The sequence below is a fragment of the Streptomyces sp. a15 genome (assembly GCF_059026085.1).
Genome location: NZ_JBWLKM010000017.1, coordinates 111,652 through 156,468 on the forward strand (window position 1 = coordinate 111,652; position 44,817 = coordinate 156,468).

The window sequence follows — 44,817 nt, forward strand, 5'->3', positions numbered from 1 at the left end:
TCGCCCTCGCCCCCGATCTCTACGGCGGCAATGTGGCCCACGAGAGCCAGGAGGCCCTGCGAATGATGCAGGCCCTCCCGGTGTCGCACGGTGTCGAGCTGCTGTCCGGCGCCGTCGACCATCTGCTGTCGCTGCCCGAGGTCACCTCCGACACGGTCGGCGCGGTCGGCTTCTGCATGGGCGGCGGCTTCGTGCTGTACCTGGCCGCGGCCGATCCTCGGGTGAGCGCCGCCGTGCCGTTCTACGGCGTCGTCCAGGGCGAGCTGCCCGACTTCACGGGACTCAAGGCTCAGGTGCTCGGGCACTTCGGCGAACTCGACCAGAGCATCCCGGCCCAGACCGTCGACCGGTTGGCCGAGGCCATTCAGCAGCAGTCGGGGGTGACCCCCGACTTCCGCCGCTACCCGGCCGACCACGCCTTCTTCAACGACGGCCGCCCGGTCTACCACGCCGAGTCGGCGGACCGCGCCTGGCGGAGCACCGTGCCGTTCCTGCACGAGCAGTTGGACTGAACCGCTCCTGACTGAACCGCTCTACGGGTGCAGGACGGCGAACAGTCCCTGTTCGCGTGCCCCGTCCGGCGTGGTCCACGGGGCGGCGACGTGTCCGGTCGCGCCCTGCGGCGGGAGGGGCGCGTCGTCCGGGGCGGGGCGCAGGACCCGGTGCAGGCGGAGCGTCGCGCCCTCCGGCAGGGACAGTTCGCTGCCCTCTTCGGTGTCGGTGACGGTGAGAGCGGCCGAAGGGGCGGGGACCGCGCCCGCGCAGGAGCGGATGACGTCCGGGTCGGGCGTGTCGTTGATGCTCTGGGCCTGGGCCTGCGCGCGGCCCTCGATCAGGGCGAGCAACTGGGCCACCAGCACCGGGTCGTGGCAGCCGTCGTAGGCCCATCGCTGCCCCAGCACGCCATGCTCCATGGTGCCGACGAGGGCGTGCTCCGCCCCGTCGAGCGGGGCGCCGCGATAGGTGAGCGGCACCAGATAGGTGACCGGGTGGGTGCCGGACGTGTCGGTGACCACCATGAACTCGATGCCGACCTCGCCCTCCGGATCGTCGAGGCGGAACCCGCCGGCCTTGGTCAGCTCGGGGTCGCCGGGACCGCCGGAGTACCAGGGGCGGGTGGGCAGCCAGGCGGTGAGCAGTTCGAGCTTGGTCGGCTTGAGGGTGGTGCGGTGGATGACGGCCATGCGGAAGGTTCTCTCTCCGTTGATCGGATGCGGGCCTCCACACTCTGCCACCGGCGCGGCACCGGGCGGACGGTCACCCGACGAGATCCGGAAAGCGGGCCTAGGTCTCCGGCCCGAGGCGGCGAGAGGGGCGGGCGGGTAGCGTCCCCGGTATGAAGATCACCGAGCCGCCCCGTACCGCCGAGCAGCGCAAGCGTGACGTACTGGCCCGTCTGGAACGGGAGTTGGACGTGTGGGTGGCGTCGGCCGACTCCGACGGGCTGCCGTGTCTGGTCGCGCTGTGGTTCGTCTGGGACGGCGAGGCCGTCTGGGTGTCCACACGGCTGACCAATCCCACGGGGCGCAATCTACGTGACGGCGGCCGGGCCCGGCTGGCGTTCGGGGACACCCAGGATGTCGTCCTCCTCGACGGGGAGGTGCGGACGTTCGAGGGGCGGGACGTGCCGGGCTCGGCCGCCGACGTGTTCGCGGCGAAGACGGGCTGGGATCCGCGCGCGGACAGCGCGTCGTACGCGTTCTTCCGCATCCTGCCGTACGCCGTGCAGGCCTGGCACGGGGAGCACGAGTTGCGCGGCCGGCATCTCATGCGGGACGGCGTGTGGGATGCCTGAGGGGTGACCGGGGCCGGTCAACCGGCCTTCTGATGCAGTGCGTTGAGCGTGCCCATCTCGTCGTCGGTGAGCCGGATCGCGCCCGCTGCCACGTTCTCGGCGAGGTGGTCGGGGTTGCCGGTGCCCGGGATGGCCAGCACGTGGGGGCCTTGGTGCAGGGTCCAGGCGATTCTGACCTGGGCGGGGGTCGCGTCGTGGGCCCGGGCGACGGCGAGCACCGCGTCCTCGTGGTGGGTGGTCGCGCCCATGGGACCGGCGTCGCCCGCGACGGCGAAGAACGGCACGAAGGCGATGCCCTGTTCGCCGCACAGCCGCAGGACTTCGTCGGTGGCGGGGTCGTGGGAGTCGAGTCCGAACCGGTTCTGCACGCACACCACCGGCGCGACGGCCTGCGCCTCGGCCAGGTGCCGTGGCTCGATGCCGGAGATGCCGAGGTGTCGGATCAGGCCCGCCTCGCGCAGGTCGGCGAGGGCACCGAAGTGCTCGGCGATCGAATCCTGCCCGGTACGGCGGAGGTTGACGACGTCGAGGTGATCGCGGCCGAGCTGGCGCAGGTTCTCCTCGACGTGGCCGCGCAGTTCGTCGGGGCGGGGGGTCGAGGTGCTCCACTCCCCCGAGTAGTCGCGGAACGGACCGACCTTGGTGACGACGACCAGGTCGTCGGCGTACGGCGACAGCGCGCTGTTGACGAGTTCGTTGGCGGAGCGCAGGGCGGAGAAGTAGAAGGCGGCCGTGTCGATGTGGTTCACACCGAGCTCGACCGCCTTGCGCAGGACGGCGATCGAGCGTTCCCGGTCGCTGGGCGTCCCGTGGTGGAAGGCGGCGCTGCCCGTCAACCGCATCGTGCCGAAGCCGATGCGGTTGACGGTGAGGTCGCCGAGTTTCCAGGTGCCCGCGGCGTCCGCGGCGATCGTTTCGGAGGTCATCGGCGGAGTCTGGCATACGGGCGATACACCGCCGTATGCACTTTGCGAACTCCTGTACAGCGACTCAGCAGTACAGGTTGCCGCCCGGCGACACCCCGAGGATCTGGGCGAACTGCTGGTACTTGGTCACCCGGCTCTGCACCTGCGCCGGGTTCTTGCCGTCGCACTCCAGGGAGCCGTTGATGCTGCGGATCGTCTGACCGAAGCCGGCGCTGTTGACCATGGCGTTGTGCGGGGTCATGGTGCCGGGGCCGCTCTGGGTGTTCCAGTACCACAGGGCCGTCTTCCAGGCGACGGCCGCGTCGTTCTGCACCAGCCAGGGGTTGTTGAGCAGGTCTATCCCCAGGGCGTCGCCCGCGGCCTTGTAGTTGAAGTTCCAGCTGAGCTGGATCGGTCCGCGTCCGTAGTAGGCGGCCTGCCCGGCCGGGCAGCCGTACGGCTGACTCCAGTCGCAGTAGTGCGGGTAGTTGGCGGTGTTCTGCTCGACCACGTGCACCAACCCGCCCGTCTCGTGGCTGACGTTGGCGAGGAAGGCGGCCGCCTCCTGCTTCTTCACCGTGTCACTGCCGGTGTTGGCGAAGCCGGGGTAGGCGCCGAGGGCGGCGGTCAGGCCGCGGTAGGTGTAGAACGGGTTCCGGCTCGGGAACATCTGGTTGAACTGGGCCTCGCCCACCACGAAGGTGGCGACGGAGCCGCTGTCGCAGGCGTACGGCTCCCAGTACCAGGTGCTGATGGTCGGGTCGTAGCCCGGGGTGTCGTGTTCGGCGATGTAGGCCTTGCCGTCGGTGTACCGCACGACGTTGCCGGTGACGTACGACTTTCCCGCCACCCAGCTCGGATAGCTCGAGCAGGCGGCGGCGGACGCGGGCGAGGCCGGCAGCAGGACCGGCACGGCGCCGCCGAGGACGAGAGCGGCGACCACGGCGGAGATACGGCGTCTCGACACAGGATCAACTCCTTTGCGGAGCACGGCCGCACCCGGATAGGGGCAGGGCGGAGCCGGGCCTTGAGCGCACATGCCGGTCGGCCCGGCACGGCGTGGGCGCGGCCGTGGTGGGGGGTGGTGGCAGCACACTCAACTCCTTTGGTCTGTACCAGTCAAGGGTGTAGACCAGTCAACTCACGTGGGTCGCGGGGAATGGCGGGTCGGGACTCGGTCGGAGAAGGTGAGGAGATGAGCGAACAGCAGGTCGACGTGTGGGCCGCCGGCGATGCCTACGAGCGGTACATGGGCCGGTGGAGCCGGCTGGTCGCGGCCCGGTTCGTGTCCTGGCTCGGCTGCGAGGCCGGTCTGCGGTGGCTGAACGTGGGCTGTGGCTCGGGGGCGTTGACCCAGGCGGTGGCCGCCCGCTGCCGCCCCCGGTCGCTGCTGGGATTGGAGCGGTCCCCGGGGTTCGTCACCACGGCCCGAGCTTCCGTCTCCGCACCGGCGCGCTTCGCCCGGGCGGACGCACAGTCGCTGCCGGTGCCCGACGCCGTGTTCGACGTGGCCGTCAGCGGGCTCGTCCTGAACTTCCTGCCCGGGCCGGGCAGCGCGGTGGCCGAGGCGGCCCGGGCGGTGCGGCCGGGCGGGCTGGTCGCCGCGTATGTGTGGGACTACGCCGAAGGCATGGGGTTCCTGCGCCGCTTCTGGGATGCCGCGATCGCGGTGGATCCGTCGGCCGGGGCGCTGGACGAGGGTGGCCGGTTCCCGCTGTGCGGCCCGGAGCCGCTGCGGGAGCTGTGGAGTGGGGCAGGGCTGGTGGAGACGGCCGTCGAGCCGATCGAGGTCCCGACCCGCTTCGCCGGGTTCGCCGATCTGTGGGAACCGTTCCTGGCGGGCCAGGGCCCGGCTCCCGGTTACGTGGCAGCACTGTCACCGGACGTGCGAGCCCGGCTGCGGGAGACCCTGCGGGAGGCGGTGCCGACCGGTCCGGACGGGGCGATCGAGCTGGAGGCCCGCGCCTGGGCGGTCCGCGGTCGCAGGCCCGTCGCCGGCCCGGAAACAGCGGGACCGGACCTTCACCTACGTACGGGCCCGGACCTTCACCTACGGAGGTGATGCGTGGCAGTCGGCGATCAGCGGGCAGACTCCGCGGACGCCCCGTCGAGCGTGTCGACGAGCCGCTCCAGCAGGCCGCGCAGCAGTTCGTCGTCGCCGTCGTTCATGACCGGCCAGCGCTCGCGGACCTCGCGGCTGATGCGCCGCCAGTAGCTCTGGCCGCGCGGGGTGAGGTGGGCGAGGATGCGGCGACGGTCCAGGGGGTCCACCCGCCGGTAGACGAGGTTCTGGTCGACGAGGTGGTCGACCAGCTTGGTGAGCGTCGGCGGCGGCAGGAACACCGCTTCGGCCACCGCCGTCATGTAGTGGCCCTCGCCGTCGGCGAGCAGGGCCAGCACCCGCCAGGAATCGAGCGAGCAGCCGTCCTCGTCGAGGACGGTCTGAAGCCTCCGCGCGGCCAGTCGTTCGGCCCGCGTCAACAGCTGCATCAGATCCTGGGGCTGGCGCGGAGGTGGGGTGGGCATCCTTCTCCTCGGTCCCGGGGTCCGGACATCGTACAAGTGCCGCTCCCCCAAAGGATCGCCTCCTTCTCACGCTTCTCCCCCACCACCTCACTCCCCACTCCCCTCACCCACCCTCACCGACCGGTCCACGAGACGGACTGGAGTTCACCGGGCCGACCCGGAATCATGACCGCATGCTCGAGCTCGATCCCCACCCGCTCGACTGGTTCACAGTCGACGACTCAGCGATCAGCGTGGCACTGGTGTTCCCGATGCAGGGAGCGGCGGGGATCTTCGGGCCGGCCTGTGAACTGTGCGCGCGGCTGGCCGCGGAGGAGATCAACCACGCGGGCGGGGTGCTCGGCAAGGAACTGCGGCTGCTGCCGGTCGACGGCGGCGCCGAGCCGCGGGAGATCGCCGACCGGGTCGAGGCCCTGGTGGAGCTGGGCGTCGTCCAGGGCGTCACCGGCTGGCACATCTCCTCGGTACGCCAGGCGCTGGCCCCGCGGATCGCGCACCGCGTGCCGTACGTCTACACCGCGCTGTACGAGGGCGGCGAGCACACCACGGGCGTCTTCCTGACCAGCGAGACACCCGACGACCAACTGCGCCCGGCGATACACCTGTTGGCGGGTGAGCGCAGGGTCCGGCGCTGGTTCGTGGTCGGCAACGACTATGTGTGGCCGCGCCGCACCGCGCGGGCCGCCCGCGCCTACGCGCACGAGTCCGGTGGCGATATCTGCGGCCAGGCCTATCTCCCGCTGGGCACCCACGAGTTCGACGCGGCGCTGCGCCGCATCGAGGAGTCTCAGGCGGATGCCGTCCTGATGCTCCTGGTGGGCAGTGACGCGGTGCGCTTCAACCGGGCGTTCGCCGCCGCCGGGCTCGACCAGCGCTGTCTGAGGCTGAGCACGCTCATGGACGAGAACATGCTGATGGCCAGCGGCCCCACGGCCACGGCGGACCTCTACAGCACCGCCGGGTTCTTCGCCTCGCTGGCGAACCAGGACACCCTCGACTTCCACGGCCAGTACGCCGGGCGGTTCGGCGTCGAGGCGCCGGCCGCGGGCAGCCTCGGCGAATCCTGTTACGAGGGCGTGCTGTTGCTCGCCGCGCTCATCGCCCGCGCCCGCACGCTGGACGTGGCGGCGATCGGCGCGGCGGCCGACTCCGTGTCCTACGAGGGACCGCGGGGACTGCTGCGGCTGCGGGGCAGCCATGTGCGGCAGCGGATCTACCTCGCCCGGGCGGACGGCGTGGACTTCGACGTCCTCACCCAGCTCGACCTCGACCCCGCCCGCCCTTGACCCCGCCCGCCCTTGACATGTACCTACCCCACCGAGATACTTCACGCAGGAAGTAATTAGAATGCCTCGGGCGACGTGTGAATTCCGGTGAGGAATGCGGCCCGAGGTTTTTTTGTGTCCCGATTCGTTTCCTGCGGAGAGCCGGAAGATACAGCCGGGTAAGTCACGCGAAACGCAATGGCAACAGGCTGACTTGAGGCTGTGGACCGCACTTCAGGGAACCAGCCGGTACGCCACCAGGGGAAAGCTGGACGCTCGCGTCACCACCGCGACTGAAGGGCTGCTGATTCCTTCCCTTTCAGTTGTCCTCCCCGGGACAAGGAGGTTCTTTTGTCCAGCGTTCCCAGCATTCACCGGCGTCGGCTTCTGGCCGGTACCGCGGCGCTCGCCGCCGTCGTGGCGCTCTCCGCGTGCGGCGCGAAGACCGACGCGGCAGGCTCGTCCGACAAGGCCGCGAAGATCGACACCAGCGGTGACACGGTCAAGGTCGGCCTGCTCAACTCGCTCTCCGGCACCATGGCGATCAGCGAGGTGACCGTACGCAATTCGCTCCAGCTCGCCATCGCGGAGATCAACGCCAAGGGCGGTGTCCTCGGCAAGAAGATCAAGCCGATCAGCGAGGACGGCGCCTCCGACTGGCCGACCTTCGCCGAGAAGGCCACCAAGCTGATCAAGGAGGACGGCGTCGCGGCCACCTTCGGCTGCTGGACCTCCGCCAGCCGCAAGGCCGTCAAGCCGGTGTTCGAGAAGAACAAGTCGCTGCTCTTCTACCCCGTCCAGTACGAGGGCCTGGAGGAGTCGCCGTACATCTTCTACACCGGCGCCACGACGAACCAGCAGATCATCCCCGCCCTCGACTACCTCAAGAGCCAGGGCAGGAAGAAGCTCTACCTGGTCGGCAGCGACTACGTCTTCCCGCGGACCGCCAACAAGGAGATCAAGGCGTACGCGAAGGCCAACGGCATGACGATCCTCGGCGAGGACTACGCGCCGCTGGGCTCCACGGAGTTCAGCACGATCGCCAACAAGGTGAAGGCGTCGAAGGCGGACGCCGTCTTCAACACCCTCAACGGCGACTCGAACGTGGCCTTCTTCAAGGAGTACAAGTCCGCCGGCCTGAGCGCCGCGACCATGCCGGTCGTCTCGGTGTCGATCGCCGAGGAAGAGGTCAAGTCGATCGGAACGCAGTACCTGGAAGGGCAGTTGACGGCCTGGAACTACTACCAGACCACCCCGGGCGCCGCGAACACCACGTTCGTGAAGGCGTACAAGGCCAAGTACGGCGCGGACAAGCCGACCAGTGACCCGATGGAGGCCGCGTACACCTCGGTCTACCTGTGGAAGGCGATGGTCGAGAAGGCGAAGTCCTTCGACCCGGAGAAGGTGAAGGCCGCCTCCGACGGCATCACCTTCGACGCGCCCGAGGGCCTGGTCACCGTGGACGGTGCCTCGCAGCACATCTACAAGACCGCCCGGATCGGCAAGATCGGCAGCGACGGTCTGATCGAGCAGGTGTGGGACTCCGGAAAGCCCATCAAGCCGGACCCGTTCCTCAAGGGCTACCCCTGGGCCGCCGGCCTGTCCTGACCGCTCGTCACGCGGGGGCCTCGCACGCCGGGGCCCCCGCTCCCGCCCGCACCCTCCCGGGAGCCGCCGAATGACCGTGATCCTCGGTCAGACCTTCACCGGCATCAGCATCGGTGCCGTCCTGCTGCTCATCGCGCTCGGCCTCTCGCTCACCTTCGGCCAGATGAACGTCATCAACATGGCCCACGGCGAGTTCATCATGGCCGGCGCCTACACCACGTACGTCCTTCAGAAGTCCATTTCCAGCGCGGGAATTTCACTTCTTCTCGCGCTGCCCATCGCCTTTCTCGTCTCCGGTGCCTTGGGCGCGCTGCTCGAATGGCTCTTGATACGACGCCTGTATCTGCGGCCACTTGACACGCTTCTCGTCACCTGGGGCGTCTCGTTGATGCTCCAGCAACTCGCCCGGGACATTTTCGGTGCGCCGAATGTGCAGACCCGGGCGCCCGACTGGCTCACCGGCAACATCACCGTGATCGGCGGCGACGATCCGCTCACCTTCGCCAACAGCCGGCTGTTCATTCTGAGTCTGGCCGTCGCGGCGGTGGTCGCGCTGTCGCTGACGCTGCGGCTGACACCGCTGGGCCGCCGGGTGCGGGCCGTGGTGCAGAACCGGGACCTCGCCGAGGTGTCGGGCATCTCCACGAGCCGGGTCGACCGCACCGCGTTCTTCATCGGGTCCGGGCTCGCGGGCGTCGCCGGGGTGGCCCTGACGCTGGTCGGTCCGATCGGGCCGACGATGGGCACCAACATCATCATCGACGCCTTCCTGGTGATCGTGGTCGGCGGCATCGGGCAGCTCAAGGGCACGGTCATCGTCGCCTTCGTGCTGGGTGCGCTGCAGTCGGTCCTCGAGTACTCCACCACCGTCAGCGTCGCCAAGGTCCTGGTGCTCGTCGCCATCGTCGCCTTCCTCCAGTGGCGGCCCCAGGGGCTGTACACGCTGCGCACGAGGAGTCTCGTATGAACCTGCTGAAAGGCCGTTCGGCGCGGGCCGCGGCAGGCTTCGCGGCTGCCACCGTCGTCCTGTTCGCCCTCGCCCCGCTCATGCTGTCCGACTTCCGGCTCGGGCTGCTCGCCAAGTACCTGTGCACCGCGATGGTCGCCGTCGGCATCTGCCTGGCCTGGGGCCGCGGCGGGCTGTTGACACTCGGTCAGGGCGTGTTCTTCGGGCTCGGCGGTTACGCCATGGCGATGCATCTGAAGATCGCCGACGCCGGGCCCGGCAACCTCCCCGACTTCATGCAGCTGTACGGCACCGCCACCGAACTCCCCTGGTGGTGGCAGCCGTTCGCGAACCCGCTGTTCGCGATCGCCGCGACCGTGCTGCTGCCGATGACGGTCGCCGCGCTGCTCGGCCTGTTCATCTTCCGGCGCCGGGTCAAGGGCGCCTACTTCGCGATCCTCAGCCAGGCCCTCGCCGCCGCGTTCGCGATCTGGCTGATCGGCCAGCAGGCCACCACCGGCGGCACCAACGGACTCACCGACATCCAGGGCTTCTTCGGCTACTCCCTCGACGACCCGGTCAACCAGCGGATGGTGTACTTCGTCATCGCCGCCGTCCTGCTGCTCCTGATCGCCCTGGCGCGCCAGCTGATCCAGAGCCGCTACGGCGAACTCCTGGTCGCCGTACGGGACTCGGAGGAGCGGGTGCGCTTCCTCGGCTACGACCCGGCGAACGTCAAGCTGGTCGCGTACGTCGTCGCGGCGGGCATGGCCGGCCTCGCGGGCGCGCTGTTCGTGCCGGCGGTCGGCATCATCTCGCCCGCGCTGATCGGCATCGTGCCGTCCATCGAGTTCGTCATCGGCGCCGCCGTGGGCGGCCGGGCGAGCCTGGCCGGCGCGGTGCTCGGCGCGGTCGCGGTCGCCTGGGCCAAGACGGCCCTGTCGGAGGAGTTCCCGGCGGCCTGGACGTACTTCCAGGGACTGTTGTTCATCGTCGCCCTGGCGTTCCTGCCCGGCGGTCTCGCCTCGCTGGCGGTGTACGTCCGGCGCCGCAGGGCCCCGAAGGCGCCCGAGCAGAAGGCGCCCGTCGTACCGGTGGGAGAAGCGGCATGAGTGAGCTCTCGGGTCTCGAAATACGGCAACTGCGGGTGTCCTTCGACGGGTTCACCGCCGTCGACGGGGTGGACCTCGACGTCCGCCCGGGCGATCTGCGCTTCCTCATCGGGCCGAACGGCGCGGGCAAGACCACCCTGGTCGACGCGGTCACCGGGCTGGTGCGGGCGACGGGCTCGGTGCGCTTCGGCGAGGAGGAGCTGCTCGGGCGGAGCGTGCACAGGATCGCCCGGTCCGGGATCGGCCGTACCTTCCAGACGGCCACCGTCTTCGAGGAGTTGACGGTCCTTCAGAACCTGGACATCGCGGCGGGCGCGGGCCGGAGCATGTGGACCATGCTGCGGCGTCGTAAGGACGTCCCGGAGCCGGTCGCCGAGGCGCTGGAGACGGTCGGGCTCACCGAACTCGCCGACTCCCTCGCCGGGACGCTCGCGCACGGTCAGAAGCAGTGGCTGGAGATCGGCATGCTGCTCGTGCAGGACGTACGGCTGCTGCTGCTCGACGAGCCGGTCGCCGGCATGAGCCACGACGAGCGCCAGGCGACCGGCGAGCTGCTCCAGCGGATCAGCGAGGAGCGGACCGTGGTGGTCATCGAGCACGACATGGACTTCATGCGCGCCTTCGCGCGCAGCGTCAGCGTGCTGCACGCGGGCAAGGTGCTCAGCGAGGGCACGGTGGCCGAGGTCCAGGCCGATCCCAAGGTGCAGGAGGTGTACCTCGGGCACGCGGCGGACGCGTCCGCCGCCGAGGACGCCTCGGACACCGCGGTCGTACAGGAGGCATGATGCTGCAGATCGAAGACGTCCGGGTCGGCTACCACCGCAGCAGCGTCCTGCACGGGGTCACCGTCGAGGTGCCGAAGGACGGCGTAGCCGCGGTGCTCGGGCACAACGGCGCCGGCAAGAGCACCCTGCTGCGTGCCGCCGTCGGACTGCTCACGCCGAGCAGCGGCACGGTCCGCCTCGACGGCGAGGACATCACCCGGCGCAAGCCGCACGAGCGGGTGGCGCGCGGAATGGCGTACGTCCCGCAGGGCCAGCAGGCGTTCCCGCACCTGACCACGGCGGAGAACCTCCAGCTCGTGGCGGACGGCCGCAAGCGCGGCAAGGCGGCGATCGGCGAGGCACTGGACCTGTTCCCGGCGCTGCGGACCCTGTCCCACCGCCGGGCGGGCCTGCTCTCCGGCGGGCAGCGGCAGCAACTCGCCATCGCCCGGGCCCTGGTGACGGAACCTCGGATCCTGCTCCTGGACGAGCCGACCGAGGGCATCCAGCCGACGGTGGTGGCCGAGATCGAGGAGACCATCCTCGCCCTGGCGGCGCGCGGCGGGCTGTCGGTGCTCCTGGTCGAGCAGCACGTCGGCTTCGCGATGCGGGCGGCGCAGCGGTACTACGTCCTGGAGGCCGGCCGGGTCACCTCCTCCGGCGAGGGTGGCCAGGATGCCGAGCGGTCCGTGCGGGAGGCTTTGAGCGTGTGATGCGGCGGCGGTGTCGTGTGACGGCGGGCCGCCGGACTCAGGTCGGGTCGAGGGTCCGCCGGACCCGTTCGAGGTAGGCGCGTTCGGCGGGGTTCTCGCTCAGGGCGACGGCGGTCGTGTACCCGGCGGCGGCCTCGGCGACCCGGCCGAGGCGCCGCAGCAGGTCGGCCCGTACGGCGTGGAAGACGTGGTAGCCCTCGAGGTCGAGGGCGTCCACCAGGTCCAGGGCCGGCCCCGGCCCCTGAACCTCGGCGACCGCGACGGCCCGGTTCAGCGCCACCACGGAACCGGGCGCGACCGCCATGAGCTGGTCGTACAGCTGGAGGATCTGCCCCCAGTCGGTGGCGTCGGCGGTCGGCGCGTCGCTGTGGACGGCCTGGATGGCGGCCTGGATCTGGTACGGCCCCGGCCGGTTCCGGCGCAGGCAGCGGCGCACGAGCGACTGCCCCTCGGTGATCAGGTCACGGTCCCAGCGCCCGCGGTCCTGCTCGGGCAACGGCACGAGCACCCCGTCGCCGTCCTGCCGAGCCGGTCGCCGGGACTCGACGAGGAGCATCAGCGCGAGCAGCCCCGTGACCTCGGGCTCGTCCGGCATGAGGTCACCCAGGAGGCGTCCGAGGCGTACGGCTTCCGCGCACAGCTCGGCCGAGCCGTCGTACCCCTCGTTGAAGATCAGGTAGACGACGGCAAGGACCCCCTTGAGCCGGTCCGGGAGATCCGCGTCCCGGGGCACGCGGTACGGGATCCGGGCGTCGCGGATCTTCGCCTTGGCCCGCACGAGACGCTGTGCCATGGTCGGCTCGGGCACCAGGAAGACACGGGCGATCCGTGCCGTGCTGAGCCCGCCGAGGAGGCGCAGGGTGAGGGCGACCTGTGCCTGCGTGGCGAGTGCAGGGTGGCAGCAGGTGAAGATGAGCCGAAGCCGGTCGTCGCGCACGGGTCCCTCCTCGGGCGGCGCGTCCCAGGCGTGCAGCAGGGCGGCCTCCGCGTGGCGCGCGTCGCGCCCGGCCTCGCGGCGCAGCCGGTCGATCGCGCGGTTGCGTGCGGTGGTGATGATCCATCCGGCGGGGCTCGGCGGCACACCGCTTTCCGGCCAGTGCTGCACGGCGGTGGTGAAGGCGTCCTGGACCGCTTCCTCGGCGAGGTCGATGTCGCCGAGGGAGCGGACGAGGACGGAGACCGCGCGCCCGTATTCGGCGCGGAAGACGGCCTCGATGTCGGCGGTCACTGATCCGCTTCCCCCATGAAGGGGCGCACCTCGATCGGCAGCGTCGTCGCCAGCGCCAGCCTGCGGCCCCATTCGAGGGCCGCGTCCAGGTCCGGCGCCTTGATCAGGGAGATCCCGCCGAGCATCTCCTTGCCTTCGGCGTACGGCCCGTCGGTGACCAGGACGTCGCCGTCACGCGGCCGCAGCACGGTGGCGGACTCGGGGCCGTGCAGTCCCCCGGCGAACACCCAGGCGCCCGCCTCCCGCAGCTCCCGGTTGAGGGCGTCGAGGTTCTTCTCGATGTCGGCCAGGACCTCTGGGCCCGGCGGCTCCCCCACGGGCTGCATCACGCTGAGCAGGTAGTACTTCATGACGGCCTCCTTGGCGCTGCGGTGTGTGCCCTGCCTTCTCACCTCCTACACGAACGGCAGACCCCCGGATCGACACCGCGCACGACGACACCGGGAGAATTTCCTCCATGACCATCGCCCCGCACCCGCACCCCCTCGTCGTCAGCGCCCGCCGGCTCGCCGACGCCCTGCTCGCACCGCACGCCGAACGGGTCGACCAGGAGGGCGTGCCCGCCACCCACCTCGAGGCGGTCGGACGGTCCGGCCTGCTGGGCCTGAACGCGCCCGAGGAGTACGGCGGTGCGGCGGCGCCCGCTCCGGTGGCCAGGGAGGTCGCGGAGATCCTGGCCGGGGCGTGCTGCTCGACCTGGTTCGTGCAGACCCAGCACCACACGCCCGTGATCACCCTGTCCAAGAGCGAAGGCCCGGTGCGGGACCGTCTGCTGGGCCCGCTGGCACGCGGCGAACTGCTGTCCGGCGTGGCCTACGCCCATCTACGGGCATACCCCCGGACCCCGGTACGGGTCACCCGGGAGCGGGGCGGCCTGCGCTTCGACGGCACCGTGCCCTGGTACACCGGCTGGGGCCTCAACGACGTCATGCTCCTCGCCGGGGTGACGGACACCGACGAGGCCCTCTTCGCCTTCACCGAGGCACGCGAGCAGCCGGGCCTGCGCGCGTCGCCCCCCATGCGCCTCGCAGCACTCACCGCCGCACGCACGGTGTCGCTGGAACTGGACGGCCTGTGGCTGCCCGAGGAGGCCGTGGTCGTCCGGCAACCGTACGAGAGATGGGCGGCGGCGGACCGTACGAAAACGGCGAACACCTCCCCGGCGGTCTTCGGAATCACGGAGACCGCACTCGCCCTGCTGGACGACACCACGGCCGAACCTCTGCGCGCCCGCCTCACCGACATCCGCGCTCGCGCCTACGCCCTGGCCGACCACCCCGCACCGGACGAGCACCGGGAGGAGCGCCTGGCCCTGCGCACCCAGGCGTACGAGCTGATGCGCACGGCCACCACGGCAGCGGTGGTGGCCGGCGGCGGCAAATCCCTGACCCTCACCAACAAGGCCCAACGCCTGGCCCGAGAGGCCCTGTTCCTGCTGGTCCAGGGCCAGACCCCAGAGTCACGCCAGGCTCACCTGAAAACGCTGGCCGGTTAGACGTACCAGTGGCGCGGGGCTGTGACATATGCGGCTCCGCCGCGTGGGCGCGAGCAACCACGACTGCCCCGCAGCCGCCACACGACCGAACGCACCCCCCTCAACTCGCGAACGGCACCTGCGCCGACGGCACCGTCCGATCACCGTACGGATGCCGCCACACCCCCTGCGCGGCAAGCCTCGGCAGCACCCCCTCCCCGAACCAGTACGCCTCCTCCAGATGCGGATACCCGGAGAAGATGAACTCCTCGATCCCCAGCGCGTGATACTCCTTGATCCGCTCTGCGACCTCCTCATGGCTACCGACCAGCGCCGTCCCCGCACCCCCACGCACCAGCCCGATGCCGGCCCAGAGGTTGGGATGGATCTCCAGCCCCTCCCGGCGGCCCCCGCCCCCGTGCAGCGCCAGCATTCGCTGCTGCCCCTCGGACTCGCTGCGGGCCAGCCCCGCCTGTACGGACTGCACGGTCTGCGCGTCGAATCCCTCCAGCAGCCGGTTCGCCTCCGCCCAGGCCTGCTCGGAGGTGTCGCGGGTGATCACATGCAGCCGGATACCGAAGCGCACCGTACGCCCCTGCTCCGCCGCCAGCCCTCGAACCCAGGCGATCTTCTCGGCGACCTGCGCGGGCGGCTCCCCCCACGTGAGGTACACGTCGGCATGCCGGGCGGCGACCTCACCGGCGACCGGCGAGGATCCGCCGAAGTACACCTCGGGCACCGGATCCGGCAGGCGTGCCAGCTTCGCGTCCTCGACCTGGAGGTGCTCGCCGTGCAGATCGACGGTCTTGCCCTCCCACAACCCCCGTACGATTTCGAGGAACTCAGCGGTACGGCGATACCGCGCGTTCTTGTCGAGGAAGTCGCCGTAGGCCCGCTGCTCGTGGCTCTCGCCGCCGGTGACGACGTTGAGCAGGAGCCGGCCGCCGGTCTGCCGCTGGAAGGTGGAGGCCATCTGCGCGGCGAGCGTCGGCGAGACGAAGCCGGGCCGGAAGGCGACCAGGAATTTCAGGCGTTCGCTCTGCTGGGCGACCATCGCGGTGGTGAGCCACGCGTCCTCGCACCAGGCGCCGGTGGGGGTGAGCGCACCCTCGAAGCCCAGGTTCTCGGCGGCGCGGGCGATCTGGCTCAGGTAGGCGACCGTCGGGGGCCGGTCCTGCCCGGAGGCGGTGGCCGGCGTGCCGTGGCCGCCGCCGACGACATGGCGGCTGTCGCCGTTGGTGGGAAGGAACCAGTGGAAGGTGAGGGACACGTGGGGTCTCCGTTCCGGAAGATCTTCTAAAGGAGGCCGTGGCGCGGCGGCCGCGTGCCGTTCAGCACGTACCTGCCGATGTGCTGGACCTTCCAGCGGGCGGGGTCGTGCAGGGTGTGGGTGCGGGCATCGCGCCAATGCCGGTGCAGGTTGAGGGAGTCGAGTGCGGCACGGGTGCCGGACACCTCGAACACGGCACTCCCGGCCTCCACGCCGGTCTGCGCGGCGTGCGCCTTGGCCGCGGCGACCGCGATGGACGCCTCGGCCGCCGTGTCGTCGGTGAGGTGGGCAAGACTCGCGTCGGCCGACGCGAGCAGCCGGAAGATCTCGGCGAGGGTCTCCTGGCGTACGTCCGCTCCCCCGTGCTCGGCGGGCACGGTGACCGCGAGCAGCCCGGAGGCGGAGAGCCGGTCCAACTCCGCGCGTGGCAGACGGCGTTCGGCGTCCCGCTCCGAGGCGTCGGCGCGGAACTCGTCGGCGAGGGAGCGGGCCACGGTCAGGGCCTCGGCGTCGTCGGCGATGACTTTCGCGGTCATGTCCGTCAGCCCGCCGCGGCCAGCAGGGGCCTACGGCCGAGAGCCGTCGAGAACTGGTCGAGCACCTGGGTGAGGGCCTCGCTCGCGGTGGGGGCGACGGTGAGGGAGCCGTCGTCGTGGGCGGTGAGGTCCTTGTCGAGGGTGAACCAGCCCTGCACGATGTGCCCCGCGCCCATGGAACTCAAGACCGGTCGCAGGGCGTAGTCGATGGCCAGCACATGGGCGGTCGAACCGCCCGTGGCCAGCGGGAGGACGGTCTTGCCGGCCAGGGCGTACTGCGGGAGCAGGTCGAGGAGCGCCTTGAGGACCCCGGAGTAGGCCGCCTTGTAGACGGGGGTGCCGATGACGAGACCGTCGGCGCGCTGGAAGAGCTCGGTCGCCTCGACGATCGCGGGATGCCGGAAGTCGGCACCGAGCAGGGCCTCGGCCGGGATGGTGCGCACGTCGAGCGGGATCACCTCGTGGCCCTGGGCGGCGAGGCGGCCGTCGAGGTGGCGGAGGAGCTTCGCGGTGCGGGAGAAGGCGGAGGGGCTGCCGGAGACGGACAGGACGGTGGCCATGGGTCCTCTTTCGGGGAGGAGGGGCGCCGCCGCTCGGGAGGCGCCCCGGTGGTCAGGAGTACCAGGTGGGTTCGGGCAGTTCGCCTTCGAGGACCCAGCGGCCCACCTCGCGCCGCTTGTAGGCGACGCGGTCGTGGAGCGTGTGGGTGCGGACGTTGCGCCAGAAGCGGTCGAGGCCCTCGGCGCTTGCCGTGGAGCGGGCGCCGGTCACCTCGAAGACCCGGTTCGCGATCTCCAGGGAGACGTCGGTGGCGCGGGCCTTCACCGCGGCCGCCCGTACTTCGAAGTCGCCGCGGGTCTGCTCGGTGACCGCGTCGGGGTCGTCGTGCAGCTTCTGTCCCTCGACGGCCACGGCGTCGGCGAGCGCCTCGGCCGCCCAGAGCTTCGCGGTGAGGTCGCCGTAGGTGTCGATGACGTACGGCTCGTCGACCGCGCGCTCATGGCCGCCGTGCAGCCAGGACCGTGCCTTCTCGCGGGTCGGCTTGGGCTTGGGCTTGAGGGAGAAGTCGCGCAACCGGTACAAGTCACCGGCGAGTTCGGTGTGGTCCTCGGTCCAGGTCTGGCGCAGGGCCTGGATGAACTCCTCGGAGCGGCGGATGGGGGTCCCCCCGGTTCGAGCGAAGCCGAGAACTGGGGGAGCCCGTCGTGCTCCAGCCAAGGCTCCCCTAGGACGGTGACCTCGCCCTTGAACCAGCCGGAGACGACGTTGACGGAGAAGCGGCCCTTCGACAGGTGGTCGGCGGTGGCGCCGAGCTTGGCGAGGACGCCGGGGTGCCACAGGCCTGGGTGGACGGCGGCGATGACCTTCAGGCGCTCGGTGGCGAGCAGCAGGGCGAGGCTGAAGCTGGTCGACTCGTGCTGGTACTCGGCGCCGTAGCCGGCCATGTAGCGGACCTGGCTGAGGGCGTAGTCGAAGCCGTTGTTCTCGGCGAGGACGGCGAGTTCGCGGTTGGAGTCGTATCCCCAGTCGGTGCGCTGCTCGATCTTGCTGGTGACGAGACCGCCACTGACGTTGGGGAACCAGTAGGCGAATTGGAGGGGTGCTGAGGGCACGCGGAACTCCTGTTGCGGAATGGGGACTCACGCCGAATTCGAAAGGCATGCGCGCGATCGCCAATGCGCGATCGCAGATGCGTGATCGCCGAATTCGGGCGGTGAGGTGAAAACGCGGCACATGCCTGTCCGGCGACAGGTGCGGGTGCGGCGTGGAAAGGAGACGGCGGCGGATCGGAGGGATCAGGCCGCGCAGCAACAGGAGGCGCTGGAGACGCGCGCGAGGTCGACGTGGCGTCGCCGCGTGAGGTCCAGTCGCATCTTCATGCCGTCGATGGTTGCAGTCGGCCGCGACGGCCGTCAAGGAAAACCCGACCGGTCTCGTATCGCGGACCATTGAATTTCACGAACGTGTGACAGGGAAACCCTTGAACGTCCCGTGAAACCAACCGCATTCTGCTGGGGTGCGGACCGAACAGCTGGAATACATAGCGGCGGTGACACGGCTCGGTTCCCTGCGCCGCGCGGCGGAGGAACTGCGCCTGTCACAGCCCGCGTTGAGCGAGACCGTCAGAAATCTGGAGCGGGAGCTGGGAGTCGACCTCCTGGAGCGCAAGCGGTCCGGGGCGACGATGAGCGCGGAGGGCCGGGAGCTGTTGCCGTACATCGTCCATGTGCTGGAGGCGGTGGACCGGCTGCGGGTGGCGGCCGGCGAACAGCACCGCATCAGCCGTATGGTGCGCGTCGGCACGGTGAACGCGGCGACCGTGCCGTTGCTCGTCCCGGTGGTACGGGACTTTCGTGCGACGCATCCGGTCACCCAGGTCGAGGTGGTCGGCGCGCAACAGACGGAGATCCAACGGGCGCTGTCCGAGGGCGGTTTCGACCTCGGTCTGGTGAACCACCTGGACGGCGACGACGTGCCCGCCGGCGTCGAATCCACCCAGTTGCTGTGCGGGCGGCCCGTGGTGTGCGTACGGCCCGACAGCACGCTCGCGTCCCGGCCCGTGGTGACGGTGGACGAACTGCTCGCCGAACCTCTGATCGCGATGCGCTCCGGATATGTCATGCACCGCTATGTCCACCGGCTCCTGGGCGGCCGTGCCCCGTCCTTCTCGTACTCCACCGACGGCGCCGAGATGGGCAAGCTGATGGTCGCCGAGGGGCTCGGCGCGACGGTGCTGCCGGACTTCAGTGTGGCCGGGGATCCGTTGGAACGGCTCGGCACGATCACCTACCGGCCGATCGAGGGCGACGCCACCCGGGTCCTGCTGATGCTCCAGCGCCGCAAGGCCGAGTCGGTGCCCCGGGCGGCGCAGGACCTGTACGAGGTGTTCCTGCGGAGGGCGCGGGAGCTGGGCGGCACGCTGTCCGAGCGTCCCCTCAGTCCTCGTCCCGCCCCGGGACGATCACCAGGAACGCGTCCGACTTCAGGTCCATGACGACCGTCGCGGGTTCGCCCGCGGCACGCCGCGCCGCCGCGTACTCCTCCGCAGGCCATGATCCGCGTGGAGATCCCGCAGGAAACCGCTCCAACACCTTCGCGCCCATAAAGGCATCCACCTCCAGCATCGACCGTCGGCACGGAACGCCGACGTCCGTCACCATGCGTCTGCCCCCGATCGAGCCGGACATGTACCTTTCAGGGCTGGTCAGGCGCGAAAGGGCCGCCGGACCGCCCCAGCCGTCCCGCCGGGCCCCCTGACCACTACACATAAGGACGAAATAAGCGCAGAATGAACCTACGCGGCGCTTCTACCGCATACCGCACCAGACGCGGTCAGGCCTGCAAGTCAAAGGAGACGAGTCATGGCCAACGTCTCGCACACCAGAGGGGACATCACCACCCACCCTGATGCTCCGGAAATGCGGGATCGCTACGCCCGCATGCTCGGCGGTCGCGACGTGGCACTCGTGGACGGACCGGTGTTCCTGCTCGGTCTGTACTGTGCCGTGTCCCCGTGGATACTCCACTACACGACGAGCCAGCCCGACCTCGTGACCCACAACCTGATCGTGGGGATAGCGATCGGCCTGCTGGCCCTCGGATTCACCAGGGCTCCGGAGCGCATGTACGGCCTGAGCTGGGCCATGTGCGCCTTGGGCGTGTGGATGATCGTCTCGCCGTGGATCGTCGGCGAGAGCCCGGACGCCGGGGTCATCTGGAACAACATCATCATCGGTGCCCTCGCTCTGGTCCTGGGGTTGGTGTGCATCGGTACGGCGGCGAGGAGCGCCCCGAAGGCGTAGGAGCCCGCAAGGAGGGACAGGCAGACACACAGGCCGGTCCGCACCCGCGCGGACCGGCCCTCTCGCACCCGGTCAGGAGGCGGGGACCTGCCACGGCTCCTGCGGCAGCGGACTGCCGGTCTCCAGCAGCGACTTGAGGTTGGACAGCACCGCCGGCCAGCCGGTGGCGACGTCGGCGCGCTCGCCCTCGTCGTTGAGGTCCTCGTGGGTCACGGTGAGGCGCACGATGTCGGCGTGCGGCCGGATGTCGAAAGTGACCCGGGAATGCCGGTCCGGCTGGTCCTCCTCGTCGGGTGACGCCCACGTGGTGACGAGGCGCGTCGGGCGCTCGCTCTCCACGACGGTGCCGACGACGTCGGCGATGCCGGAGTCGTCCGTCCGCACGTGCTGCCAGCGCGAGCCGGTCCGCCAGTCCGAGACGTTGCTGTGCCCCCAGTAGGCGGCGGTCAGGTCGGCGTCGGTGAGGGCATCCCAGACCTTCTCGGGTGTGCTCTCGATGTACGTGACGTACACGTAGGTGGGCTTGTCGGTCATGGCTTCCTCGGCTCGTCGCTTCACGGCGCCGAGCGCACTGAGGCGCGGGCGCTCGAACTTGTCGATCCACCGCTCCTGCATCTCATGGAGCGGGACGGGGTTGAGGTAGTGCAGCTTTTCCCGCCCCCGCCGCACGGTGCCGACCAGGTTGGCGGCCTCCAGGACGGCGAGGTGCTGGGTCACCGACTGACGCGCCATCTCGATGCGTTCGCACAGCTCTCCCAGCGTCTGGCCGTTGTTCTCGTGCAGCCGGTCCAGCAGCCGCCTGCGGGTCTCGTCGGCCAGCGCCTTGAAGACCTTGTCCATCCCCGAGTCGTCGTCCATCCCCGAGTCGTCTCCTGATCGCACACTCAAAGTTATGCAGGTAATTACCTGCATGTCAATGCCGGACCCTCACCATCGCCACGACCTGCGACGAGCCCACGACCTGCGACGAGGTGGCGTCAGCGCAGCAAGGCCCCCAGCTCACGACGATGCCCGGCGACCCACTCCCACGCACCCCGCACCTCCTCGACGGCTCCGGCCTCGCGTAGCGCGACCATGGCCGGTTCGCCGCGGTCCGCGGCGGCGTCGATGCCCCGCCAACAGCGGTCCTGCCACCACAGGACGGTGTCGACGAGAACACCGCGCTCGTCGAGGCCATAGGCATCGCACACCAGACGGATCCGGCGTGCCGCCTCCGGCACGTCGGTCACCTCGGGGCCCAGGTCCAGGTACTGCCAGCAGAGGTGGGCGACGTCGTGGACGCGCTCCCCGGGGGCGGCGAGGTCCCAGTCGACGAAGGCCAGGGGCCGCCAGTCGTCGCCGTGCACGGCGTACACGGTGTTCTTCGGGGCGAGGTCGTTGTGACAGACGACGTCCCGGTCACCGGCGGACGGCGTGCCGTGGGTCAGGTCGTGGAAGGCGCGCACGAGTCGGGCGACGCTGACCAGGTTCGCGTCGGTGCGGGCGGCGGCCCGTTCCTCGGGGGTCACGGCCGCCCGCCCCTCGATGTAGCCGAACATCTCGCGGCCCCGCTCGTCCGTCCCGAGGTGACGCGGAGCCCCCGGCCACGCTCGCCGCTCGAACAGCGCGAGCAGGTCCCGCACGTGGTCCGACCGTTCCGTCGGCCTGCGCCGCACGGTCGCGCCGATCCGCACGACCTCGTTGACGGCACCGCCTGCGAGGGACGTCTCCTCCACCCCGACCGCCTCCACCTCACCGCTCGACTCCCAAAAGGAGTACCCGGGCAGCGGTGCCGACTGGCACGCTGCCCGCATGGATCAGGCAGAGGTACTGCTCATCGGCGGACGCGCCGGGGTCGGAAAGACGACGGTGGGCTGGGAGGTCTCGGCGCGGCTGCGGGCGGCCGAGGTCGCGCACGCCGTGATCGACGGCGACTTCATGGGACAGGTGCATCCGGCGCCGCCGGACGATCCGCACCGGGCCGCGATCGGCGAGCGGAACCTCACCGCGGTCTGGGCCAACTACGCCGAGCTGGGCTGCCGACGCCTCCTCTACACGAACACCCTGAGTGTGCTCGAGGAGACGGCGGGCATGTTCCGGCGGGCGATGGGGGACGACGTACGGATCGTACGAGTGCTGCTCACCGCCACCGACGAGACCACCCAGCAGCGGCTGACCGGGCGGGAGTTGGGCTCCGAGCTGGAGCGCGAGCTCAGGAACAGCGCCCGCAAGGCGCGACTGCTGGATGCCCGTGCGCCCGCCGGCACCCTGCGGGTGGTGACCGACGGGCGCACGGTGCCCGACATCGCGGCCGAGGTACTGGCCGCGACCGGCTGGACGGCGCTGCCCGTCTTTGGCCATTGATTGAAGCGTCAGCAGACTGTCCGCGGTTTCAGGGGGCACACGCACTGTTACGGGGGTCTTGACAAAAGGCGTGGGTTCTGACGAAAAGGGGCGGAGATGGAGATCGACGGCATCATCAGTGCCATCGTGATCGGCATCGTCATCGGTGTCCTGGGCCGGCTCGTGGTCCCCGGGCGCCAGCGCATCGGGATCCTGTGGACGATCCTCGTCGGCATCGTCGCCGCGCTGATCGGTTCCGCGATCGCCGGCGCCTTCGGTGTGGCCGACACCAAGGGCGTGGACTGGGTCGAGTGGCTCATCCAGATCGGCCTCGCCGCACTCGGCGTGACCGCGCTGGACCGGTCGAAGACCCGCCGCCGCTGAGACGAGGGCGGCGCACGCGAGGCCGGGCGCCGCCCTCGAATTGCGTTGCGCACGGCACCTCACGACGGCTGGCTTCGGCCGCTCGCACCCGCATCGACCGTGACGGAGCTCCGTTGACCCTGCGCATCACGCCGCTCGCCGACCCCGAGGCCGGTGCCTCCAGCCGTCGGCTGGCCTGGCTGGCCTCCGGAGCCGACGGGGTTCCGCTCGGGTCGGCGTTCCTCCGCCTGTTCACGAGGGAGGGCCAGGAGCACCTCGCCGAGCTGGAGATCGCGGTGCACGGCGCGGAGCGGCGGCGCGGCGTCGGCACGCGGCTGCTGGACGCCGCGGTGGCCGCCGCGCGCGAGGAACAGCGGCGGTCGGTTCTCGCGCAGGCCGAGCAGGGTTCCGCCGCCGATTCGTTCCTGGCGGCGCGGGGCTTCCGCCGGGTGCTGGGGCTGACGTACGCCCGGCTGCCGCTGGCCGACGCCGACCTCGCGGGGCTCGAGAAGCTCGTCCGACTCCACTGTCCCGGCTACCGGCTGACGGAGTGGGACGGCACCGTTCCGGACGAGCTGGCGCGGTCGTACGCCGACTCGCGGCGTGCCATGGACGACATGCCGATGGAGGACACCGACTACGGCACGGTCGTCTGGGACGTGGAGCGGGTGGTCGCGGCGGCCGAGGCGGTCGCGCAGCGCGGGGACCTGCTGCACACCGTGGCCGCCGTGGACGCATCCGACGGATCCGTGGTCGGCTTCTCCGAGTTGGTCGTCCCCGGGGACGGCCGGGGCGACGGCCGGCACTACGGTACGGCGGTCCTCCCCGAACACCGCGGCCACGGCCTCGCCCGCTGGATGAAGGCGGCCTCGATCCTCCGGGCCCGCGCCCGGCACCCCGAACTCGCCGGGTTGTGCACCGACACGGCGGACAGCAACACCCCGATGCGCGCGGTGAACGACGCGCTCGGTTACGTACCGACGCATCGGGCGGTGGAGTACCAACTCGACCTGTAGAGGCTCACCCAGCCATGACGTTCATCGCCGCGAGGCCGTCCCGGGTGGACGAATACACCGGCGTCCACCCCAGCTCCCGCTCCGCCTTCGCCGTGGAGACCCGCAGCGTCGTCGACATCACCGTGTGGGCGTACGACGCGGGCTTCATCAGCCACAGCGGTACGGTCATCGGCTTCGGCAGCCCGAACTGCTCGGCCACGCACAGCACATGGGCCCGGAAGCCGAGCGGCGTGCGGTCCGCGACGTTGTACGCCTGGCCGGGTCGGCCGCGTTCGACGGCCGCCACCACCGCCCGTGCCGCGTCGGTGAGTTCCACCCACGGCAGGACCCGGCCGCGGTCGTCGGGGACGGGCAGTTGCCGCTTGCGGAGCAGGGGCAGAAGAGCGTCGGTGCCGCCGGGGCCGTAGAAGAGGCCGAAGCGGAGTGCGATGCCTTCCAACCCCGGGGTTTCGAAGGTGAGGTGCTCCTTGGTGCGCATGGCCGCGAGGTGCCCTTCCAGTTCCGGTGAGGTGCCGTGCGGGCCGAAGGGGTCGTCCTCGGTGACCGGGTGGTCGCCGTGGTCGCCGTAGCCGTATCCGAAGACCATCGACTCGGTGACGAAGCGGCGGGCGCCGACGGTCCGTGCGGCCTCGACGAGGTGGGCGGTGCCCTCGGTGCGCAGGGCGTTGGTGGCGTGCATGCCGCGGTGGCGCATGGGGGCCCTGCGCAGGGCGGTCGCGGCGTGGATCACCGTGTCGAAGCGGTGTCCGTCGACGGCGCGCAGCAGTCCGTCGCGATCCATGAGGTCGGCGCGGAGGCCGGCTGCCGGTCCGCGGCCGAGCCCGGTGACCTTGTGACCGGCCTCGGTCAGGGCGTGGGCGATGTGCCGGCCGAGGACGCCGGTCGCGCCCGCGAGGAGGATGCTCCGGTGCCGCCGCCGAGGACCGTACGGAAAAGGGCTGCGCCTACGGCACGTACACGTACGGCGTCGTCGTGCTCAGCGGAGCGAAGCCGAGGCGCTCCAGGATGGGGCGGCTCTGGCTGGAGGCGTCGACCTGGAGGTAGCGGTAGCCGCGGTCGACGGCGGCGCGGGCCCGCTGGGCGACCAGCGCGCGGTAGATGCCACGGCCGCGCCAGGCCTCGACGGTACCGCCGCCCCAGAGGCCGGCGAAGCGCGTACCGGGCACCAGCTCCATGCGGGCGGCGCTGACCGGCGTGTCACCGGCGAGCGCCACGACGGCGACGACGGTGTCCGGGTCGTCCGTCAGCCGGGCGAGCAGCTGGTGGCGCAGCCGGGAGCTGTCGGTGCCGAACGCCTTCTCGTGGACCTCCGCCACGAGGTCGACGCCCGCGCCATCGGTGGCCGGAAGGAAGCGGATGCCCTCGGGCGGCTCGGCGTCCAGGGTCAGATCGGCGACCTCGGCGATCATCAGCGTCTCCTCGGGCTCGGGCGTGAACCCGGCGGCCCCGAGCCGCGGCCCGAGGTCCATGGGCAGGTCGTGCCCGTAGAGCTTCCACTCGAAGTCGAGGCCGAGGCCGGAGTAGTGGGCGACCTGCTCGGCGATCGCCGCGTCGGCGCTCGCCTCGTCCAGGTCCGACCAGACGACGCCGTTCCAGCCGTGCGCGGCGGCGACCTGACGGACCACCCGCCCCGCCCGCTCGATCCGTGCGCCGGGGCCGTCCGGCTGGGCGCCTTCGCGCATGTCCCGGTCGTAGAGGGCGAGTACCGCGGCATGATCCATGCGTTCACTCCAGCACCCGGGCCCGGCCGGGGCAACAGCTTTACAAGTCCTCCTCCTTCGGCTGTACGACGGTGAGATACGCGCGCAGCCGGTCGCGGTTGCGGGCCAGACAGTCGATGCGCGCCTGGATGCGGTCGATCTCGCCGCGCAGCAGCGCGGCGGTCTGCGGGGTCAGGCACTGCGGGGGCAGGTGGATCTCGTCGGGGCCGGAGAGATAGGGCAGGATCGCCCGGATCATCTCCGTGGTCAGCCCGGAGTCGAGCAGTCCGCGGATCTGCTGGACGTCCCGGACGTCCGTCTCCCCGTAGTCGCGGTAGCCGTTGACGGCCCGGTCGGGATGGAGCAGGTCCTGTTCCTCGTAGTAGCGCAGCAGCCGGGTGGGAACGCCGGTCCGGCGGGACAGTTCGCCGATCCTCATGGCTTCCTCCGGGAGTCGGCCTTGCCTTCACACTGATGTGAGGGTTTGAGCATGGTCGCATGTCCACCTCATCCACGGCCACATCCATGGCCAAGGGCACGGCCATGCCCGCCCCGCTGCCGTGGCCGGGCCTGCTGGCCCTTTCCACCGCCGCCTTCACCGCCGTCCTGACCGAACTGCTGCCGGCGGGGCTGCTCCCCCGCATGGCAGGCGACCTGGGCGTCTCCGAGGCACGCGTGGGGTTCCTGGTCACCGGCTACGCCCTCGCCTCCTTCCTGGCCGCGATCCCGCTCACCGCGCTGCTGCGCGGACTGCCGCGCCGGCCGGTGCTCGTCGGCACGCTGCTGGGGTTCGCGGCCGCCAACGCGGTGGTCGCGCTGTCCTCGTCGTACCCGCTCACCTTCGCGGCCAGGCTCGTCGCCGGCTGCATGGGCGGCACGCTGTGGGCGATGCTCGTCGGCTACGCGGCCCGGATGGTGCCGGCCGAGCGGCGCGGCCGGGCGATCGCGGTGGTGCTCGCCGGGATCACCCTCGCGCTGTCCCTGGGGGTGCCCGCCGGGACGGCGCTGGCCGAGGCGCTCGGCTGGCGCACGGCGTTCGGTGTGCTGTCCGGGCTCGCGGTGCTGCTGGTGGTGGGGGTCCGGCGGTGGGTGCCCGGTTTCCCCGGGGAGGCGGCCGGTACGCGCATGCCGCTCGCCCGGGTGGCGGTGCTGCCGGGGATCCCGGCTGTCCTGTCCGTCACGCTGTTCCTGCTGCTGGGGCATCAGGTGATGTACACGTACGTCGCCCCGTTCGCGGCGCATGCCGGGTTCGGTCGTACGGGCCTGGTGCTGCTGGTGTTCGGGGCGGCCACGGTGGCCGGGATCTGGGTCACCGGGGTGCTGGTCGACCGGCGGCTGCGGCCGACCCTGCTCGCCGCGCTCTCGCTCTGCACCGCCGTGATGCTCACGCTCGGCCTGTACGCCGGCACGCCCGCCGTGCTCCTGGTCTGTGTGGCGCTGTGGGGCGTGGCCTTCGGCGGTGCGCCGACGCTGATCCAGACCGCGCTGGTCGACGCCTCGGGGCCCGCCCACGGGGACGTGGCCACCTCCCTGCAGACCACCGTGTACAACGCGGGCATCGCCGCGGGTTCGCTCACCGGCGGTGTCGTCCTGGAGAACCTGGGCGCCGGGGCGCTGCCCTGGACCGCGCTCCCGCTGGTTGCCCTCGCGCTGGCGACCGTGACGCTCGGCCGCCGGTACGCCTTTCCGGTCGCACGCCGGCGACCGTAGTCTCGCCACGGAGATCACATCGCGAGGAGGGCGCCACGCCATGGTCGTGAAGGACGCGGAGCTGCCGTACCTGCGCCGCTGTGTGGAACTGGCGGCCCGGGCGCTGGAGGCGGGGGACGAGCCGTTCGGTTCGGTGCTGGTGGGCGCGGACGGCACGGTGCTCGCCGAGGACCACAACCGGGTGGCCTCCGGGGACCGCACCCGCCACCCCGAGTTCGAACTGGCGCGCTGGTCGGCGGCCCGTCTGACGCCCGAGGAGCGGGCGGCCGCGACCGTGTACACCTCCGGCGAGCACTGCCCGATGTGCGCGGCCGCGCACGCCTGGGTGGGCCTCGGCCGGATCGTGTACGTCGCCTCGTCCGAGCAACTGTCTTCCTGGCTCGCCGAGTTGGGGGTGCCGGCGCCGCCGGTACGGACCCTGCCGGTCAACGAGGTGGCGCCCGGCGTGCAGGTGGAGGGCCCGGTTCCCGAACTGGCCGAGGAGGTGCGCGCGTTGCACCACCGCTTCCATCACGGCGAGCACTGACGGCGACACAGCCGGTCACCGGTGCGACACCGCACTGATCCGCCCGAGATGCAGGCGGCGCCCTCCGGTGCCTACGATCGATGAAGCCCCCAGGCCAGGTGACCGCCCGGTCTTCCGTAGGGGGGAGGCGCTTGCCTTGCTGCCGGCACATCGGCTGATGGCCGCTCATCTCGGGTTGGTGACGGCCGCCACGGTCGTCTACATGACGGTTCCCGTGGCCCGCAGCCCTTTGTGGGCCGTCATCGGCCTCACCGGTGTCGCCGCCATACTGACCGGCACCCACCTGCACCGCCCCGCGCACCGCTGGCCCTGGTGGATCCTCGCGGCCGGACTGCTCACCTTCGTCACCGGCGACACGTACTACAACGTGATGGAGGAGTACTTCCTCGCCTCCAACCCGTTCCCCTCTGCCGCGGACGCCTGCTATCTCGCCACCTATCCGCTGTTCGCCGTCGGACTGTACGGACTCTTCCGCTACCGGTGGGCGGGCCGCGACCTGCCCAGCCTCCTGGACGCGCTGATCGTCACCGCGGGCCTCGCGCTGCCCGTGTGGGTCTACCTGGTCCAGCCGCTCACGGAGGTCGAGGGGCTCACCTGGCAGCAGCGGGCCATCAGCATCGCCTATCCCCTCGGTGACGTGCTGGTCCTGGCGCTGCTGGCCCGGCTGCTGAGCCCACGCCCACTGGACGGGCGGAACCGGTCGGTCCAACTCCTGGTCGTCGGCACGTCGACGCTGCTCGGCTTCGACATCGCCTACGGCATCCTGCAGCTCAACGCGATGTGGCAGACGGGGACGCTGCTGGACGCCGGGTGGATCGTCTTCTACACGGCCTGGGGCCTGGCCGCGCTGCATCCCTCGATGGTGGAGCTGACGGCCGCCATGCCGCAGCGGGCGTCCCTGCTCCCGCCGCCGCGCCGACTGGTCATGCTCGCCGTGGCGACGCTCATCGCACCGGGGATCCTGCTGTACGAGGGCCTCACACAGAGTGCCCACGACGCCGCCGTGATCGCCGTCTTCTCCGGCCTGCTCTTCCTGTTGGTCATCCTGCGCCTCACGGGAATGGTCGTGGCACACCGCCGGGCGGTGGCGCGGGAACACGCGCTGCGCTCGGCGGCGGCGTCGCTGGTGTCGGCCGTCCGGCAGCAGGAGGTGGCACGGTCGTGCGAGGCGGCCGTCGACACGCTCCTGGGGTCCACGGTCCGCCACCGGACGCTGCTGCTGCCCGCCGAACGGGCGGCGGACCTGGCCCCCGGCCACACCCGGTTCATCGCCGCCGACGACCTCGGTCCCGAGCTCGCCGCCGAGCTGGAGAGCCTGTCGGCCATCCTGGTGTGCCCCATGACCCAGCCCGGCCGTCCGGCGTCCGCAGAGGTGCCGGGCGTACTGCTGGTCGCCGGGCCGCACGGGCAGCTCACCGAGACGTGGAGCTCCCTGGAGATCCTCGCCTCGCACGCCGGGCTGGCGATGGAACGCGTCGTGCTGCGCCGGGAGGTCGTACGCCGGGAGAGCGAGGCGTACTTCCGCACCCTCGTGCGCAACACCTCGGACGTCATCCTCATCCTGGAGGACGACGACACCGTGCGGTACGCGAGCCCGTCCGCGGCGTCCGTGTTCGGCACCGTGGACCTGGCCGGCACGTCGCTGCCCGGCCTGCTGGATCCCCAGGACCGGCAACGGGCGACCCGGGAGCTGGCCTCGGTACGGGAGCACGGGCCGCGCACGCGGCACGACCACTGGTGGGTGCAGCACCGGGGCGACCGGGTCGAGGTGGAGGTGCGGTGCAGCGACTTCCGGGACGAACGCACCGTGGCCGGGCTGGTCGTCACCCTGCGTGACGTCACCGAGCAGCGCCGGCTGGAGCACGAGCTCACCCAGCGGGCCTTCCACGACTCGCTGACCGGGCTGCCCAACCGGACGCTGTTGCTGGAGCGGATCGAGCGCGCCCTGCTGCGCGGCCGCCGCGAGTCGTCCCTGACCTGTCTGCTCTTCGTCGACCTGGACGACTTCAAGATGGTCAACGACACCCGCGGGCACTCGGCGGGCGACCACCTCCTCACCGCCGTCGGGCGGCGCCTGACCGGGGCGCTGCGCCGCACCGACACCGCGGCCCGGCTGGGCGGCGACGAGTTCGCCGTACTGATGGAGGACGCGCGGGAGCCGCTGGACGCCGAGCTGCTGGCGGCGCAGGTGATCCAGACGCTGTCCCGGCCGTTCACGCTCGACGGGCAGTCGGTGACCGTGTCCGCGAGTGTGGGCGTGGCCACCGCGCACGACAGCGCGGACGCGGAGGAACTCCTCAGCCACGCCGACCTGGCGCTGTATGCGGCGAAGACGGCCGGCAAGCGGCAGTGGCGGCGGTTCCAGCCGCTGCTGCGGGCCCGGATGGTCGAGCGGCACGATCTGCAGAGCCGGCTCGCCCGGGCGGTCGCCGAGCAGGAGTTCGCCCTGCGCTACCAGCCCGTGGTGGACATCGCCGCGGGCGAGGTGGTCGGCTTCGAGGCGCTGGTGCGCTGGCCGCGTGCCCCGAGCCCGCCCGTGCCGCCGGAGCAGTTCATCACCCTGGCCGAGGAGACCGGGCACATCGCGCCCCTGGGGTCGTGGGTCCTTGAGAACGCGGTCCACGGCATCGCGGAGCTGCAACGGCTGCCCGGGCCGGGCGGACCGCCGTACGTCAGCGTGAACGTGTCCGCCCGGCAGTTCCGCGACACCGGATTCGTGGACCAGGTCGGCCAGGCGCTGCGCACGCCGGGGCTGGCTCCGGGGTCGCTGCAGCTGGAGCTGACCGAGACGGTGCTGCTGCGCCGCGACGGCCAGATCCAGGCGGTGCTGCGGGCCCTCAAGGACCTCGGCGTGACCATCGCGGTCGACGACTTCGGCACCGGCTTCTCCTCGCTGCGCTATCTGCGGGACTTCCCCATCGACGTACTGAAGATCGACAAGACGTTCATCGACGACATCGCGCACGACCCGCAGCAGGTCGCGCTCGTCGAGGGCATCGTCCGCCTCGCCGACACCCTGGGCCTCCAGGTGATCGCCGAGGGCATCGAGGAGACGGCGCAGCGGGATCTGCTGGCGGGCATGGGATGCCGGTTCGGGCAGGGCTTCCTGTTCGCACGGCCGATGACGGTGGAGCAGAGCGAGCGGATCCTGCGGCAGCGGAACGGAAACAGTCGCGCGGCCGGTGCCGGTGTCGCACGCAAGGCCGCGCGCCACGGGCCGCCGGGACGGGAGGCGCGCTGGGCCGACCTGGAACACCTGCGGCGGACCAGCCCGATGACCGACGCGGTCATCGACGAGGTGCGGGGCCGGCACATCCGCAGCCGCGGTCACCCCCTCATAGACTTCGCCTCCTGCAACTACCTCGGCTTCGACTGGGACCCGGAGATCGCCGCGCGCATCGAACCCGCCGTACGGCGCTGGGGCACGCACCCGAGCTGGTCGCGGCTGCTGGGCAGTCCCCGGCTGTACCCCGAGATAGAGGAACGGCTCGCCGCGCTGCTGGGCGCGCCGGACACGCTGCTGTTGCCGACACTGACCCTCATCCACTCCGCGGTGATCCCCGTCCTCGCCGACAGGGGCCATGTCTTCGTCGAGGCGACGGCGCACAGCACGGTGTACGACGGCTGCGTCATCGCCCGCGGACGCGGCGCCACCCTGCGCCGCTTCCACGCCGAACGGCCCGAGGAACTGGACGCGTTGCTGTCCTCGGCGCCCGCGGGCACGCCCCGGCTTGTCTGCCTGGACGGCGTCAACAGCATGAGCGGGAACGTCTGCGACCTGCCCGCACTGGCCACGGTCTGCCGCGAACGGGGCGCGACCCTGTACGTCGACGACGCGCACGGCTTCGGCGTGATCGGGGAACGCGGGCCGGGCGAGCCCTGCCCGTACGGCTCGCGCGGCAACAGCGTGGTGCGGCACACCGGCGAGTCGTACGAGGGCATCGTGCTGGCCGGAGGCTTCTCCAAGGCGTACTCGTCGCTGCTCGCGTTCCTCGCGCTGCCCACCGACCTGAAGAACCGTCTCAAGACGGCCGCCGCGCCCTACCTGTACTCAGGGCCCTCCCCCACGGCGTCCCTGGCCACCGCGCTGGCCGGGCTGGAGGTCAACGACCGCCGTGGCGACGCCCTGCGCGCCGACCTGTACCGCAAGACGGTCCGGGTGCTCGACCATCTCGACGGCCTCGACGTGGACACCCTCAACACGGACCGGCTGCCGATCGTGGAGATCCCGCTGGGGAACCCGGCCGATCTCGACGCGGTCGCCGCGTTCCTGTGGGAGGAGGGCATCTACGTGACGCTGGCCGCATATCCGCTCGTGCCGAGGGACCGGGTGGGCTTCCGCGTCCAGATCACGGCCCTCAACTCCGACGAGGACATCGACCGCCTGACCGGCACCCTGACCCGGCTGGCGGCACGGTTCCCCCTGCGGTCGAAGGTGCGAGAAGGCCATGTCAAGGGCTGAGAGGACCACGCCTATGACGGCGAGAGCCAGGCCGACGGCCGGCAAGGCCGTGCCGACGCACAACGACGACGTGGACTGGGACAGCTGGCCGGTGGCGGACTACCTCGCCGAGAACTACCGCGAGGTACACCCCTCGGACGCGGCGGTCATCGCCCACCACTCCGCGTTCTACCGGCGGCTCGCGCCGGGCGCCGTCGGCCGCTCGGTGGAGTTCGGGGCCGGCCCGAACCTCTACCCGCTGATCCTCGCGGCCGCGGCGAGCCGCCGTATCGACGCCGTCGAGGCGGGGGCCGGCAACGTCGCCTATCTGGAGCGGCAGATCCTGTGCGGGCCCGACGCCAGCTGGCTGCCGTTCCACGCGCTGTGCCGGGAACTGAACCCTGCCCTGCCCGCCACCCTGGCCGCGTCGCTGGCCCACGTCGACGTCGTCCACGGCGACGTCCGGGACCTCCCGCCGGGCGCCTACGACCTCGCGTCCATGCACTTCGTCGCGGAAGGGGCGACCGAGGACCGCACGGAGTTCGCCGAGTTCTGCCGGGTCTTCGTGCGCTGTGTGGCACCGGAGGGCTATCTGGTGGCCGCGTTCATGGAGAACATGCCGACCTATCGCGTCGGGCCCGCGTCACGCTGGCCGGGCTGCCCGGTCAACCCCGAGATCGTCACGGAGGTGTTCGCACCCCTGACCCGGGAGCTGAGTGTCACCCGCATCGACGCCGACCCGACACTGCCCGATTACGGCGACTCGGGGATGGTGCTGCTCACCGCGGTCTCGGCGGCGTGAACGCCTGTGCGGCTCAGGCCAGGCCCCACCGGGCATGACCGGTGGGGCCTTCCGTGCTCATCGAGGGTGCGGTCAGCGCATCGCGCGCGGGCGAAAGCGCCGGTGCACGGCCACTCCGCCCAGGACCAGCGCCGCGCTTCCCAGTACGGCGGGCAGCGTCTGGTCCGTTCCCGTGTCCGCCAGTTGTCCGGCGGTGAAGTGCGGCCGCGGGGCGGGCGGGGCCGCCTCCGGTCCCGGGTGCGCCCTGGGCGGCTCAGTCGGCCTCGGCGCCGGCTGCTCCGGCCGGTCGGGGCGCTCGGGGCCGTCGTCGGAGGTGTTGACGGACTCGTTGCCGACGGCCGCGTTGCCGACGCCGACGACGCTGACGCTGTTGCCGCTGACGTTCACCGGGACGTGCACCGGGAGCTGCACACCGTTGCCGGAGAGCACACCCGGCGAATCCTTTCCGCCGCTGTTCGCGGTCGCCCCGCCGGACGTCCCGGCCGCGTCGCCACCGCCTTCACCATCGGCGTTCCCGTCGGCGCAGCTGTTGCCCGCCGCCGGGTTGAGCAGCCCCACCACGTTCACGGTGTTCCCGCACACGTTCACCGGGACGTGCACCGGGAGCTGGACGGTGTTGCCGGAGATCACTCCGGGCGAGCCTGCCGCGGCGCCGTCCGCGCCGGAGTCCGCGTACACCGGCATGGTCACTGCCATGGCGCCGGACGCGGCGGCGACGGCGATCACACCGTTTCGGGTAACCCGTCTCATAGGTTCCCTGCCTTCCAGACATGGTCACGGGCACTCGCCCGCACCGGATAGAACGCGGGAGAAGCATCCGAGTTATGGCTTATCGGCCTTTCACCCCATCGAGTGTCATGGTTGTCGAACTAACGGCAAAACAGTCGGAGACGCATCGAAACCGTCGTACGCGCATCGGCGGGGGCACAGGGTAGGGCACCTTCCGCGGCCCCGCTGTCCGGAGGCGAGCCCTGCGAGCTGCGCCTATCGTGATCGAGGGCGCTCGGAAGCGGGCGCCGGTCCCGGTCCGCGGCAGGCTCTCTGGAGGCATCCATGCCGGCCAAGCTGTCGACTCGGCCCCTACTCGGGCGCTGCACGATCACCGGAGGCCTCGGCCTGGTTCTGCTCGGCGCGGGTCTGCCGGCGGTGGCCGCGGAGGGCTCCGAGACCGACCTGTCGCGGTTCTACCGCCAGAAGGTCGTGTGGTCGAAGTGCGACGGCGTGGAGATGCCCAAGGACCTCCAGTGCGGGAAGGTCACCGTCCCCCTCGACTACGCCAGGCCGCGGGCGGGCACGCTCGAGCTGGCGCTCGCCCGCTACCGGGCGACGGGGAAGTCACGCGGCTCCGTGGTGCTGAACTTCGGCGGTCCGGGTGGCCCGGGCGTCAGTGAACTCGCCGCCGGCGGCAAGGACTTCATGAGTCTGACCAACGGCTACGACGTGGTGTCCTTCGACCCCCGCGGTGTCGGCCGGTCCTCACCGGTGACGTGCGGCGCCGGGCCCGCGACGGCGCCGGACGAGGACGCGGACCTCGACGACGATCCACAGGCCGTCCTCACACAGCTGCGCAAGGTGGCCGACACGTGCACCAAGCACTCCGGCCCCGTCCTGCCCCACATAGGCACCGTGAACGCCTCGCGCGACCTGGACATCATGCGCCAGGCCCTCGGCGACAAGAAGCTCAACTACCTCGGTTTCTCCTACGGGAGCCGGCTCGGCGCGGTGTACGCGGCCCAGTTCCCCAAGAAGGTCGGCCGGATGGCGCTCGACGGCGTGGACACGCTCACCGAACCGCTGACCGAGCAGGGCGTGGCGGGCGCCGCGGGTCAGCAGACCGCGCTGGAGGACTTCGTCGACTGGTGCGTGAAGGACATCGCCTGCCCGTTCGGCACGGACGCGCGCACGGCCCGGGAGGAGGTCGTACGCCTCGTCGACTCGCTCGACCAGGATCCGGTGCCGACGGACTTCGGCGAGGACTTCACCGGCCAGGACCTCGTGGGCGCCATCGGCCAGGCCCTCTACAGCAAGGAGCTGTGGCCGTCCTTGGAACGGGCGCTCGCCTCACTGGTCGAGGACGGCGACACCGGGCCGCTCCTCTGGTTCTCCGGCCGTGGAACGGCGTTCCGTGCCGGTGGAGGCATCGCCCTCCGCGCCGGCAACGGCACGGACGGCGGCCTGGTCGACCAGGAGGACGTCCCGCTCGACAATCTTCCGGCGGCGCTGATGGCGATCAACTGCGCGGACGATCCCGACCGCCCCAGCGCCCGCCGGATCACCAGGGAACTCGGCCGGCTGCGCGCCGAGTACGAGCAGGCGTCGCCGGTGTTCGGCCGCTACCGGCTCACCGAGGTGCTGACCTGCTACGGCCGCCCCAAGGGCACCGACTTCATCCGCGACGGGGTGCGTGACGTCCGTACCCCGAAGATGCTCCTGGTGGGCACCCGGGGCGACCCGGCGACACCGTACCGCTGGACCGTGGAGACGGCCGAGCGCCTGGGCGACTCGGCCGTGGTGCTCGACAACAAGGGCGAGGGCCACACCGGATACGCCTCCTCCAAGTGCGTGCACCGCAAGGTCGACGCGTTCCTGCTGTACGGCTCCCTGCCTCCCGACGGCAGCTCCTGCGGGCCGGAGGACGACGGCCGCTGAGGTACACCCCCCGGCCGGTCGGCACCTTCGCAGAAGCCGACCGAGGTTCAGAGCCGCTCTGCGACGCCGGCAGCGAGTTGCCGTTATTGCCCGACTTGGCTGCCCCTAATGCCCGATCGGCGATTCAGCCCTATCGTGCTGTTATGGAGCACGCACTCAGTCCCACCACTCTCACCGAGCTGCGGCGCCCGCGCCCGTATCCGGCGGTCTCCGTGCTGACGCCGACGCATCGCCGGGAGCCCGAGAACGCCCAGGATCCGGTCCGGCTGCGCAATGTCGTGGCCGAGGCCAAGAAGCAGCTGGAGGCCGATCCCGCGGTCCCCCGGGATCGGCGCCTGGACGTCGCCCGGCAGCTCGACCAGGCCCTCGCCGAGGTCGATCTGTCGCACGCCGGGGACGGCCTGGTCATCTTCGCCGCTCCGGGGGAGCACCAGGTGTGGTCCCTCGCCCGTCCCGTGCCCGAACGCGTGGTGCTGTCGGACACCTTCCTGACCCGCAACCTGGTCTCCGCGCAGGCCGCCGAACGGCCGTTCTGGGTGCTGTCGGTCTCCGCCGACCAGGTCACCCTGTGGAGCGGCGGTACGGACCGCGTCACCGAGGAGCGCACCGGCGGCTTCCCGCTGTCGCGGAGCCGCGAGAACTTCGACGCCGAGCGCCAGCAACAGATCGGCGATCTGCGGAGCACCTTCCGGGACGAGGGCACCCGCCAGTTCCTGCGCGAGGTGGACACCGCGATGAGCACGCTGCTGCGCGAGCAGCCGAGGCCGCTGTACGTCACCGGCGAGACGGCCGCGCTGTCCCTGCTGGACGAGGTCGGCAGCGTCACCAAGAACGCCGTCCACGTACCGCACGGCGGGCTCGCGCACGGCACCCCCGACGCCGTGTGGCAGGCGATCCGGCCACTGGTCGCCGCCGAGGCACGCAAGAGCACCGACTCCGTGGCGCGGGAGCTCGAATCGGCCCGCGGCCACCGGGCGTTCGCGGCCGGGGTCGACGAGCTGTGGCAGAACGCGCGCGAGGGCCGCGTACGGCTGCTGGCCGTCGAGGAGAACTACCGGGTGACGGTCCGCGACGACGGCGGCGACCATCTGGTCCCGGCCGAGGGCGGCGCCCTCGACGCCCGCGAGGACATCGTGGACGAGATCGTCGAACAGTGCCTGGAGACCGGCGCCGAGGTGCGCTTCGTCCCGGACGGCGCGCTGGGCGACGCGGACGGGATCGCGGGAGTACTGCGGTACTGAGGCCCGGCGAGGCACGTCAGACGCCGCCGAAGAGCGAGGCCAGCCCCTGCTCGACGGCGGCGCCGACGTCTTCCCGCCCGGCGCCCACCACCGCGAAGGTCCGCAACAGGAACCGGCGCAGCGCGGCCGTGTCGAACTGGAGCAGGGCCAGTCCGTACGGCGAGTGCAGCTCCAGGACCGTACGGGCCCGGCCGCAGGGCCAGACGTGCACGTCACCGCTTCCCGCCGGGCCGGTCAGCCCCTCCGCCAGCAGGGCGCGGGCGAAGGTCCAGGTGACCCGTTCGCCGTCCAGGGCGACCTCGGGCGGGAAGTCGATGTGCACGGCCAGCGGGTCCGCGCCGGTGTAACGGAGCGTGGCGGGAACAGGCAGTTCCTGGTCCGCGGCGATGAGACGGGCGCGGGCGGGCTGCTCGAGCGTGATGTCCATGTCTTTACGAGCTCGCAGGTGCCGTTCGCATTACACCGGAGCCCCCATGAATTCATGTGACCTGTGTCACGCACCGGCCTCGCGTCGCGGCCCTCTGGCCCGGCCGATCCACCTATGCCACACTCCCTAGAACACAGTGCCGTCGCACACACAACCGAACACCGCGTCGACCACCCCATCGGTCCGTCAAGTCACGTACCCTGCCTACGACTTGACCCACCCGGTGCGCTACGTCAGACGTACGCCGAGCCCACCCCTGAAGACTGTGGCATATGCCAGAAGCACCACCGTATCGGGTGTTGCCAAATCCCTTACAGGGCGTCGCGGGCTGTGCAACAGTCGTAACGGTCCTTCCGTCCGCCTTGGTCGTACCGTCCCCGCATCGGAGTGCGTCATGCCGTCCCATCTCTCTGCGGACCGCCCAGCCGCCCAGCCGCCCGGACGCGGCTCGGTCGACGCGCTGATATCGCAGGCGCGCCGGCTCAAGGGCGACATGGACGCCGTACGCCGGGACACGCAGAGTGACGGTTCCGACCTGCAGGAGCGGTGGCAGCGCGCGCTGTACGACCTCGCGCTGCACCAACTCGACGACCTGGACGAGCACCTGGCACAGCTGCGGGACGGCCCGCCGCCCGTGCCCGCCTCACCGGAGGCGGCGCCCGCCGCCCGGGCCGTGCCGTCCGCTCCCCGGCGCGGCTCGCTCCTGAGCCGGGTCGGCAGCGCGGAGTGGAACCTGCTGACGGACGAGGCCAGTTGGTCCGGTGAGCTCTACCAGATCCTGGGCCGTGACCCCGCCGCCGCTCCCCTGACCCTCGACGAGCTGCCGTCCCTGGTCCTCGACGAGGACCGGCCCAAGCTGACGGCGATGGTCACCGACTGCCTCGTCGACGCCAAGCCCATCGACGGCGAGTTCCGCGTGGTGCGCCCGGACGGCGACGTACGGACCGTGCACATGATGGGCGAGCCCGTGCTCGACACCGACGGAAGCACCGCGTCCATGTGGGCGGTGCTGCGGGACGTCAGTGAACTGCGCCGCAGCCAACGGGCGGTGAGCGAGACCCGTGACTCGTTACAGCGTCACCGGCACCGCGCGCAGGCCGAGCACCGGCTCGCGGTCGAGCTGCAGGAAGCTGTGCTGCCGCCGTGGCGCGGCTCCCTGCGGCTCCCGCACCAGGGCCCCGAGACCCTGGATCTCGCGGCCCACTATCTGCCGTCGTCGGCGAGCGCGCTGATCGGCGGCGACTGGTACGACGCGCTGGAGCTCGCCGACGGCGAGACCCTGCTCAGCGTCGGCGACCTCACCGGCCACGGAGTCGCCGTGACCTCGGGCATGGCGACCCTGCTGGGCGCCGTACGCGGCATGGCCATGACCGGCACCCCGCCGGCTCAACTGATGGCCTGGCTCAACCAGTTGCTCGACGCCACCGTGCAGCCGGCCCTCGGCAGCGCGGTCTGCTGCCGCTACCGGCCAACGACCCGCACCCTGGTGTGGGCGCAGGCAGGACACCCCGCCCCGCTGCTGTTCCGCGACGGGACGGGGCGCCGACTGCACGCACCGGCCGGCGTCCTGCTCGGCGCGACCTCGGGGGCCGTGTACGAACAGGCCGAGGAAACCCTCCGACCGGGCGACCTGCTCCTGCTGCACACCGACGGGCTGGTGCCCGGGCACAGCGGAGAGGAAGAGGGCGCCGTGAACCGTCTCCTCGACCTGGCCCCCCGGTTCGGCGAGGCGCGCACCGCACAGGACTGCGTACGGATGCTGGTGGAGGAGTTCGACGAGGCCGAGCGCGAGGACGACGCCTGTGTACTCGTCGCCAGGGTGACCGCATAACAACAACGGCAGGTCAGGGGCACAGCCCCGGTGTCTATGCCCTGGCGCTGTTGCCGCCCTTCCCCCTCGTCTTCGGCAGCGCCAGCCTGATCTCCTCGCGCAGCTCATGGATCTTCGGATAGGTGGAGTACTCGGCAGTGAGCCGGTACATCTGGCCCAGCCGGTCCCAGGTACGGCGCGAGGAGTTCGACCCCATCGCCATCAGGGCCAGCCGTGCGTACCGGTCCGCCTGTTCGGGGTCGTCCGCGATGAAACAGGCGGAGGCCATGGACAGGTGGTCGAAGATCTTCGACCGCTCCCGTCCGTCTGTGCGCAGGGCCAGGGCCTTCTCCGCGTAGTGCTGGGCGTGCACGGCCGCGCCCGGCTCGTGCTCGGCCAGCGTGCGGTAGGCCAGGGCCTGCATGCCGTACAGGTCCTCCTCCTTGAAGGTCTGCATCCAGCTCGGCGGCGGCACGTCGCCCCGGTCGGAGACGAAGAGGTCCTCCGCCTGTCCGAGGGTGCGGCGCATGGCCTGCCCCTTGCCCATGGAGGCCTGTGCCCAGGCCTCGATGGTGTAGAGCATCGCCCTGGTACGGGGCAGCACCTGTTCGCCGGAGCCGGACTTGGCCAGCTTCATCAGGTCGAGTGCGTCGTCGGGCCGGCCCAGGTGCACCATCTGGCGAGCCGCTCGGGAGAGCGCCTCCCCGGCGCGGGGCCGGTCACCGCCCTCTCTGGCGGCATGGGCGGCGATGACGAAGTACTTCTGGGCCGTGGGCTCCAGACCGACGTCGTGCGACATCCAGCCCGCGAGGACGGCGAGGTTGGCGGCGACGCCCCACAGGCGTCGCTGGAGATGGTCGGGGTGTCGGTAGGCGAGCATGCCGCCCACCTCGTTGAGCTGGCCCACGACTGCCTTGCGTTGCAGCCCGCCGCCGCGGGCCGCGTCCCAGGCCCGGAACACCTCGACCGAGCGCTCCAGTTCCTCGATCTCCTGCGACCCGATGGGGGCGGCCTCGTAGCGGTCGAGCCCAGCGGGGTCGGCGTGCAGGGGGTCGTCGAACTGGGGAGCGTCGGCGGTCAGGGCCGGATCGGTGTGCAGCCAGTCGTGCATGGCATTGCTGAGGGCTGATCCCGCGGCGAGCGCGGCACCCGCGCCCACCAAGCCGCGTCGGTTGAGCATGAGGTCCATTCCCGTGAATTCGGTGAGGACCGCAGCAGTCCGCTCGGGCGCCCACGGCACTCCGTCGGGATGTTCCGCATTCCCGTCGCCCTGCCGTTTCCCCGCACGCCCGTGCCGGACCAGACCGAGGTCCTCGATGGTCACGACACGGCCGAGACGCTCGGTGAACAGAGCCGCCAGCACCCGCGGCACCGGATCGCGCGGGATCTCTCCCGTGTCGATCCATCGCCGCACCCGAGAGGTGTCGGTCGAAAGCTGGGGGTGGCCCATGGCCGCCGCCTGCCGGTTGACCAGCCTCGCGAGTTCACCCTTGGACCAGCCGGCCAGGCCGAACAGGTCCGAGAGACGGGCGTTGGGTTGTCCGCTCACGTCAAGCCCCCAGGTTCTCGGCTGAGTTGACAGTAGCCCGGTGAGAGTTGCCGGGCGACTATTCGCCAGGGTTCGCCAGGCCTCGCCAGATGGTGTGCCACTGGGCATCGGGTGTCAGGTAGGAAAGCGCCACCCCGACCCGGTCGCCTTCTTGGAAACTCTTCTTGGAACTCTTCCTGGAACAAGGGATGCATTCCCCAGGGTGCACCCGGGTGACCGGGCCGGGCAGCGCACTGTCGTCGCAGGCACACGAAGGGATCTGTTTCGCCCATGTACGCAGCATCGTCCTCCGTGTCCGCCCCGCCCCGGTCGCTGCACCCCCGTCCGGTGGGTGGCGGCCCCTACCTCGACCCCGCCCGTCCGGCGGCGGCTCCCGTGCTCGGCGCGGGCAGGCCGCGGCGCGCACCGGGGGTCGGTACCCAACCGCTCAGCGGGAGACTCGACTTGTCCGGCCCTCAGGGCGCCCAGCTGCGCACGGCGATCGCGTCGGTGCACCGGATCTGCCCGGAGTTCGCCCCGGTGCAGGTGCTGCGCCGCAGCGGACGCTCCGTACTCCTGGTCGGCACGACAGGACGCAGCACCGCCGTCGCCAAGTGTTTACTGGACCACTCCCCCGCGTGGGCCGAGCGGATCCGCCACGAGATAGCCGCATACCGCTCGTTCGTCCGGCACCGCCCTCCGGTGCGCGTGCCGAGACTGATCGCGGCGGACCCGGACAACTGCACGCTCGTCATCGAGCGGATGCCGGGGCGGGTGGCGGCACTGCACCGGCACCCGGCGGAGGCCCCGCCCCGCGCGGACATCAGGGCGGCACTCGGCGCGATCTGCCGGCTGAACGCCTGGCGGCCGCCGGCGGGCACCTTCGATGCCCCGCTGGACTACGCCACACGGATCAACCGGTACCACGAGCTGGGCCTGCTCACCGACCGGGATCTGGGCGACCTGCAGAAACTGCTGCACGGCATCGCGGCGACCGCGGGCCGGCACGGCATGGGCCAGTTCTGCCACGGCGACGCACTGTTGTCGAACATTCTCCTGTCACCGGCCGGTCCAGTGCTGGTGGACTGGGAGCACGCGGGCTGGTACCTGCCGGGCTACGACCTGGCGACGCTGTGGTCGGTCCTCGGTGACGCGCCGGTGGCCCGGCGGCAGATCAGCCAGATCGCCCAGTCGGCGGGCCCCGCCTCGCGGGACGCGTTCCTGGTGAACCTGATGCTCGTGCTGACCCGAGAGATCCGTACCTACGAAACGGCCGTGCAGCGTTCGATGCACGACACGACCCCGGCGGCACCGGGAACGGCCCATCCGGGTGCTGCGCCGTCCGGCGAGGAACAACGGCTGCTGCTCAGGCGGCTGCACGACGACTGCCAGCTGGCCCGCAGGGCCGTGCGCGCGGCGGTCGGCACTCGCTGACGGGGACGACGGTCCGCGGTGCGCCGGTGACCGGCGCACCGCGGACCGTCGTATGTCCGGGTGCACGGTCACCTCGTACGGCTGATTGGTGTACTCCACTGACGCCCCGCAGGCCCGCGGGGCCGGTCCGCGAAACTCCCGCTCACCTGGATTGACGAGGGAAATCGCCTGCTTCTGGGCATCATTGACGGATCGTCGGCAGGCCGGTACCACTGACGGACACCCGGCCCCGCACGGCGCATCGCGCTCGACCGTTCCAGGAGGCTGCATTGCGAGGATCCGCCACCGACCCCAACAGAGCCGCCGGATACAGCGGCAGGCGAGCAGTCGCGGGGGCGGTGGCCACCGCGGCCCTGCTACTGCCACTGCTCGGCGCCGCTCCGTCCGACAGCGCCGCACAGTCCTCCGCGAACCGCCTTCAGCTGGCGTTCGCCTCCGCGGCCGCCGAGTACCACGTGCCGCAGAGCGTGCTGCTCGGCGTCTCCTATCTGCAATCCCGCTGGGACGCACACGCCGGGGCGGCCAGCGTGACCGGCGGGTACGGCCCGATGCACCTCACCGACGCGCGCACCGCGCTCGCCAAGGCGGCGCCGCACCACAGCGAGGGCACGGAGGACCCGCGCGGCGACGACGCCCGCACCCCGCTGCACCCCGAGGCGAAGCTGCCGGAGACCTCCGAACTCCCGGCCCGCTTCACGACCCTGCCGAAGGCGGCCGAGCTCACCGGCCTGCCCGCCGAAGACCTGCGGACCGATCCCGCCGCGAACGTGGCCGGCGGCGCCGCGCTGCTCGCCGCCGCGCAGAAGGACCTCGGCGAACCGCTGAGCAAGGATCCCGCGGACTGGTACGGGGCGGTGGCCCGCTTCTCCGGCGCCGATGACAGCGCGACGGGGGCGGCGTACGCGGGCGACGTCTACGACGTGCTGCGCACCGGCGAGGAGCGCGTCACCGACGCCGGCCAGCAGGTCGCCCTGGCTCCCCAGCCGGACCTCGCCCCCGACACCGCGCAGCTCGCGCGGACGGGGCTGCGCACGCTCGACGCGACCGGCACCCAGTGCCCGGCCACGGTGTCCTGCGAGTGGATCCCCGCTCCCTACGAGGAGTTCGGCGAGGGCGACTACGGCAACCACGACCTGGGGAACCGTCCGGCGTCCCAGAGCATCGACTACATCGTCATCCATGACACGGAGGGCGCCTGGGAGGGCGTCCTCAACCTGGTGCAGGACCCGACCTATGTGTCGTGGAACTACTCGCTGCGCTCCACGGACGGCCACGTCGCCCAGCATGTGAAGGCGAAGGACGTGGCCTGGCACGCGGGCAACTGGTACGTCAACGCCAAGTCGATCGGCCTGGAGCACGAGGGCTTCCTGGCGAATCCGGACGCCTGGTACACGGAGGCGATGTACCGGTCCTCGGCGCGGCTGGTGACGTACCTGTCCAAGAAGTACGACATCCCGCTGGACCGGCAGCACATCCTCGGCCACGACAACGTGCCCGGGCCGACCGCGGGAACCATCGGCGGCATGCACACCGACCCGGGCCCGTACTGGGACTGGGCCCACTACTTCGCGCTGCTGGGCCGCCCCTTCGAAGCCACGGCCGGCAAGAACGGCGGTCTGGTGACGATCCGCCCCGACTACGCCGGGAACCGGCCGGGGTTCACGGGCTGCGTCGCCCAGGGTGAGCCGTGCGCGGCCCACGGCTCGAGCGCGGTGCGCCTCTACTCGGGGCCCGGCGAGTCCTACCCCCTGATCAAGGACATCGGTCTGGGCACGACGCCGACCACCGGGGTGAACGACCTGTCCTCCCGGGTCTCCACCGGCCAGCAGTACGCGGTCGCGGACCGTGACGGCGACTGGACGGCGATTTGGTACCTCGGCCAGAAGGCCTGGTTCAAGAACCCGAAGAAGAACCCGACGGCGGTGAACGCGACCGGCCAGGTGGTGACGCCCAAGGACGGTCCGGCGAGCGTCCCGGTCTACGGGCGCGCCTACCCGGAGGCGTCCGCGTACCCGGCGGGAGTGCCCGCCCAGACGGTGTCGCCGCTGCCGTACAAGCTGCCGGCAGGCCAGAAGTACGTGGTCGGCGACAAGGTGCCCGGCCAGTACTACTACGCGGTGACCTTCGACGAGGCCTCCCACCAGGTGGTGGTCGGCAAGGACCTGTACTACGAGATCCAGTTCGGCCACCGGGTGGCGTTCGTGCGGGCGGCGGACGTACGCGTGGAGCGGTCGGGCGGGTAGGTGCCTCAGCCCTGCTGGAAAAGCTCCGCGGGGAGCGGCTTCAGCAGGGCGTACAGGTCGTCGGTGATGGGGCGGTCCCAGGCGGCGATGGTCACCAGGACGTTGTCGCTGCGGTCGAACTGCACGCAGGAGATCCGGCTCTCCGAGAGCTTGAGGCGGCGCACGATCAGGAGGTTGTCGCCCTGCATCACCGGCATGTCCTCGACGCCGACGACGGTGACCTCCTCGTCGTTCTCCAGCGCCAGCAGCAGCTGGCCGACCTCGAAGGGGATCTCGCCCTCGGTGACCTCGCGGGCCGGGGAGCCCTCCGGGAGGTTGCCGATGATCATCGCGGGGCCGCGACCGCCGAAGAGGTCGTAGCGCAGGTAGACACCCTGGCAGCTGCCGTCGGGCGCGGGCAGCAGGCCGGCGCCCAGATTGCCGGGCCAGTCGCCCGGGTCCATGGCCAGTACGTCGAAGTCGGGCCCGGCGGGCGTGGCGCTACGGCGGCGGAGGAACGACATGCCGCAATGGTACGTGCCCGAGGCCCTCGCGTGACGTGCGGGCGGCTCTTGCGGGCTAGGGGGTGTTTCGAAAGTCCTGTGCGGTGCCCGCGGTGTTCGGTGCGTGCCCTCGGCGTGCCGGACGAAGGCCCTCGTACTGGACGTACTTGGGTCTTTG

Annotated in this window: 43 protein-coding genes and 1 pseudogene (1 of these 44 only partly in view); 24 read left to right on the forward strand and 20 right to left on the reverse strand. The window is 71.2% G+C overall.

All coding sequences use genetic code 11. The annotated features are described in order from the left end of the window. Nucleotides 1–512 carry the 3' portion of a dienelactone hydrolase family protein gene (locus AC5P09_RS19830; protein ID WP_493875156.1) on the forward strand. The gene continues 196 nt to the left of window position 1, outside the view, so only the last 512 of its 708 coding nucleotides appear in the window; its start codon lies beyond the left edge, outside the window; its stop codon occupies nucleotides 510–512. Between the two features lie 21 nt (nucleotides 513–533). Here the strand turns inward: AC5P09_RS19830 and AC5P09_RS19835 are convergent, their stop codons facing one another. Next, nucleotides 534–1,184, reverse strand: coding sequence for a maltokinase N-terminal cap-like domain-containing protein (locus AC5P09_RS19835; RefSeq protein ID WP_493875157.1), 651 nt, complete (start codon nucleotides 1,182–1,184; stop codon nucleotides 534–536). A gap of 152 nt (nucleotides 1,185–1,336) precedes the next feature. Here AC5P09_RS19835 and AC5P09_RS19840 point away from each other — a divergent pair, with 152 nt between their 5' ends. Further along, nucleotides 1,337–1,795: a pyridoxamine 5'-phosphate oxidase family protein gene (locus AC5P09_RS19840; RefSeq protein ID WP_493875158.1), complete on the forward strand. Its 459-nt coding sequence runs from the start codon at nucleotides 1,337–1,339 to the stop codon at nucleotides 1,793–1,795. A 17-nt stretch (nucleotides 1,796–1,812) separates the two neighbouring features. On the opposite strand, the gene AC5P09_RS19845 is transcribed toward AC5P09_RS19840, so the two are convergent. Both AC5P09_RS19845 and AC5P09_RS19850 read right to left on the reverse strand, forming a co-directional pair. Continuing rightward, nucleotides 1,813–2,721 (reverse strand): aldo/keto reductase, encoded by a 909-nt coding sequence (locus tag AC5P09_RS19845; protein WP_493875159.1) that lies wholly within the window; start codon nucleotides 2,719–2,721, stop codon nucleotides 1,813–1,815. Nucleotides 2,722–2,785: 64 nt separating this feature from the next. Next, a complete protein-coding gene (locus AC5P09_RS19850; protein ID WP_493875160.1) occupies nucleotides 2,786–3,667 on the reverse strand; it encodes a glycoside hydrolase family 19 protein in 882 nt (293 codons plus the stop codon). Between the two features lie 228 nt (nucleotides 3,668–3,895). On the opposite strand from AC5P09_RS19850, the gene AC5P09_RS19855 reads away from it, so the two are divergent. Continuing rightward, the gene (locus AC5P09_RS19855; RefSeq protein WP_493875161.1) at nucleotides 3,896–4,762 is read left to right on the forward strand and encodes a class I SAM-dependent methyltransferase; all 867 of its coding nucleotides are present in this window, start codon (nucleotides 3,896–3,898) and stop codon (nucleotides 4,760–4,762) included. A 17-nt stretch (nucleotides 4,763–4,779) separates the two neighbouring features. On the opposite strand, the gene AC5P09_RS19860 is transcribed toward AC5P09_RS19855, so the two are convergent. Further along, a complete protein-coding gene (locus AC5P09_RS19860) occupies nucleotides 4,780–5,226 on the reverse strand; it encodes a MarR family winged helix-turn-helix transcriptional regulator (RefSeq protein WP_266445754.1) in 447 nt (148 codons plus the stop codon). A gap of 173 nt (nucleotides 5,227–5,399) precedes the next feature. Here AC5P09_RS19860 and AC5P09_RS19865 point away from each other — a divergent pair, with 173 nt between their 5' ends. The 6 genes from AC5P09_RS19865 (at nucleotide 5,400) to urtE (ending at nucleotide 11,634) form a co-directional block, all read left to right on the forward strand. Next, the gene (locus tag AC5P09_RS19865) at nucleotides 5,400–6,512 is read left to right on the forward strand and encodes a substrate-binding domain-containing protein (protein WP_493875162.1); all 1,113 of its coding nucleotides are present in this window, start codon (nucleotides 5,400–5,402) and stop codon (nucleotides 6,510–6,512) included. Nucleotides 6,513–6,842: 330 nt separating this feature from the next. Then, nucleotides 6,843–8,099, forward strand: a complete 1,257-nt coding sequence (urtA, locus tag AC5P09_RS19870; RefSeq protein WP_493875163.1) for an urea ABC transporter substrate-binding protein — start codon at nucleotides 6,843–6,845, stop codon at nucleotides 8,097–8,099. A 70-nt stretch (nucleotides 8,100–8,169) separates the two neighbouring features. Then, on the forward strand, nucleotides 8,170–9,066 hold the full coding sequence (gene urtB, locus AC5P09_RS19875) for an urea ABC transporter permease subunit UrtB (protein WP_493875164.1): 897 nt from the start codon (nucleotides 8,170–8,172) through the stop codon (nucleotides 9,064–9,066). Beyond that, nucleotides 9,063–10,157, forward strand: coding sequence for an urea ABC transporter permease subunit UrtC (gene urtC / locus AC5P09_RS19880; RefSeq protein WP_493875165.1), 1,095 nt, complete (start codon nucleotides 9,063–9,065; stop codon nucleotides 10,155–10,157). Before urtB ends, urtC begins: the two co-directional genes overlap by 4 nt. Beyond that, a complete protein-coding gene (gene urtD, locus AC5P09_RS19885) occupies nucleotides 10,154–10,942 on the forward strand; it encodes an urea ABC transporter ATP-binding protein UrtD (RefSeq protein ID WP_493875166.1) in 789 nt (262 codons plus the stop codon). Before urtC ends, urtD begins: the two co-directional genes overlap by 4 nt. Further along, entirely contained in the window at nucleotides 10,942–11,634 is a 693-nt protein-coding gene (urtE, locus tag AC5P09_RS19890) for an urea ABC transporter ATP-binding subunit UrtE (protein WP_493875167.1), read from the forward strand. Before urtD ends, urtE begins: the two co-directional genes overlap by 1 nt. A gap of 37 nt (nucleotides 11,635–11,671) precedes the next feature. Here the strand turns inward: urtE and AC5P09_RS19895 are convergent, their stop codons facing one another. Together AC5P09_RS19895 and AC5P09_RS19900 are read right to left on the reverse strand one after the other, a co-directional pair. After that, nucleotides 11,672–12,862 (reverse strand): RNA polymerase sigma factor, encoded by a 1,191-nt coding sequence (locus AC5P09_RS19895; protein ID WP_493875168.1) that lies wholly within the window; start codon nucleotides 12,860–12,862, stop codon nucleotides 11,672–11,674. After that, entirely contained in the window at nucleotides 12,859–13,212 is a 354-nt protein-coding gene (locus AC5P09_RS19900) for a YciI family protein (protein WP_493875169.1), read from the reverse strand. Before AC5P09_RS19900 ends, AC5P09_RS19895 begins: the two co-directional genes overlap by 4 nt. Nucleotides 13,213–13,319: 107 nt before the next feature. Here AC5P09_RS19900 and AC5P09_RS19905 point away from each other — a divergent pair, with 107 nt between their 5' ends. Further along, nucleotides 13,320–14,357, forward strand: coding sequence for an acyl-CoA dehydrogenase family protein (locus AC5P09_RS19905; protein WP_493875170.1), 1,038 nt, complete (start codon nucleotides 13,320–13,322; stop codon nucleotides 14,355–14,357). Nucleotides 14,358–14,457: 100 nt separating this feature from the next. Here AC5P09_RS19905 and AC5P09_RS19910 read toward each other — a convergent pair whose 3' ends face one another. The 4 genes and pseudogenes from AC5P09_RS19910 to AC5P09_RS19925 all read right to left on the reverse strand — a co-directional run bounded on the left by AC5P09_RS19910 (nucleotide 14,458) and on the right by AC5P09_RS19925 (nucleotide 17,755). Further along, nucleotides 14,458–15,606 (reverse strand): LLM class flavin-dependent oxidoreductase, encoded by a 1,149-nt coding sequence (locus AC5P09_RS19910; RefSeq protein ID WP_493875171.1) that lies wholly within the window; start codon nucleotides 15,604–15,606, stop codon nucleotides 14,458–14,460. Nucleotides 15,607–15,632: 26 nt separating this feature from the next. Next, complete coding sequence (locus tag AC5P09_RS19915; RefSeq protein WP_493875172.1) at nucleotides 15,633–16,142, reverse strand: acyl-CoA dehydrogenase family protein; 510 nt, start codon at nucleotides 16,140–16,142, stop codon at nucleotides 15,633–15,635. Between the two features lie 5 nt (nucleotides 16,143–16,147). After that, nucleotides 16,148–16,702: an NADPH-dependent FMN reductase gene (gene ssuE, locus AC5P09_RS19920; RefSeq protein ID WP_493875173.1), complete on the reverse strand. Its 555-nt coding sequence runs from the start codon at nucleotides 16,700–16,702 to the stop codon at nucleotides 16,148–16,150. A gap of 52 nt (nucleotides 16,703–16,754) precedes the next feature. Continuing rightward, nucleotides 16,755–17,755, reverse strand: a pseudogene (locus tag AC5P09_RS19925) (LLM class flavin-dependent oxidoreductase). Between the two features lie 404 nt (nucleotides 17,756–18,159). On the opposite strand from AC5P09_RS19925, the gene AC5P09_RS19930 reads away from it, so the two are divergent. Continuing rightward, nucleotides 18,160–19,137: a LysR family transcriptional regulator gene (locus AC5P09_RS19930; protein ID WP_493875174.1), complete on the forward strand. Its 978-nt coding sequence runs from the start codon at nucleotides 18,160–18,162 to the stop codon at nucleotides 19,135–19,137. Here the strand turns inward: AC5P09_RS19930 and AC5P09_RS19935 are convergent. Continuing rightward, a complete protein-coding gene (locus tag AC5P09_RS19935) occupies nucleotides 19,079–19,267 on the reverse strand; it encodes a DUF8839 family protein (protein ID WP_266445719.1) in 189 nt (62 codons plus the stop codon). The two genes, AC5P09_RS19930 and AC5P09_RS19935, sit on opposite strands and share 59 nt — an antisense overlap. Nucleotides 19,268–19,504: 237 nt before the next feature. Between AC5P09_RS19935 and AC5P09_RS19940 the strand changes: the two genes are divergently transcribed. Beyond that, complete coding sequence (locus AC5P09_RS19940; RefSeq protein ID WP_493875175.1) at nucleotides 19,505–19,945, forward strand: SPW repeat protein; 441 nt, start codon at nucleotides 19,505–19,507, stop codon at nucleotides 19,943–19,945. A gap of 72 nt (nucleotides 19,946–20,017) precedes the next feature. On the opposite strand, the gene AC5P09_RS19945 is transcribed toward AC5P09_RS19940, so the two are convergent. Then, a complete protein-coding gene (locus AC5P09_RS19945; RefSeq protein WP_493875195.1) occupies nucleotides 20,018–20,785 on the reverse strand; it encodes an ArsR/SmtB family transcription factor in 768 nt (255 codons plus the stop codon). A 137-nt stretch (nucleotides 20,786–20,922) separates the two neighbouring features. Then, entirely contained in the window at nucleotides 20,923–21,660 is a 738-nt protein-coding gene (locus AC5P09_RS19950; protein WP_493875176.1) for a phosphotransferase, read from the reverse strand. Between the two features lie 76 nt (nucleotides 21,661–21,736). Here AC5P09_RS19950 and AC5P09_RS19955 point away from each other — a divergent pair, with 76 nt between their 5' ends. From AC5P09_RS19955 to AC5P09_RS19965, 3 genes are all read left to right on the forward strand, one after another. Further along, nucleotides 21,737–22,288 carry a nucleoside/nucleotide kinase family protein gene (locus tag AC5P09_RS19955; protein WP_493875177.1) on the forward strand — a complete coding sequence of 184 codons (552 nt, stop codon included), beginning with the start codon at nucleotides 21,737–21,739 and terminating at the stop codon, nucleotides 22,286–22,288. Between the two features lie 96 nt (nucleotides 22,289–22,384). Further along, on the forward strand, nucleotides 22,385–22,651 hold the full coding sequence (locus tag AC5P09_RS19960; protein ID WP_266445711.1) for a GlsB/YeaQ/YmgE family stress response membrane protein: 267 nt from the start codon (nucleotides 22,385–22,387) through the stop codon (nucleotides 22,649–22,651). Nucleotides 22,652–22,764: 113 nt separating this feature from the next. Continuing rightward, nucleotides 22,765–23,646: a GNAT family N-acetyltransferase gene (locus AC5P09_RS19965; RefSeq protein ID WP_493875178.1), complete on the forward strand. Its 882-nt coding sequence runs from the start codon at nucleotides 22,765–22,767 to the stop codon at nucleotides 23,644–23,646. A gap of 4 nt (nucleotides 23,647–23,650) precedes the next feature. On the opposite strand, the gene AC5P09_RS19970 is transcribed toward AC5P09_RS19965, so the two are convergent. Genes AC5P09_RS19970 through AC5P09_RS19980 form a run of 3 tightly spaced genes read right to left on the reverse strand, consistent with a single transcriptional unit; the run spans nucleotide 23,651 to nucleotide 25,785 of the window. Then, complete coding sequence (locus AC5P09_RS19970; protein ID WP_493875196.1) at nucleotides 23,651–24,547, reverse strand: NAD-dependent epimerase/dehydratase family protein; 897 nt, start codon at nucleotides 24,545–24,547, stop codon at nucleotides 23,651–23,653. A 43-nt stretch (nucleotides 24,548–24,590) separates the two neighbouring features. Next, nucleotides 24,591–25,367 carry a GNAT family N-acetyltransferase gene (locus AC5P09_RS19975; RefSeq protein ID WP_307672679.1) on the reverse strand — a complete coding sequence of 259 codons (777 nt, stop codon included), beginning with the start codon at nucleotides 25,365–25,367 and terminating at the stop codon, nucleotides 24,591–24,593. A gap of 40 nt (nucleotides 25,368–25,407) precedes the next feature. Continuing rightward, the gene (locus tag AC5P09_RS19980; RefSeq protein ID WP_493875179.1) at nucleotides 25,408–25,785 is read right to left on the reverse strand and encodes a MerR family transcriptional regulator; all 378 of its coding nucleotides are present in this window, start codon (nucleotides 25,783–25,785) and stop codon (nucleotides 25,408–25,410) included. Nucleotides 25,786–25,844: 59 nt separating this feature from the next. Between AC5P09_RS19980 and AC5P09_RS19985 the strand changes: the two genes are divergently transcribed. From AC5P09_RS19985 to AC5P09_RS20000, 4 genes are all read left to right on the forward strand, one after another. Next, nucleotides 25,845–27,056, forward strand: a complete 1,212-nt coding sequence (locus tag AC5P09_RS19985) for an MFS transporter (RefSeq protein WP_493875180.1) — start codon at nucleotides 25,845–25,847, stop codon at nucleotides 27,054–27,056. A 40-nt stretch (nucleotides 27,057–27,096) separates the two neighbouring features. Then, nucleotides 27,097–27,582 carry a nucleoside deaminase gene (locus AC5P09_RS19990; RefSeq protein WP_493875181.1) on the forward strand — a complete coding sequence of 162 codons (486 nt, stop codon included), beginning with the start codon at nucleotides 27,097–27,099 and terminating at the stop codon, nucleotides 27,580–27,582. A 157-nt stretch (nucleotides 27,583–27,739) separates the two neighbouring features. Continuing rightward, nucleotides 27,740–32,044, forward strand: coding sequence for an aminotransferase class I/II-fold pyridoxal phosphate-dependent enzyme (locus tag AC5P09_RS19995; protein ID WP_493875182.1), 4,305 nt, complete (start codon nucleotides 27,740–27,742; stop codon nucleotides 32,042–32,044). Between the two features lie 13 nt (nucleotides 32,045–32,057). Continuing rightward, a complete protein-coding gene (locus AC5P09_RS20000) occupies nucleotides 32,058–32,825 on the forward strand; it encodes a class I SAM-dependent methyltransferase (RefSeq protein WP_493875183.1) in 768 nt (255 codons plus the stop codon). Nucleotides 32,826–32,897: 72 nt separating this feature from the next. Here the strand turns inward: AC5P09_RS20000 and AC5P09_RS20005 are convergent, their stop codons facing one another. Next, nucleotides 32,898–33,575, reverse strand: coding sequence for a chaplin (locus tag AC5P09_RS20005; RefSeq protein ID WP_493875184.1), 678 nt, complete (start codon nucleotides 33,573–33,575; stop codon nucleotides 32,898–32,900). 303 nt (nucleotides 33,576–33,878) lie between these two features. Here AC5P09_RS20005 and AC5P09_RS20010 point away from each other — a divergent pair, with 303 nt between their 5' ends. After that, nucleotides 33,879–35,474, forward strand: a complete 1,596-nt coding sequence (locus AC5P09_RS20010; protein WP_493875185.1) for an alpha/beta hydrolase — start codon at nucleotides 33,879–33,881, stop codon at nucleotides 35,472–35,474. A 143-nt stretch (nucleotides 35,475–35,617) separates the two neighbouring features. After that, nucleotides 35,618–36,715 carry a baeRF3 domain-containing protein gene (locus tag AC5P09_RS20015; RefSeq protein WP_493875186.1) on the forward strand — a complete coding sequence of 366 codons (1,098 nt, stop codon included), beginning with the start codon at nucleotides 35,618–35,620 and terminating at the stop codon, nucleotides 36,713–36,715. Nucleotides 36,716–36,731: 16 nt separating this feature from the next. On the opposite strand, the gene AC5P09_RS20020 is transcribed toward AC5P09_RS20015, so the two are convergent. Continuing rightward, complete coding sequence (locus AC5P09_RS20020; protein ID WP_493875187.1) at nucleotides 36,732–37,142, reverse strand: SsgA family sporulation/cell division regulator; 411 nt, start codon at nucleotides 37,140–37,142, stop codon at nucleotides 36,732–36,734. A gap of 394 nt (nucleotides 37,143–37,536) precedes the next feature. On the opposite strand from AC5P09_RS20020, the gene AC5P09_RS20025 reads away from it, so the two are divergent. Next, nucleotides 37,537–38,973, forward strand: coding sequence for a PP2C family protein-serine/threonine phosphatase (locus tag AC5P09_RS20025; protein ID WP_493875188.1), 1,437 nt, complete (start codon nucleotides 37,537–37,539; stop codon nucleotides 38,971–38,973). 34 nt (nucleotides 38,974–39,007) lie between these two features. Here AC5P09_RS20025 and AC5P09_RS20030 read toward each other — a convergent pair whose 3' ends face one another. Then, entirely contained in the window at nucleotides 39,008–40,501 is a 1,494-nt protein-coding gene (locus tag AC5P09_RS20030; protein WP_493875189.1) for a DNA-binding protein NsdB, read from the reverse strand. Nucleotides 40,502–40,771: 270 nt separating this feature from the next. Here AC5P09_RS20030 and AC5P09_RS20035 point away from each other — a divergent pair, with 270 nt between their 5' ends. Both AC5P09_RS20035 and AC5P09_RS20040 read left to right on the forward strand, forming a co-directional pair. Continuing rightward, nucleotides 40,772–41,914: an aminoglycoside phosphotransferase family protein gene (locus AC5P09_RS20035; RefSeq protein WP_493875190.1), complete on the forward strand. Its 1,143-nt coding sequence runs from the start codon at nucleotides 40,772–40,774 to the stop codon at nucleotides 41,912–41,914. Nucleotides 41,915–42,183: 269 nt separating this feature from the next. After that, nucleotides 42,184–44,157, forward strand: coding sequence for an N-acetylmuramoyl-L-alanine amidase (locus tag AC5P09_RS20040; protein ID WP_493875191.1), 1,974 nt, complete (start codon nucleotides 42,184–42,186; stop codon nucleotides 44,155–44,157). Between the two features lie 5 nt (nucleotides 44,158–44,162). Here the strand turns inward: AC5P09_RS20040 and AC5P09_RS20045 are convergent, their stop codons facing one another. Beyond that, a complete protein-coding gene (locus AC5P09_RS20045; RefSeq protein WP_307672693.1) occupies nucleotides 44,163–44,660 on the reverse strand; it encodes a glycosyltransferase family protein in 498 nt (165 codons plus the stop codon). Nucleotides 44,661–44,817 lie beyond the last annotated feature (157 nt).

Excerpts from the sequence above, each read along its gene's own strand:
- urtC (WP_493875165.1), top strand. The coding sequence starts at position 9,063 with ATGAACCTGCTGAAAGGCCGTTCGGCGCGGGCCGCGGCAGGCTTCGCG.
- AC5P09_RS19975 (WP_307672679.1), bottom strand. The coding sequence starts at position 25,367 with ATGGATCATGCCGCGGTACTCGCCCTCTACGACCGGGACATGCGCGAA.
- AC5P09_RS19915 (WP_493875172.1), bottom strand. The coding sequence starts at position 16,142 with ATGACCGCGAAAGTCATCGCCGACGACGCCGAGGCCCTGACCGTGGCC.
- AC5P09_RS20015 (WP_493875186.1), top strand. The coding sequence starts at position 35,618 with ATGGAGCACGCACTCAGTCCCACCACTCTCACCGAGCTGCGGCGCCCG.
- AC5P09_RS19900 (WP_493875169.1), bottom strand. The coding sequence starts at position 13,212 with ATGAAGTACTACCTGCTCAGCGTGATGCAGCCCGTGGGGGAGCCGCCG.
- AC5P09_RS19955 (WP_493875177.1), top strand. The coding sequence starts at position 21,737 with ATGGATCAGGCAGAGGTACTGCTCATCGGCGGACGCGCCGGGGTCGGA.
- AC5P09_RS20020 (WP_493875187.1), bottom strand. The coding sequence starts at position 37,142 with ATGGACATCACGCTCGAGCAGCCCGCCCGCGCCCGTCTCATCGCCGCG.
- urtB (WP_493875164.1), top strand. The coding sequence starts at position 8,170 with ATGACCGTGATCCTCGGTCAGACCTTCACCGGCATCAGCATCGGTGCC.
- AC5P09_RS19985 (WP_493875180.1), top strand. The coding sequence starts at position 25,845 with ATGTCCACCTCATCCACGGCCACATCCATGGCCAAGGGCACGGCCATG.
- AC5P09_RS19940 (WP_493875175.1), top strand. The coding sequence starts at position 19,505 with ATGGCCAACGTCTCGCACACCAGAGGGGACATCACCACCCACCCTGAT.
- AC5P09_RS20035 (WP_493875190.1), top strand. The coding sequence starts at position 40,772 with ATGTACGCAGCATCGTCCTCCGTGTCCGCCCCGCCCCGGTCGCTGCAC.
- AC5P09_RS20010 (WP_493875185.1), top strand. The coding sequence starts at position 33,879 with ATGCCGGCCAAGCTGTCGACTCGGCCCCTACTCGGGCGCTGCACGATC.
- AC5P09_RS19835 (WP_493875157.1), bottom strand. The coding sequence starts at position 1,184 with ATGGCCGTCATCCACCGCACCACCCTCAAGCCGACCAAGCTCGAACTG.
- AC5P09_RS19840 (WP_493875158.1), top strand. The coding sequence starts at position 1,337 with ATGAAGATCACCGAGCCGCCCCGTACCGCCGAGCAGCGCAAGCGTGAC.
- AC5P09_RS19935 (WP_266445719.1), bottom strand. The coding sequence starts at position 19,267 with ATGCTGGAGGTGGATGCCTTTATGGGCGCGAAGGTGTTGGAGCGGTTT.
- AC5P09_RS19905 (WP_493875170.1), top strand. The coding sequence starts at position 13,320 with ATGACCATCGCCCCGCACCCGCACCCCCTCGTCGTCAGCGCCCGCCGG.
- urtE (WP_493875167.1), top strand. The coding sequence starts at position 10,942 with ATGCTGCAGATCGAAGACGTCCGGGTCGGCTACCACCGCAGCAGCGTC.
- AC5P09_RS20005 (WP_493875184.1), bottom strand. The coding sequence starts at position 33,575 with ATGAGACGGGTTACCCGAAACGGTGTGATCGCCGTCGCCGCCGCGTCC.
- AC5P09_RS19845 (WP_493875159.1), bottom strand. The coding sequence starts at position 2,721 with ATGACCTCCGAAACGATCGCCGCGGACGCCGCGGGCACCTGGAAACTC.
- AC5P09_RS20000 (WP_493875183.1), top strand. The coding sequence starts at position 32,058 with ATGACGGCGAGAGCCAGGCCGACGGCCGGCAAGGCCGTGCCGACGCAC.
- AC5P09_RS19865 (WP_493875162.1), top strand. The coding sequence starts at position 5,400 with ATGCTCGAGCTCGATCCCCACCCGCTCGACTGGTTCACAGTCGACGAC.
- AC5P09_RS19980 (WP_493875179.1), bottom strand. The coding sequence starts at position 25,785 with ATGAGGATCGGCGAACTGTCCCGCCGGACCGGCGTTCCCACCCGGCTG.
- AC5P09_RS19995 (WP_493875182.1), top strand. The coding sequence starts at position 27,740 with ATGGCCGCTCATCTCGGGTTGGTGACGGCCGCCACGGTCGTCTACATG.
- AC5P09_RS19960 (WP_266445711.1), top strand. The coding sequence starts at position 22,385 with ATGGAGATCGACGGCATCATCAGTGCCATCGTGATCGGCATCGTCATC.
- AC5P09_RS20025 (WP_493875188.1), top strand. The coding sequence starts at position 37,537 with ATGCCGTCCCATCTCTCTGCGGACCGCCCAGCCGCCCAGCCGCCCGGA.
- AC5P09_RS19855 (WP_493875161.1), top strand. The coding sequence starts at position 3,896 with ATGAGCGAACAGCAGGTCGACGTGTGGGCCGCCGGCGATGCCTACGAG.
- AC5P09_RS19945 (WP_493875195.1), bottom strand. The coding sequence starts at position 20,785 with ATGGACAAGGTCTTCAAGGCGCTGGCCGACGAGACCCGCAGGCGGCTG.
- AC5P09_RS20045 (WP_307672693.1), bottom strand. The coding sequence starts at position 44,660 with ATGTCGTTCCTCCGCCGCCGTAGCGCCACGCCCGCCGGGCCCGACTTC.
- urtD (WP_493875166.1), top strand. The coding sequence starts at position 10,154 with ATGAGTGAGCTCTCGGGTCTCGAAATACGGCAACTGCGGGTGTCCTTC.
- ssuE (WP_493875173.1), bottom strand. The coding sequence starts at position 16,702 with ATGGCCACCGTCCTGTCCGTCTCCGGCAGCCCCTCCGCCTTCTCCCGC.
- AC5P09_RS19990 (WP_493875181.1), top strand. The coding sequence starts at position 27,097 with ATGGTCGTGAAGGACGCGGAGCTGCCGTACCTGCGCCGCTGTGTGGAA.
- AC5P09_RS19860 (WP_266445754.1), bottom strand. The coding sequence starts at position 5,226 with ATGCCCACCCCACCTCCGCGCCAGCCCCAGGATCTGATGCAGCTGTTG.